The organism is Chitinophaga silvatica (assembly GCF_003419895.1).
Taxonomy (GTDB): Bacteria; Bacteroidota; Bacteroidia; order Chitinophagales; family Chitinophagaceae; genus Chitinophaga; species Chitinophaga silvatica.
Map to the genome: position 1 here is coordinate 403,699 of NZ_QPMM01000010.1, position 45,966 is coordinate 449,664.

Annotated in this window: 29 protein-coding genes (1 of these 29 only partly in view); 20 read left to right on the forward strand and 9 right to left on the reverse strand. The window is 36.8% G+C overall.

Features of this window, described 5'->3' with window-relative positions; all coding sequences use genetic code 11:
- Together DVR12_RS19425 and DVR12_RS19430 are read left to right on the forward strand one after the other, a co-directional pair.
- Positions 1–1,742, forward strand: partial view of an outer membrane beta-barrel protein gene (locus tag DVR12_RS19425; protein WP_116977449.1) — the 3' portion only. Its footprint begins 871 nt before the window's first position; the window shows 1,742 of its 2,613 coding nt (coding positions 872–2,613); the start codon falls outside the window, past its left edge; it ends in the stop codon at positions 1,740–1,742.
- 542 nt (positions 1,743–2,284) lie between these two features.
- Complete coding sequence (locus DVR12_RS19430) at positions 2,285–2,521, forward strand: hypothetical protein (RefSeq protein WP_116977450.1); 237 nt, start codon at positions 2,285–2,287, stop codon at positions 2,519–2,521.
- A gap of 835 nt (positions 2,522–3,356) precedes the next feature.
- On the opposite strand, the gene DVR12_RS19435 is transcribed toward DVR12_RS19430, so the two are convergent.
- Positions 3,357–3,590, reverse strand: coding sequence for a hypothetical protein (locus tag DVR12_RS19435; RefSeq protein ID WP_116977451.1), 234 nt, complete (start codon positions 3,588–3,590; stop codon positions 3,357–3,359).
- Positions 3,591–4,821: 1,231 nt separating this feature from the next.
- Positions 4,822–5,058, reverse strand: coding sequence for a hypothetical protein (locus DVR12_RS19440; RefSeq protein ID WP_116977452.1), 237 nt, complete (start codon positions 5,056–5,058; stop codon positions 4,822–4,824).
- Between the two features lie 1,390 nt (positions 5,059–6,448).
- Between DVR12_RS19440 and DVR12_RS27935 the strand changes: the two genes are divergently transcribed.
- Entirely contained in the window at positions 6,449–6,664 is a 216-nt protein-coding gene (locus DVR12_RS27935) for a transposase (protein ID WP_233522428.1), read from the forward strand.
- Positions 6,661–7,632 carry an IS256 family transposase gene (locus DVR12_RS19450; RefSeq protein WP_233522430.1) on the forward strand — a complete coding sequence of 324 codons (972 nt, stop codon included), beginning with the start codon at positions 6,661–6,663 and terminating at the stop codon, positions 7,630–7,632. The genes DVR12_RS27935 and DVR12_RS19450 overlap by 4 nt, the downstream gene beginning before the upstream one ends.
- Before the next feature lie 905 nt (positions 7,633–8,537).
- Here DVR12_RS19450 and DVR12_RS19455 read toward each other — a convergent pair.
- The 4 genes from DVR12_RS19455 to DVR12_RS19470 all read right to left on the reverse strand — a co-directional run bounded on the left by DVR12_RS19455 (position 8,538) and on the right by DVR12_RS19470 (position 14,465).
- Entirely contained in the window at positions 8,538–11,123 is a 2,586-nt protein-coding gene (locus DVR12_RS19455) for an alpha/beta hydrolase family protein (RefSeq protein WP_116977454.1), read from the reverse strand.
- A gap of 270 nt (positions 11,124–11,393) precedes the next feature.
- Positions 11,394–11,543, reverse strand: a complete 150-nt coding sequence (locus tag DVR12_RS28165; RefSeq protein WP_394337599.1) for an integrase core domain-containing protein — start codon at positions 11,541–11,543, stop codon at positions 11,394–11,396.
- 842 nt (positions 11,544–12,385) lie between these two features.
- Complete coding sequence (locus tag DVR12_RS19465) at positions 12,386–12,922, reverse strand: TlpA family protein disulfide reductase (RefSeq protein ID WP_116977456.1); 537 nt, start codon at positions 12,920–12,922, stop codon at positions 12,386–12,388.
- Between the two features lie 19 nt (positions 12,923–12,941).
- Positions 12,942–14,465: a hypothetical protein gene (locus DVR12_RS19470; RefSeq protein WP_116977457.1), complete on the reverse strand. Its 1,524-nt coding sequence runs from the start codon at positions 14,463–14,465 to the stop codon at positions 12,942–12,944.
- Positions 14,466–14,837: 372 nt separating this feature from the next.
- On the opposite strand from DVR12_RS19470, the gene DVR12_RS19475 reads away from it, so the two are divergent.
- From DVR12_RS19475 to DVR12_RS19505, 7 genes are all read left to right on the forward strand, one after another.
- On the forward strand, positions 14,838–18,161 hold the full coding sequence (locus DVR12_RS19475; protein WP_116977458.1) for a SusC/RagA family TonB-linked outer membrane protein: 3,324 nt from the start codon (positions 14,838–14,840) through the stop codon (positions 18,159–18,161).
- Positions 18,162–18,170: 9 nt separating this feature from the next.
- Positions 18,171–19,604 carry a RagB/SusD family nutrient uptake outer membrane protein gene (locus DVR12_RS19480; RefSeq protein ID WP_116977459.1) on the forward strand — a complete coding sequence of 478 codons (1,434 nt, stop codon included), beginning with the start codon at positions 18,171–18,173 and terminating at the stop codon, positions 19,602–19,604.
- Positions 19,605–19,630: 26 nt separating this feature from the next.
- Positions 19,631–22,300, forward strand: coding sequence for a glycoside hydrolase family 2 protein (locus DVR12_RS19485; protein WP_116977460.1), 2,670 nt, complete (start codon positions 19,631–19,633; stop codon positions 22,298–22,300).
- Between the two features lie 349 nt (positions 22,301–22,649).
- Positions 22,650–23,657, forward strand: a complete 1,008-nt coding sequence (locus DVR12_RS19490; protein ID WP_116977461.1) for a helix-turn-helix transcriptional regulator — start codon at positions 22,650–22,652, stop codon at positions 23,655–23,657.
- Between the two features lie 159 nt (positions 23,658–23,816).
- Entirely contained in the window at positions 23,817–24,638 is an 822-nt protein-coding gene (locus DVR12_RS19495) for an SDR family oxidoreductase (RefSeq protein WP_116977462.1), read from the forward strand.
- A 431-nt stretch (positions 24,639–25,069) separates the two neighbouring features.
- Positions 25,070–28,240 (forward strand): SusC/RagA family TonB-linked outer membrane protein, encoded by a 3,171-nt coding sequence (locus DVR12_RS19500; RefSeq protein ID WP_116977463.1) that lies wholly within the window; start codon positions 25,070–25,072, stop codon positions 28,238–28,240.
- A gap of 10 nt (positions 28,241–28,250) precedes the next feature.
- A complete protein-coding gene (locus DVR12_RS19505; RefSeq protein ID WP_116977464.1) occupies positions 28,251–30,032 on the forward strand; it encodes a RagB/SusD family nutrient uptake outer membrane protein in 1,782 nt (593 codons plus the stop codon).
- A gap of 201 nt (positions 30,033–30,233) precedes the next feature.
- On the opposite strand, the gene DVR12_RS19510 is transcribed toward DVR12_RS19505, so the two are convergent.
- Complete coding sequence (locus tag DVR12_RS19510) at positions 30,234–31,007, reverse strand: 3-keto-disaccharide hydrolase (protein WP_116977465.1); 774 nt, start codon at positions 31,005–31,007, stop codon at positions 30,234–30,236.
- 154 nt (positions 31,008–31,161) lie between these two features.
- Here DVR12_RS19510 and DVR12_RS19515 point away from each other — a divergent pair, with 154 nt between their 5' ends.
- The 7 genes from DVR12_RS19515 to DVR12_RS19545 all read left to right on the forward strand — a co-directional run bounded on the left by DVR12_RS19515 (position 31,162) and on the right by DVR12_RS19545 (position 42,586).
- Positions 31,162–32,706, forward strand: coding sequence for a tetratricopeptide repeat protein (locus DVR12_RS19515; RefSeq protein ID WP_116977466.1), 1,545 nt, complete (start codon positions 31,162–31,164; stop codon positions 32,704–32,706).
- A gap of 236 nt (positions 32,707–32,942) precedes the next feature.
- Complete coding sequence (locus tag DVR12_RS19520) at positions 32,943–35,702, forward strand: TonB-dependent receptor (protein ID WP_116977467.1); 2,760 nt, start codon at positions 32,943–32,945, stop codon at positions 35,700–35,702.
- Between the two features lie 11 nt (positions 35,703–35,713).
- On the forward strand, positions 35,714–36,976 hold the full coding sequence (locus tag DVR12_RS19525; RefSeq protein WP_116977468.1) for a right-handed parallel beta-helix repeat-containing protein: 1,263 nt from the start codon (positions 35,714–35,716) through the stop codon (positions 36,974–36,976).
- 8 nt (positions 36,977–36,984) lie between these two features.
- Positions 36,985–38,037, forward strand: a complete 1,053-nt coding sequence (locus DVR12_RS19530) for a phytase (RefSeq protein ID WP_116977469.1) — start codon at positions 36,985–36,987, stop codon at positions 38,035–38,037.
- Between the two features lie 19 nt (positions 38,038–38,056).
- Positions 38,057–39,622, forward strand: coding sequence for a purple acid phosphatase family protein (locus tag DVR12_RS19535; RefSeq protein ID WP_116977470.1), 1,566 nt, complete (start codon positions 38,057–38,059; stop codon positions 39,620–39,622).
- The gene (locus tag DVR12_RS19540; protein WP_116977471.1) at positions 39,609–41,429 is read left to right on the forward strand and encodes a cytochrome-c peroxidase; all 1,821 of its coding nucleotides are present in this window, start codon (positions 39,609–39,611) and stop codon (positions 41,427–41,429) included. The genes DVR12_RS19535 and DVR12_RS19540 overlap by 14 nt, the downstream gene beginning before the upstream one ends.
- A gap of 107 nt (positions 41,430–41,536) precedes the next feature.
- Positions 41,537–42,586: a hypothetical protein gene (locus tag DVR12_RS19545; protein WP_116977472.1), complete on the forward strand. Its 1,050-nt coding sequence runs from the start codon at positions 41,537–41,539 to the stop codon at positions 42,584–42,586.
- Positions 42,587–42,657: 71 nt separating this feature from the next.
- On the opposite strand, the gene DVR12_RS19550 is transcribed toward DVR12_RS19545, so the two are convergent.
- Both DVR12_RS19550 and DVR12_RS19555 read right to left on the reverse strand, forming a co-directional pair.
- Positions 42,658–43,575: a hypothetical protein gene (locus DVR12_RS19550; RefSeq protein WP_116977473.1), complete on the reverse strand. Its 918-nt coding sequence runs from the start codon at positions 43,573–43,575 to the stop codon at positions 42,658–42,660.
- Positions 43,576–43,694: 119 nt separating this feature from the next.
- A complete protein-coding gene (locus DVR12_RS19555) occupies positions 43,695–44,531 on the reverse strand; it encodes an OmpA/MotB family protein (protein WP_116977491.1) in 837 nt (278 codons plus the stop codon).
- A gap of 47 nt (positions 44,532–44,578) precedes the next feature.
- On the opposite strand from DVR12_RS19555, the gene DVR12_RS19560 reads away from it, so the two are divergent.
- Both DVR12_RS19560 and DVR12_RS19565 read left to right on the forward strand, forming a co-directional pair.
- A complete protein-coding gene (locus tag DVR12_RS19560; protein ID WP_233522429.1) occupies positions 44,579–45,448 on the forward strand; it encodes a HipA family kinase in 870 nt (289 codons plus the stop codon).
- On the forward strand, positions 45,426–45,809 hold the full coding sequence (locus DVR12_RS19565; RefSeq protein ID WP_116977474.1) for a DUF3037 domain-containing protein: 384 nt from the start codon (positions 45,426–45,428) through the stop codon (positions 45,807–45,809). Before DVR12_RS19560 ends, DVR12_RS19565 begins: the two co-directional genes overlap by 23 nt.
- Positions 45,810–45,966: the final 157 nt, after the last annotated feature.

The following is a 45,966-nucleotide window of genomic DNA, read 5'->3' on the forward strand; positions in this document are numbered from 1 at the left end:
TTGGTTCTGGAGGAAGCTTAAGCCAAAAGACAAAGCTTGATTTCAATTATAAATATGGTAATACTTTAACAAAATCTGATCAAAAGGTTAATAGAGAATATTTATTCAATGATAGTAGCTATTTTTATAACCAAGAAATTAAACAAAACGGAAACATACAATATAATTTAGCAAACCTTCAATTTCAATACACTCTTGATTCTACAACTGAAATTTCCATTGTAAATAGTACCAACATTGAAAAAAAACAGCAAGCTAACAACACTACTTATCAATCATTAACTTCTGAGCTGAATGTCGTCAATTCAGGTTCTTTGTTTAGTAATAATACAAGCACCAAATATTCATTATTAAACTTTATTAGCTTAAATAAAAAGTTTAATAAACTAGGAAGAACAGCAACATTTGTGTATTCGTATGAAACAAGTAAAGGTAAATTAAACAATTACAGTATCACAGACAATATAATAATAGACTCTTACGAAAAGAAAACAAACCTAAAAACTAATCAATTCTCGTTAGATCATAGTTCATTAGAGAAAATCCACATAAACTTCAACTTCAACGAACCACTAAACAAATCAATCAACCTAACTATATACGGAGGATTAAATTTCGATAACAGTCCTACATTAAAAAATACATTTAATTATGATTCGATCACAAATTCTTATAAAAACATTGATGACAGCCTTAGTATATCATTGAAAAACAGATCTAAATCCCAATACTTTAGTTTATATTTCAAAGGTGTTCTCAACAAATTAGCTTTTACTTTTGCAGCCAGATATATATCTATTAACATGACATCCTTAACAAAAAAATCAAATCTTAAATCTCAATACTCAATTCTTACCCCATCTGGACTCATAAAATATAATTTCAATAACTTCAAATCAATTGCTATTAATTATGACGGAGGGTCTACTATCCCATCCTTTTCTCAGCTAAATCCAATTCCTGACAATTCAAACCCAACTTTAAAAAGAGAAGGAAATCCTAATTTAAAAGTTGGATTTAGTAACAATTTCAAAGTATCATACTCATTTCAGGATTTCTCACAACAAAAGGCCACAATTATTTCCTGGGATGTTTCATTGAAGAACAATCAAATAGTTGAAGGAAATTGGATTACAAACTCAGGTAATCAAATTATTGTTCCTTACAATGTAGATGGAATTCAAAATTATTCACTAAATATTATTAATAGTATTCCAATTAAGAAAAATATTGCTCAATTAGAGTCTTCATCCAAAATTCAGTATAGCATCAATGCATTCATTATAAATAACTATAAAGAATCTAATAAAAGCATTTCATTCGATCACAATACGAATATAAAAGTCTTTATTGAGAAAAAAGCTGACCTAAATATTGATGGTAGTATTCAATATTCCCATATCACAAGGGAGAATCAATCAGGAATTTCAACAAACCTATTAGCCTACAATATAAATATGGAGAATAATATATTTCTACCATTAAATTTATTTTTAAACAGCGGATTTTACTATTCCAATCTCAACAATGGGAACAGCAATATCCATACATTCACAACAAACCTTTCGATTTCTAAAGAAAAATTATATAACAATCATTTAATCTTAAAACTACAAATTTTTGACCTTTTCAACCAAAATACCGGAAATAAAAGAAATATTGGTATAAATTATGTTGAAAATATAAATTCAGTTACATTTGGCCGAATGATATTAGTTAACTGCATTTTAAAAATGCGCTGAAAAACATTTACAAACATTTTAAGTTCAGTTACAATAAGTCCTCATATTTCTTTTCCAATTGTAATACCCTTAATTTTTCCGACAAAAATTCTGCACTGATACCCCACTTTCAACTTGCTTCAACGCAAACACAATTTGTGCTTCTCTGAATTTGGATTTTCTCATGTCAATTCCCTCTTTTTAAAATTATAAACAATTGCTTTTTTCTCTAGTTTAATTTTTGGTCAAAACGTCAAATACTCTTAAAAATTAATTTTACTGAGTGTTTATAGCACTTTATATGTCTAAATTTACAATTAGATTTATTCTGTATCAACTAAAGTACTTGAGCATTAATTCTCAACATGCGTACATAACTAAATTCCTTTGATATATTTACATAGATAATATTTCTAGATACTTTATTCCAAATTCTAATATTTAATCTAATTATTGCGCAATGAGATGGTGTATACCCATCAATGGAAAAGCCGAAAACCATCATAATAGAGTAGGCAAAATTTTATCCTCTTAAATTTAGCCTTTTAATAAAGGTATTCGTTATGAAACAAGCAAAATTTGCGTTAGCAGCTACAACTGTTCTAGCAATTATTGGTGGAGCAATTGCATTTAAAGGTGAAACTACAAAAACTATTTACACAAAAGCAAACAATGCTACTACTTACTGTAGCGTACTTTTGGGCACTGGATTTATTACAGGTGTCGGTACTATGTATTCCTTTGCCTCAGTAGTAGCGGGTTCATGTAATTATAAATTGTTTATATCAAAGCTAGAATAGTGATTTATTCTCTATTAATATTAAGAAAGAACTAGTTTAGTACACTAGTTCTTTCTCTGTCACCTCCACAACTTTTATTTTGTTTGTAGATCCAACTTCAATTTTTCTAAAACCGATTTTTTAAACTGTAAAAATGATAGACGATAGAAATGATAGTTAATGTAATATTATTGTACTTAAACTTTATGCTTTTGTAGTTAAAGGCATTTATTATTATGAAATATTCAAAAATATTATTATTCACCACTACAGTTGTTTCAATTATTGGTGGGGCAATAGCTTTTAAAATGCCCGGATCACCTAATATTTATACAAGAAATCTTTACACAACTACGAGGTGCGATCAATTCTTAGGAGCAGGATACTCAGTTGGAATTGGTTACTTGTATACATTTTCTACAAATCCAGGGGCATGTATTTATCGAAGAAGCATTTCGAGATTAGAATAGTATATGTAAGAAAAACTATGAGAAAATAGACTCATAATATTAACGTTTCAAATAGAATTCGACTATTTAGTTTCCAAGTCACACATCTTGCGCGCATCATTCACCCCATACCAGCATGCTTTGTCTTCAAATTGTAAACAGTAGTCTCACTAAAACCAAGTTCAGAGCTAATTTCTTTAGTAGAGTTAGCTCTCTCCTGATTCAGGATTGTTAATTCTCTTTTTAGGTTAAAGTTCAATTTGGTGACTTTCTTCTATGATTAGACTATCTCCAGAATTAAATATTGTTTTTCGAAACTCATAGTTAATCTGTATAGAAAAGAGTTAATCCATTTTTTAAGATCAACTCTTTTCTATTACATGGAGACTAATTCACTTATTATCTATTTATTCTTGTTTGGAGATATAATATTTAAAAGAACAAATACCTGGAACTGTAGCAAATGAAGTGAGAACACCCAGTCCAGTAATATATCCAGTTCCAGATAATTTAGTACAGCTTATTATGGTATTACTAACTTTCGTATAAATGGTTGTTGTACCATCACCTCTCAATGCTGTTACTCCACCAACAACAGCAAGAACGGTAGTTGCTACCAATGCAAATTTGGCCTGTTTCATAATTATGAATGCCTTTTTCAAAAAAGGCTAAATTTATTAGGTAAATTGCCTACTCTTTTATAATGGTTTTCGGCATCTCCATATTTTAAGTCGACCTATCAAATCTCGTAATAGACTAAAATATTTATTTGTTAAATATGTAAAGAGAATAAATTATACCCAGCTAAAAATAATACAAGTGTATTGACCTATAGTTCTGGACATTGAGTTTATATTATTAAAGTTGCAATCTGATTGCTAAATTCAAATTCTGTTCAGTAATATTTAGCTCAATGGTGAGTATTGTTCCTCCTTATTAGACCATTTTTTTATGTACTAAATATTTCGATTTGCCTGTATTACATAATCAAAACTTCTTGAAGATGAACTAATTTGCACTTTAACGATGAAATGTAGCTTTCCATCACTACATATTCTCAACAATTTCCCTTTCGGTTCATACTGCTTTTAATTTAAGCACATATTACGAGCATATTGATTAAGAATAATAGCCTATAAACCCATAGATCATAATGATGAATTACCCCTTCCGGTGGCTATCTGGAGGATATCGCCATTTTCAATGCCCATAGAATCATTTTGTCTTTATTTGTGGAACTGTTACACTGTGGAAGAAAAGATTGAATTTAACAGCTAGGTAAGGCCATCTGCCACAGATTAGGATGTATGTAATATAGCTAACCTCTATATGATGATTATACAGGTATAAAAGTCTTTATTAAGTGGATTCTCCAAGACAAGAAGGGTCATGAAGAGCATGAGTCGTATCTTTTATCAAAAATCTTCAAATCTAATTGTATCATGATATCACACTACTACTTCTCATACTTTATATGTTATAGGTCTTAATCTCTTTGTAGATTCTGCGGCTAATATATATTATTCCTCACCATAGTAAAAAGTATTTACCATAGTTAAACGTCTACGATGTGCTACTCTTTTTAGGTTTACTATACGTATCTTTCATTTATGTACTAGTACGACATTTCAATACTCGACATAATACCGCTGTTTTGAATTGCTCCCCAAATTTTGCACTCACTGTATATCTTTTCTAAAAAGATTTAGAAAGGTATCCGCCGTCATTTTTTGTATTTCAACTTCTCCTTTTAAACTTGTATTTTTCCTCTTAGAGTTTAGACATCTCTGGATATGTAACTAAACAGTAAAAGAAGATAAGCTATAGCAAAAGAGCTGATCTTAAATAAGACCAGCCCTTCATTGTAAAATACTACTCTTGTTTTGAAATTAATACCTTATTTACACATGGTCCAGCAACATTACTTGCAAATGAATACAGTGTGCCTGCACCTGAAATATATCCAGTACCTAAATATACTGTACAACTAGTAGCAGTAGGTGTGGCCTTTGTGTAAATGGTTCTTGATGTTTCACCTTTAAATGCAACTGCTCCACCAATAACTGCGAGAACAGCTGTAGCTGCTAATGCGAATTTTGCTTGTTTCATAACAATTATCGCCTTTATATAAAAGGCTAAATTAATAGGATAAAAATATGGCCTACTCTTTTATAATGGTTTTCGGCTTCTCCATTGATAGAGTACTATCTATCATTATTGCGCAATAACTTAATACCAATGATGATACATCACATTATTCATAGAGTTAGGAATAATTTCCTAAATTGTATAAATAATTAAAATCAGTTCTAAATAATAGAAGAAAACCATTACATAATTTGATTACTAATAATACAATCTCTACTTAATGCATTAGGGAATTAAAAATTATATATTCTAAAAATAACCTAATCAGATTGTATAAATAATCAGTGAGATATAGTGTATACAATAACAAATATTTATTATTCTAACCTATTAATATAACCTCGTCGGTCACATATACCAGGAACATCAACACAGAATGTGTATGTTGTAGCTCCTATAGCAGCAGTTGTATAATAGCCAGGCAAAATGCTGTTACAATAGGGAGATGTTACAGTGGTCTTGGTATAGATCATATATGATCCAGGAAATTTATAACCAATAGCTCCTCCAATAATAGTTAGAACACTAATAAGTACTAACGAAAGTTTAGCTTTTAACATAATTTAAAAATCTTTTATACAAAAAAGGATAAAATTAGTTTATAGTAGCCTAATCGTTTCTAATGATTTTCAGTAGCCCATTATTTCAAACTGCGGTACTCTTTACATTTCTTTCTTAATACTATGAGTGAAAAAATTTCTAATATTAAACTAATCTCGCTTTTACAGTTTGAATAATAACTCAAATTTATAACTAGATGGTGCTATAGGCATTCAGTCGATGAAAAAGATTACTATAAACTAAACAAAGTTTTTAAATCAATTTGAAAACATCAAAGTATTGATTTTAGCATATTTTGATGGACACTAAGTTAAGTTTGAAAATCTTCAGTATTTATGCCAAAGAGGAAGACGTACAACATATAATCAAAGAAAGAAGTCTTACGTCTGGTAGCAGAATCCGGAGTAACGTAGGTGGTTCATGACTATGGTATTCATCCAAATATTTTTTAAAAGGAAACATCAATCTGAGGGAATCACTGTTAAAAATTGCGTTGGTTTATTGTGTGTTCAAACAAACTTAAGGATTAGAGTTAAAAAGACGACCCTTTGGAGATTTTGGTTGATCAAATTATATCCTTACTTGATGAATTTAGTTATGAAAATTTAAGTTTGACGAGGTTTTATTATTTCTATGTAATCAGCTGCGACCATTTATAATTGGTGTAAACTCTATTTAAATAAGAAATCGGTTAATAATAATTGTCTCAATTGAAACTATCTCATAAACTGTGTAAATCATAAAATCGGGGATTGTCTCCGATTTTTAACTTTAAAGGATATACAGTTTTATGAAGACAGAAGAATTTTTATCAGATGACTTTCTGAAGCAGTTTAAAACAGCCGATCAGCTAAACGACTTTCTTGCCCAGATTCAGAAGCGAGGCATAGAAAAGATGCTGAAGGGCGAGCTGGATAGCCATTTGGGCTATGACAAGCATGGTGCCAATAGCCGCAATGGCTACCGTAGAAGAAAATTAAGACCAGCTATGGTGAATCAGAGATAAAAGTTTCCAGAGATCGTGATGCCAGTTTCAATCCTATGATCGTTCCTAAACGTGAAGGGATCGCTCAGGGCATAGAAGAGGTAATTGTGTCTTTTTATGCCAAGGGAATGAGTGTGTCCGACATCGAAGATCAAATAAGAGAAGTTTACAAATTTAATGTTTCCACTGCAACGATCAGTCGCATCACCAACCGGGTGGCAGAAGATATTGTGGCCTGGCAAAATCGGCCATTAGAACCTGTTTATCTCATAGTCTGGATGAATGGTATTGTGTTTAAGGTACGGGAGAATAGCAAAGTAGTGAATAAAACCGTTTATATCGCTGTGGGGCTAAAGCAAGATGGCCTCAAGGAGGTTCTGGGGATGTGGCTGAGCAAAAATGAATCTGCTGCTTATTGGATGACTGTACTTACTGATCTAAAGGCGCGTGGTCTGGAAGATATTCTAATAACGGCCACCAATAACCTTAATGGCTTTACACAGACCATCAAATCTGTGTTCCCACAGTCTGCCACTCAGGTTTGTGTCATACATCAGATACGTAACAGTTGCCGCTATGTGGTCTGGAAAGATAAAAAAGAGTTTACCACCGATATGAAGGATGTTTACGCAGCTCCAACCAGACAAGCTGCCATGGGTGCTCTTGATGCCCTGGATGTTAAATGGAGTGCCAAGTATGCATATACCATCAGAAGCTGGCGCGAAAACTGGGAGGAACTCACTGTCTTTTTTGACTTCCCACTGGAGATCAGGCAGTTCAACTACACAACTAATCTCATCGAAAACCTGAACGGGAAAATCAGAAAGTATACTAAAAACAAGCTGTCTTTCCCAAATGATGACGCAGTGTTGAAATCTGTGTATCTGGCTTTACGGGAAGTTTCAAAAAAATGGACCATGCCCATTAGAAACTGGGGCATGATCCTTAATCAGTTCTTAACTATATTTGATAAAAGGGTGAGAATATAATTATCAATTTGACTCCCCGGTTTTAAAGTTTACACACTTAGTGAGACAGTTTCTTTCGGGAGGAGGTTTTGGATGTCTTTTGCTTTTCTTAGATTAAGAAAGCCCCAGTTATTAACTAACGCATGGATTGGGATAATTAATAATCACAGAGCACATCAATTATTGGTATATAAATCTCCCATGGATTTTCTCCTCGGGAACCATAAACAATTTATTTTCCAACCGGTAATAAAGATGATAGATTTGAATAGCCCCCTGATAACCGTTACCATTTAAAAAAAGTTTTCACATGGAATATACTATTTATTATGGTAATCAAACATCTACGATGGGCTTTTTCCATCGATTTTTACATACTTTTCTCGTAAAATAAGAACTGTTACTACACTTGAATACTCAACATAATACCGCAGTTTTATGTGCTCCTACAGTATCGCAATCACTGTGTAAATTTCCTAGAGCGATTTAGAAAGATATCCACCGCTTTTTTCATTTTTTCAATTTTTCTTTTAAACGTATGCTTTCATTTTGATGTTCAGACAACTCTGGAACTGTAAAGTTACCTTCTCGGGGAAGGTTCCACCCTTTTGTTTCTTTAATTGATGCTTCCTCATATATAACATATTAAGATATATACCCAATTTATGTGATATCTGCGTTACCTCCATTCTGTTGCTAAGCGTATAGCTTCTTCTTTAAATTCTTTGTTGTAAGTCATTCATAATGATAAATGTATTATATTAAGATTTTAAAACTTAACTTAATGTCCATCATCTAGACTAGATTAAGGCCACATTAGCTATTATTAGCAACCTAAGAAGGTTAATTATGATACCCCCTTCTTAAGTACTAAGAATACAACAATAAATCATTTTAACCTGTTGGAACATCCACATATTTCCTCATTATGGAATACGATTAAATGAATCTAAACCATATCCATTTCCTATTTTATCAGACCCTAGCAAGTCAGGTACTGTCATCCACTCGGGAGGTAGAGCGCCCTTTAAATAATAATCAAAGAATTGCTTCATTCTAATTGCAAAATCATGATTTGCACTACCAGATAAAGTATGATATTGATTTGCATACTCAAGCATCCAAATTCGCTTATTTAACCTCTTTCCTGCTAGAAAAAGTTCAACAGCGTTATTAAACGGAACTGTTGGATCTTGTGTCGTATGCATCAAAAGCAATGGGGTAGTTAATTTATTTGCACTAAACACCGCTGAGTTTTCAATATATAGATTAGGATTCTCCCATAACGTACTACCAATTTGGTAAGCCCCCCCTTCAAATTGAGGTTGCTTTATATCTCCATCATTGATACTATTATAACCACTTACCATATCACTTAAGCCAGACGCCGAACAGGCAGCTGCAAATATGTTTGTGTGAGTCACAATATAATTTGTTGTAAAACCACTAAAGCTACATCCCTGAACTCCCATTCTATTCTTATCAACATATTCTTTCTTTGATAAAAACTCAGCAGCTGAAGTCACCGCATCCATTGCATTCTTTCCAGTCTCTCCTTTACTAAAATAAATATCAGGCGTAAAGACAAGATATCCACTGCTTGCATAACCAGGTATATCAATTGTACATCCAGGGCACTCTTTAGGAATTATGAAAGAGTTCAAGTTGTCAGACGATTTTCTATAATAGTAAAAAATGACTGGATACTTCCTTGTTGAATCAAAATTCCCTGGTTTATACAATATACCCTGCAGTTTATTACCTTCTTTCGTTGTCCAATTAATCAATTCATTTGTCGGCCAATTAAACTTTCTTTCTGGATAATTTTCGGTCACTTGTGTAAAAGATTTAAAATCTTTAGTAACATAAAAATTTAGGGAACTTTGCGAAGTCGATTTTCCTACCAAGTAAATATCTGCCTTTTTTGCCTTAGTCGGCAAAATCCATGAACTTGACACAACACTTCCATAACCTGCTGGAGTAAAAGGTATATAATACATTGCTTTATCCATTGTTAATAAAACTGGCTCATCCTTAGAATTGTAATTTCTTTTATAGTAAAATCCATTTTCTTTACTAATACAATTAAATGCTGAAAATAAAATAGGCTGATTTGCTTTAAGAATAGTTTTTTCAGGTATAAAAGTTTGGTTAAAAAAAATCGGGGTAAATTTAATCTTATTCTTTCTTCCAATCCCATTAGTAATATTTAAAGGTAAATATTCATTTAAGACACTTACTTTCCATAGATCAAACTCATCCTGAATAAAAGCACTTCTCTTATCATCAGCCCATCCAACTACGCGTGGATAAAGTCCAAAAACATCATAGTCATTATTTTCTGCTCTTCCCCAATTATTATTCGCCGTAGCAGTAATATTTCTTGAAATACCTGTAGCAACTTCATATGAGAAAAAATTTCCATTGTCATTATAAATAAAGAATTCTTTATCTGGGGAAGGATAAGAAACCCTAAACAAAGAATCTAGATACTTATTCGGAGTGACTAATGATTCTTCATGATATGGTGAAAAATTATTTTCCTTAATTGAATAATAATAGAATCGTGATTTTTCAACTTCTTTTGATTTAATTGGTAATATTCCATCTTTATAACTCCATATTGTCAACTTAAACATATCGAGATCTTTCTTCTTTGGTTCAATTTTTAGAGGTTTTATATTCACTAATAAAGAATCGGAATTTAAGGTGAATTGGAAAATATCAGTAACCGATGAATCATGTAGATTAAAGGTACTACTTTTTATTACCCTTGGCATTAAAGTTCTTAATGGAATAACACAAATATTATTTACTTCTTCTGAGTCCTTAAGTATACAAGCGACATTATATTCCCTAATATCAAAAACAAGTGGAGAAATGTCTTTAGATCTAATTAGTTCTTTTGCATTCACCTTACCTCTTTCAATATACTTAACGGAAACAATTTGTTCAACTGAATCTAATCTCACTTTGACTATTACATTCATATTTTTTGGTAAATAATAATACTCCAAAACTTTACCAATATTTATTATCTTATTATTTATATTTTTTTCCAAATCAAGTTGACAAATATCCATAGGATTAGATGACAACTGATACATAATAATATTTTTATTTTCAACATCAGGAATATTATATGAGTTAACAATTAATGATTCATTTCTATCTGTTCCCAACCAAAAAAAATTCAAAGTATCGTTTACTACATTCAACAAACATTTATCATCATTCAAGAAAAAAACATCTCCGTTCTTGAATTCCTTATGCCAATTACTATTAATAGACTTAACAACTATAATCTTGTCTTTCGATTCTACTTTTTGAACTTCGTACTTTAAATACTCTCCATTATTTGTCAAATAAGGATTCTGAAGCGCTGTCCACAACATATAATCTTCACGATTAATATTATTGCTCTGAGCCTTTGCTATTCCACAAAAGCAGATATAATCAAAAAGAAAAAATATTAAAGTAGTTCTAATAGATAAAAATAGATAACTCGTCATGTCTATAGAAATTGAGGTTTAATAATACATTATTAATGTAATACACATTAATAAGACAAGTAGTACTAAAAATTAGTAGGACTAGTTACAATAAATAAATACTAATATTCAAAACGATTCTATAAAAAAGAGAATACACACTCTATTTAGAAACTAAACTATTTTTGGTCACCTATTCATTTTTTTGAGCAAAGCTCACAGGAAAAGGGATCCCAATGATTTATTTGGTCTTTCATCATCATTATCCAAACACTAGGACTTACACATTTCCTAAACCTCTGACAGGCCATGGAAAATGTAGGCAGCTAATATTCCTCCTCTTATTGTGCCATTTTTTCCTTCTATGTATGCATTTTGCATAGACCTACCAGGTTGTATATACTGTAATGTTATTTTGTTATCATCATACCATTGCTGCAATCCATGACTAATAAATTCTGGGCACTGTTAACTCTTATATTGGATGGTTACCGTACCTTGTTAAAACCCTTATTTACTATTAATGCATGGTAATGAGGCATCAACTTCAATTGCAAGTGATTAGGCGGTTAAAATCGTCTATTATATATAATAAATGGAACTTTTACTATCTGATAACGCATCGTTCATAAAATCAATACTTCCAGACCCGATTAGCTTTATCAGACACTATTAAAGGATATTTTACTCTTTCTATTTGTTCAAAATATTCATATCAATTTACACATCTTACGATTAATAGGCTGCTCCTCTGGAGTTAGATACGATCAGCCTCCCATTTCTTCTGGGCTTAAAGCTTTTAATCTATTAGATTTTCAATTCCCGATTCTCTAAACTCGTTCCTACAAATATCTTTTTTAGCTCTGCATTCGCAATTCTAAATCCTGCATCTTGCCAACTTCGCTGGTTCCAATGCCACCATATTGCGCTTTATAGTTATAAAATGTTGCTTCGCCAATACCAAATTCACAGCTAATTTCTTTTACAGATATTCAACTTTATTGCTTCTAAAGTAAACCAACAATTTGGGCTCCAGAAAATTCCTTTCTCCCATTTCTTAAAATTTAAAGATACTCATCACTTGAGTTCCTCTAAACTTAATCGTCGAATTATTGGCAGATTAAAATTGTACTTTAAATCGAATTTAAAACTTTCGATTTATCAAAATATTGCAACAGCATTTCATAAAAGCTAAAATTAAATGATTAATATAAGACTTACTTCTTGTAGCGGCTTTCAGCATTTACATTGATAGGAATTCACATATCTTGTTGACAACAATTCTATTCTACAGCAGATAAAATTTCTTTATAATTTACCCCACCCAAAAATGCCTTAATAAGTTTTCTATCCTTATCAAATATGAGCATACTCGGTACTCCTGTAATGTTATAATAGGACAATAAATAATTTTTATCATCAACTCCAATGAAAATATTCTTCATATTCTTCAATTGAAAGTCGTCATATGTTTTATGCATTTGATAAAAAGGGAAGGGTGTTATTAAACAAAACTTCACTTCCATCAACTCAGACTGGTGGACAAGAATTTCCTTTATCTGATCGTGACAATGTGGACAATATGGATCAAATAGTAATATCACAGTCGCTGCATTACCAAATAAATCAGAAGATCTAACTCTAACACTATCAATATTTAGCACCTCGATCCTTGGCATTGGAGTTTTGATAAATTTTGCTAAGTATGATGTACTGATTCCATTTTCTAGTTTAGATGTATAATAATACCTCCCAAACCATCCAAATACCGCGGAAGAAATCAAAATACCAACCCAAACTAATATAATTTTGTATCGCATAAACAATGTATTAATTGTTTCACTCTAATTCGATTAATGATATATTATCTACTTCAGGTTTGCTATAAAATGCCATTCGTACCAAATAATCTGTCAGTACTAAAGCCAAGGAAAAATCAAGTATAATTGGAAATAACTGAAACCTAAGTGCTATAGACGATGCAAAAATGCTAAAAGCCATATTAACTGCCCAAATTAGAATTATAAGTAGTACAAAACTTTTCGAGTCCTTAAATCTTCTGTAGATTCCTAATAGAAAATAGGAAGCTATATTAAGTAATAACATAACATTCATACTAGCTACTATCAAAGAATAAAACCTTAAAAATGAAAAATCAGGTCTCTTTATCCTATTATGTACAAGAGGGTCTTTATAATCAAACCAATCTTTAGCCACTATACTAATCGAGTCTTTTCCTCCATTATATTCCGCTAAAAATTCAAGTGGAGGATTATAATACTTCAGACTGTTTGGTAGAATGTAATAGATAAAAAATTCTTTTGGGTACGCCTTTATTAATACACTTCCATAATCTTTCATCATTGGTGCTACAAAAGCCCATTTTTGCAAAGGTTTTGATGTTGAATCATCCTTAAATATTTTATTCATATATAAATTAAGTGGAGAACTGGGATCCCACATATAAACAGTTGAAGCTTTTAACGTTTCAACTGGATACTTTTTTACATCCCTAGTTGTATCAAAATATTCTCTGACTATCTTATCAATCTTTTTATACCTTATAGGTAACTTTTTTAAATCGGAGCTATCAACATATCTATACGCATATAAAGCATTATTCGCTAACTGCCATCCACTGAAAGGTGAAAATTGGTTTACTCCTGTGATCTTCTCAAACCCCTTACTAGTATATTTAATATAACAAAAAATAAACAAGCAGCTAATTCCTAAACCAATAAGTCTGCTTATAATATTCTTTCGACTAATTATTATTGAAAATAGGGTTACTAATGGATAATACAAAGCATTATATCTGATCATAAATAAGAAAGCCAAAAGCAAAATATTTATAGTCAATAGTTTAAATGAGGTAACTCTCATTAGCCATAAAACCTGTGTAAACCAAATTAAACTAAAAGACAAAAAAAAGGTATCAGTTGAAATATAATTTGATAAGAATAAATTAATTGGATTACAAACTACAAAAATCAGTAAAATAATTTTAGCAACCCTAGCAAGATTAAATAAACAGAATATGGAGAATACAAAATACAATGTACTAAATTGTAATAATAAGAACTGAATGGTAACTAATAAGTAATCAGATTTTGAAAACACACTAAAAAAACGTAAAAACATTGGGTACCCAATTGGATAAGTCTCAACTTCTACATTGTTTCTCGCCATAGCAATATAAACAAATGAATCACCATGAATAAAATTAGGGAAGCTGAAAAAATATTTAAAAACAACAAATCCAACAATCGAAACCAACGTTGTAACTGCGAAATAGTTTCTACTTTCTCTCGTTTGGAAAAATATCTTCTTAATACTAAATGAATTACTATTTTTTAGTTCCATACCTTAATCATATTTATAAAAACAGGGCTTTATTGAAATAGGCTTAACTAATAAATTTCTATATAGAACATCGTTTGGCTAAACCAGGAGAAACTCATATACATTATTATCATTTAAACAATGTTATAAAGGATTATACTATAACCAATCAAATATAAATTGATTTACTGCAATCAATATTCAGCACAATAAATCAATGCTCCAATATTTTAGGAGTAATTTCATTTATTGACAAATTCTTAATTCTTACCCTTAGTCTAAATCATTCAATATATATGTATTTATATATATAAATAAATATTATTGGTACCTTTTATGATTCTTTAATGTATTTCATTTTAAAAGAGTCTTTCAATTCGAAAATTTATTACTATGCAGAATCGGCTCCAAAAGCTAAAACCAAAAGTTATATCATTTATGGCAACTCTGATATTACTTTTTTCACATTCACCAATTTATGCACATGGACAGATCAAGGTAACTTTTTCAGCAACAAATATGTCCCTGAAAAATTTCCTTAAAACAATAAAAGCCAAAACTGGATATACAATTAAAAATTCAGATTTTCTTGAATCACAATTTGGCAATGATATTTTTAGTGTCAATTTCAATAATACTGATTTGGATGAGATACTACGATATATACTTAAATCATCCGAAAATATTAAAGTTGAAGTCCTTAATAAAAGTATAATCTTTGCGTATAAGGATGATCACATATCAATTGATTCTTCAATATCCGGAATAAGTGGAATTGTTAAAGATAACTTAGGCAATATAATACCAGGAGCGACTATTCAAATAAAAAATTCGAATAAGGGAACTACCAGTGATAACAGTGGTAGATTTAGCCTCCAAAATATTGAGAAAGGAAGTAAAATTCTAATTTCCTCTGTAGGTTATCAAACTAAAGAATACAATACCAATAATAAGACGATTATAGCTGAATTAAATCCATTTATTAATAATTTAAATGAGACTCAAGTTATTGCATATGGCACTAGGTCCAAACGGCTAAATACAGGAAATGTTAATACAATTACTGCTAAAGATATAACTGATATCCCAGTAAGTAATCCAATGCTCGCTTTACAAGGAAGAATACCTGGATTAGATATTCAACCTACAAATGGATTAGCAGGAAGTGGCGTTACTATCAGAGTTCAGAATCCAGCAAGTCTATTAAGCGGATTAGATCCTTTAATTCTTGTAAATGGTGTTCCATATCCTTCACAATTTTTAGGAATGCCTTTATCCGCATCAATATTCGGCACGAATGGAGGAACACAATATGGACAATATGGTAGCCCATTAAGCTATATCAATTCAAACGATATAGAAAGCATAAGTATTCTTAAAGGTGCAGATGCTACTGCAATATATGGCTCAAGAGCTGCGAATGGAGCCATTCTTATTCTTACTAAAAGCGGAAAAACAGGTAAGACTGAGATTACTGTAGATTTTCAATCTGGCATAAAAAAGACAGTCCGTCAATTACCGCTTCTCAATACTCCCCAATACCTTTCAATTAGGAGAGAAGCACTTAAAAATAGTGGAATTATAAATCCCGGTCCATATGATTATGATATAAATGGTTTTTGGGATACAACTACTTCACATAATTGGCAAAAAGAGTTATGGGGCCGGACAGCATTTAATATGAATAGCACAATATCTGCAACAGGAGGAACAGAAAATTGTCAATATCTTCTAAGCGGTACATTTTCTAGAGAAAATTATGTCTACCCTACTAACTTTAATTCTTTTAACGACACAAGAGGAAGTGGATACATAAGCCTTAATAGTAGCACACCTAACAAACGACTAAATATTAATTTCACAACAACCTATATGTATGATAAAAACAAGCCCTCAACAACATTTGCATTTCCTTTAAAACTGGCGCCAGATGCTCCCAATTTATTAGATAAAAATGAAACAATAAATTGGATGATTCGTCCTGATGGAGCTCCCAGCTGGTCTAATCCAATTGCGAATAATTATAATTTATTAACAAACGAAGTAACCAGTATGGTTAGCAATGTAAAAATTTCATATGAAATTATCCCGAATCTAAAATTATCATCAACCTTTTCTTACCAAAAACTAACACTAGACCAAACACAACCAACAACAAAAGCGTCGGTAAGCCCATATTACATAACAACTTACAATTTCAAATCTACCCTTGGAGTCACAAGTTCAAGGACAAGTTCATGGCAAATTGAACCTATGTTAAACTATAATATTATTCACCACAAACATTCTATTGAATTGTTTGCAGGATCTACATTTTCAAAAAATCAGAGTTTCGGAAGATCATTTACAGCCTATAATTTTTTAACAGATCTATTGATTTATGACATTGGTTCAGCAGAAAGTATAATAAGCCCAATGACTAATAATTTTATTTATAAATATAATGCTCTCTATGGCAGAGCTAATTACAACTATAATCAAAAATATATATTTCAAATTACAGGCAGAAGAGATGGAAGTTCAAGATTTGGAGAAAACAATAAACTTCATTCATTTGGATCAATAGCAGGTGCATGGATTTTTACTGAGGAGAGATTAATAAAAGAAAAATTAAAATCGTTAAGTTATGGTAAAATCAGATCTAGTTATGGAACGACTGGAAATGATCAAATTGGAGACTATAGCTTTCTCTCTCTATATCAAATAATCGCTAATAGGGCGTACCAAGGAATACCAGAAATAGGTCCAACATCCATACCAAACCCTAATCTAAAATGGGAAGAGGTTCGAAAATGGGAGATCGGATTAGATTTGGGGTGGTTCGAAAATAGATTATTATTAAACCTTAACTACAGCATTAATACAAGTAAAAATCCTCTTGTCTATTACCCGTTGGCAATTACTTCTGGTTTTCAATATATTTTAGAGAACTATAATGCTAAAATAAAAAACTCTTCTTTAGAATTGAATTTAACCACTAACAATATTACAAATAATTCCATTTCTTGGAACACCATTTTTAATATAACAATACCTAAAAACAAGTTGTTAAAATTTGATAATTTATCTCAATCTCCTTATTCTAGCTATTATGTAATTGGAAAATCAACTAACATCATTAAAACATTTTTATCTGCGGGGGTAAATGATACTACAGGGAATTTTCAATTTTATGATAGCAAAGGAAATACAACAGAAACTCCTGATCCTATTAATGACGCTCAGCATATAATCACTTTTGATCCAAAATTCTACGGAGGAATTACAAATTCTCTAGTCTACAAAGGATTTACATTAAATTTTACTTTCAGCTTTGATAAAAGATACCGTCAAATAGTTTACCCAAGCGGTACTCCAGGAACTGTCAATAATAATCTTCCAATAGCAATGCTTGACAGATGGCAAAAACCTGGTGATAATGCAACTTATCAAAAATACACAGCTAATGGATCAAATTTCTACCAATATTATTTATATACTATTTCTGATAGAGGATTTTCAAATATCTTCTTTATTAGATGCCAGAATATTTCGATTACCTGGGAATTACCATCAAAGTTGAAAACCATTTTAAAAACAAATCGATGCACATTGTATGGGCAGGTAGTAAATCCGTTTGTATTTGCCAGCCAAAAGTCCTTAATGATTGATCCACAATCTGGCAATGGATTCCCACTATTGAAAACTTTTAATTTAGGTATTAAGGCAACATTTTAATATTATTTTATGAGCAAAACAAATAATAAATTATACAAGGTATCAGGTTCATTAGTATTATTTCTTGTACTCTGTTCCTGCAAAAAGTTTGTTGATGTTAATCCTCCAGTTCAACAACTATTAAAAAATGAAATTTACAATAATAGCTCCACTGCAATAGGAGTATTAAATCAGTCCTTTGTTTTTATGCATTATATGGATACTTGGGGTATTGGAGGAATTCCAATTCAAACAGGGTTACTTGGCGACGAATTAATATATTATAAACCTGGTGAAGATGTAACATTGACTGCTTTCTATACTGATAATTTAAACTCGAAAGATGTCTTCTCCACTAACGTTTGGACACAAGCATATCAAAATATTTTTTACATTAACGATGCTATAGAAGGCGTTGGAAATTCATCTTTAAATCAATCAATAAAGCAACAATTACTAGGGGAAGCAAAATTTATGAGAGGCTTATGCTATTTCTACTTAGTTAATATTTATGGGGATGTTCCAATTGTTTTAACTACAGATCATACAAAGAACTCGTTAATAACTAGAGCTTCTCAATCAGATGTTTGGAATATAATTAAATCTGATCTTAATGATGCATATAATCTACTAAGCAATAGTTTCCTTAATGGTACTTTAACTGGGACCAGCACTGACAGAGTAAGACCCACCAAATGGGCAGCGGCGGCATTGCTAGCAAAAGTATACTTATACAATAAGAATTGGGATTTGGCTGAAGAAAAATCTAATGAGGTAATTAACAACACTTCACTTTTCAAATTAGATTCTTTAAACGGTGTATTCAAAAAGAATAGTATCGAATCCATACTTCAATTTCAGTCAGTTAATTATATATTAAATACTTTTTATGGTCAATATTTTATACTTCCTGATAATTCTCAACCAAGTACACTTCAACCAACTTATTTAAGTAATCATCTTATTAACAGTTTTGAAATTGGAGATGAAAGAAAAAATAAATGGGTTGGATATAGCTATACTGCAATTGGAACTTACCCTTATGCATACAAATACAAAGAGTACAAAACAATTAATTATACTGATCCAATTACAGAGAATTACGTTACTCTTCGGCTTGGAGAACAATATCTAATAAGAGCTGAAGCTCGTGTTCAACAAAACAACCTTTCAGGAGCTTTAACTGATTTAAACACAATAAGGAACAGAGCAAATCTATCAGGGTCAAGTGCTGTTACAAAAGATCAAATTATTGATGCTATTGATCATGAAAGACAGGTCGAATTGTTTTTAGAACAAGGCGATAGATGGTTCGATCTTAGACGCGCAGGTAAGCTAGATAGTGTGATGCAAATTGTCGCTCCGGAAAAAGGAGGAACTTGGAGTAGTTATAAACAGTATTATCCAATTGAAATCGGAGAATTAAAACTAAATCCCAATTTACAACAGAATCCAGGCTACTAAGCTAATTAACAATTGATATTATCCACATGAAACAAAAAAAAACAATTTTAGGTTTTGCTATGATAATACATTCTCTGTATTCATATGCACAACAACCCGACCAAGAATACAATCATTGCACACTTAAAACAAGATGGCACAGCAATATGGAAGTAACCCCATACCCGAGACCTCAACTTAAACGAGATAATTGGATTAATCTAAATGGTCAATGGGAGTTTGCCATTACTGATTCGGCGGATTCTAAACCTATTGAATATTCAGGTAAAATAAATGTGCCGTTTCCGATTGAATCAAAATTGTCGGGTGTTAGCAAAAAACTTAATCCAAACCAGAGCTTATGGTATAAAAGATATTTTAATATTCCACATCAAAATGGAAAATACTTACTGAACTTTGGAGCTGTAGATTATGAAGCTACAGTATATTTAAATGGAAAGGAAATAGGGAAACATAAAGGCGGGTATCTCCCGTTTACCATAGATATTACCAACTTTATTAAGAATACCAATAATGAATTAGTTGTAAAAGTATATGATCCAACAGATACTGGCCCAAATCCTCATGGCAAGCAAACCTTAACTCCAAGCAATATTTATTATACTCCAAGTAGTGGAATTTGGCAAACTGTTTGGATAGAAAATGTGCCACAAAGCTTCATATCTTCAATAAAAACAAATCCGAATATAGATAATAATACTATTAATTTAAATATTAATTTAAATAGTGATTATAAGAATAAAAAGTTAGAACTAACAATATATATTATAAATGATGGAAAGATTATTAACTCAAAATCTGTTTTGGTAAGTAAAGGAAGCAATCAAAGTATTTTATCTCTGTCTATTCCAGATGCTAAGTTATGGTCTCCTGAGTTTCCATTCATTTATGATTTAAAAGTCATCTTATCTGAAAACAAAAAGAAAATAGATGAAATTGATAGTTATTTTGGAATGAGAAAAATTACCATTCAAAAAGATGAAAAGGGAATGGACCGAATTTTTCTTAACAATAAATACACTTATAATCTAGGAATTCTTGATCAGGGATTCTGGCCCGATGGTTTATATACCGCCCCATCAGATGAAGCATTAGAATATGATATTAAGGCGATTAAATTAATGGGCTTTAATACTATTAGAAAGCACATTAAAATTGAACCCGAAAGATGGTATTATTATGCCGACAAATTAGGTATCTTAGTATGGCAAGATTTTGTTAATCCACCTCAACAACTTCCAATTGGATCAAAAGTAGAATTTGAAAATGAGATTCAGGAAACTATTGAACAATTATACAACCACCCTTCTATAGTTTTATGGACTCTATTCAACGAGGGTTGGGGAGCATATGATCAAGAAAGACTTACAAAATTTGTAAAAAAAATAGACTCTACTAGATTAATCAATGGACATTCAGGTGAAATGTTATATAGTGATAATCTCTTAAGAAGTCAACCCCATAAACCATGGATGAATAGCGATATAGTTGATATTCACACATATCCCTTTCCTAGGAATACCCCTAACCTTCCTGGGAAAGCGAAAGTAATTGGAGAATTTGGAGGAATTGGCGTTTCTACTTATGGCCATCAATGGAACGACATGCAAGGTTGGGGATATGTTCAAGCAAATGCAACTGAACTGAAAGAAAAGTATCGACAAATGACTGATTCATTGAAAATACTTGAAACAAATGGATTGAGTGCTTCAATTTATACACAACCCTTTGATGTTGAAGACGAAGAAAACGGTTTAATCTCTTATGATAGAGAAATTATCAAAATACCTATTGATACTCTTAGAGCACTTAATAAGAAACTTAATCCATTTGCTGAAAATACGATTTATTCAAATTTCCATGTCGCACAGGATATTGATGTAAATGACAATGATAATCGTTTTAATGAATTATTGGCTAAATACAACAATGGAAATAGAGACTCTGCATTATTACGTAGATTAGTTCTAATTGCTACTAGACAAAAGAAACAAGATATAGTTAGTAAAATTGGAAATGATTATATTGAAATATTAAATGATCCATATTCTTTTGATAATCTTCGATTAATTAAATACATTACTAAATCACCCTCTGACAAAGGTTTTAGGATGTTCTTAGAAAAATCTAATCAAATAGATAAAATTTTAGGTAATTATACTTCTTCAGATGTATTAAAACCTATAATAAAAAAATTCGAACTTCCTGCCTTCAAATTTGAACCAGACAAAAATTATGATTGGGATAAAATATTAAAAGATGTTACTAATAAGTATGGAGAAATTGGAGAAGAAGCTGCCCTAGGCAGAATAATGATAGAATATAGCGGATTATTACAAAATAAACCTGATTGGGAAAAATTTGGTAAATATTATGTGTTGTATTTCAAAAAAGCTTTAAAACACCCTGAATATATAATCAATATGCTTTCTTGGCCAATATTCAAACATATAAATGATCCTGAAACGCTTCGTTTTGCTGCAACGGTTGTAAAATACGCAATAGATAATTGGGATAATTCTCCAAATACCATAGACACTTATGCAAATCTTTTGCATAAAACCCAGCAAACTCAAAAAGCTATTGAATGGGAATCTAAAGCACTAGAACAAATAAGAGGCACTAAAGATGAACAAACTTACGCCGAAACGCTCCAAAAAATGAAAGATAACAAGCCTACGTGGCCTCAAAACTGACGCGGTTTAATATGTGATGGTGAGAATTCTGAACTCACCGTGGCAATAGCTACAGTTGCCAATATTCTTATTGGCAAAATTTTTTAAAAAATATCTTGAAAAGAATAGTACTCCTTACAATTTAATAGTGTATTATAATATGTAAGCTTTTGATATAGTACTCAACCAATATTAAGAGTGTATTATTAATAAATAACCATAAAAACATCCAGGTCATGTTAAACTCATATCAAATGACTACCCGAGTATCACCATACAAGTTCCGATGGTGTATAATTTATAAACAAAGTATTTTATTCTTAAACAACCCCAAATTTAATTTTCTAACCCACAAAAACTATTTGGTAAAATGAACATCAGAAGAAGTCGCAAAGATTTCCCGATCGAGGCAGATATTCAAGAATTCCACTCGATCGATGACCTTCCTGGAGAATTTCTCCCTCTGCTCACAAATGACTCCAAATTCATTTTAAATGCAGATGAAGATGTAGAAATGGTGCATCAGGTAATGAGGCTCGGCGATATGTCGCTATGGTTGCACGATATATTCCCCCGAACTAATCTTCACCTCGTGCCGTTTTCCGACAGGAAGGTCATTTCTTTTCAATTCCATGCGAAAAACATGATCCTTAACGATCTCGATGGCGGATTACCTTACAAGGCCTTAGATAGAGAGGTATTAATCTACCAGATCGAAGATGGTACTGCTCCGGATTTCTTTATTGATGATAGCGAAGTAGTAGTAAGAGTCAACGTAAATATGGATAAGAAAGATTTCATAGAACTGGCTAAATTCAATCCTTACTTACAACAAGTTGCAGATATGATCTGTGATACAACAACCACCTGCAAACAATTAAATCCAACTTATATCCGGATTACAAAGTTTGTAGAATGGATGACAGAAACTATGTGCAAATTCCCAGGCAAAGGTTTACCGGCCACCCTGCTTTATCGCAGATGCGCCATCAATATGATGATCAATGCCGCTATTCAATTCAGACAACCACATTTGGCAACATACCAGGTACCCAGTTATCTGCAAACCGTTTTACCAGCTGCTTTGAAGTATCTTGAATCCAATCTCAAGCAACCATTAGATTTGACTAAAATGGCAGCTCAACTGGGTACTTTTCCTATTATTCTGCACAGAACCTTCTATAAGGCGTTTTTAATAACTCCGTCTCAGTATCAAATGCATTATCGTTTACTAAAGGCAATGGAAACAATCTGGATGCCCACAACTAAACTTGAGAATATTGTAGATACTTATGGGTTTACCAGTGTGCAGCAACTACGTAGTACCTTTTTATCGTATTATAGCTGTTCCATCGAAAACCTTAGAAACAACCAATGAAGAGCACTCTCTTCATGAGATATGATTTTTTAGGTTAGTGCGAAGCCGGGCTAATCTTAGCCCAGCCATGTCTTTTTCCTCAAAATAACCCTTACTTCAATAGCAATGGAAAAGATTCAGTAAATTACTGTTCTTTCATCGCTTAAAAAGTAAGGGTTTATGTTATTTAAGAATCGCACCGTTTTTATCACCGGCGCAAGCAGAGGAATCGGAAAAGCAATCGCCCTACGCCTCGCAGCACAAGGCGCCAATATTGTAATAGCCGCTAAAAGCGTTACAGAAGATCCCCGTCTTGGTGGTACTATCTACTCCGCTGCAGAAGAAGTAATCGCCGCAGGCGGACAAGCACTGGCCGTACAAGTAGATATACGAGAAGAATCTCAAATACAACAAGCCGTGGAGCAAGCCGTAGAAAAATTCGGAGGCATAGATATCGTTATCAACAATGCCTCGGCTATTCAGCTTACCAATACAGAAGAAACTGCCGCCAAACGATTCGATCTGATGTTCGATATCAATGTTCGTGGTACCTTCCTGGTAACCCAACATTGTATTCCTTACCTCAAAAAAGGTAATAATCCACATATTCTCACCCTCTCCCCTCCTATTAATCTCGATCCCCGCTGGTTTGGCCCTCATGTAGCCTATACCATCAGTAAGTATAATATGAGCCTCCTGGCAATAGGATGGGCTAATGAGCTGGAGAAATATAAAATCGCCTCTAATGCCCTCTGGCCGGTAACAACTATTGCTACTGCAGCAGTTAAAAACCTGCTTGGTGGCGATACACTTATAAATAAAAGCAGAACAACAGATATTCTTGCCGATGCTACAGAATATATTCTGCAACAACCTTCTGCTACATATACAGGTAATACATTTTTAGATGAAGATGTACTTAGAGCCGCAGGCATAACTGATTTCGATAAGTATTCGGTAGTGCCGGGAGCTAAACTGCAAAGAGATTTGTTTATATCATAGCCCGCAGATAATGCGGATAATTCCATTGTTGCAAGGCCAGTTGACCTACCATACCAACATTATAGCTCACCAATTAAGCACGTAGCCGGAATTGCAGCTCAGGTATCGCAGCAATTCCGGCGGTCAGGTGAAGTGCCTCCTCATCCTTTCAAGCTAAAAAACTTTTCTTTGCTTATATAATCGTATAAAAATCAACAAAATCGATACAATACTCTGCTATCAATATTAATGTCAAATTAACACTTAATTTGGATATTAATTTTATTTAGGTAATTTTAGTAACGCGAAAATACTACTTCGGTTATAGTGCAGGCTTATCCCTGAATCAAGGAAAATATCTTTACAGAAACCCTCATAAATACTGAAAGCTATATGACATAAACAGTGTTGTCCACGTAACACTCATTTTCTCACTTTTATTGTTCCATGTTATGCAAACATCAACGTATCCGCGCGCTGATCAACGCCGCACGCCTTTACTATACGTATTGGCATTCATTGTATTGCTATTGGGCAGCATTGAAAAGGGTATTGCAAGGCCCTTTCAATCGGCCCCCGTTAGTGGCACTGTTAGAAATGAAAAAAATGATCCTCTGATTGGAGTATCTGTCAAGGTATCGGGGAGTAATACCGGTACTGTTACAAATCAAAACGGAGCTTTCCAACTATCTGCTCCCAACGGAGCTATACTGGTATTTACCTATGTAGGCTATGAACAACTAACACACGTAGTTTCAAGCAATTCACCTATTAACATTACGCTGAAAGAAAGTGCAAGTGGACTCAATGAAGTAGTAGTTGTTGGGTACGGTGTGCAGAAGAAAACTTCTTCCACCGCCGCAGTAGCCGCCATACAGGGTAAAGAACTGGCTAAATCGCCGGTTGCCAATATTTCCAATGCCCTGGCAGGAAATATTTCAGGGGTAAGCATGCGCCCCAATGGCGGTCAGCCAGGCAAAGACAATCCGGATATTCATATCCGTGGTATTGCCACAACCGGTAATAATTCACCGTTAATAGTAGTAGACGGAATTATCAGAAATAATATCAACGATATTCCTTCTGATGCCATTGCAACAGTTACAATCCTGAAAGATGCTGCTGCTGTAGCACCATACGGATTAGGCGGAGCAAATGGCGTAATTCTTATCACTACCAAAAAAGGACAATCCGGCGTTCCGCAGCTGAGTTTCAGCACCTACTATGGAATTCAATCGCCTACCTACTACCCTCGTATGCTTAATGCGCAAGACTATATGCGTTTACGTAATGAAGCATATCTGAATGAAAATCCATCCGGTACAAATCTACCATTCGCAAAAGACCTGATAGATAATTACCTGACCAAAAATGCAGAAGATCCTGACAAATACCCTGTCAGCAATACCAAAGACCTGGTGCAAATGCATGCACCCATGCAAAACTATAGCATGCAGCTTAGCGGTGGCAATAAAAATGTCAGGTATTATGCCGGCTTAGGTTACCTCAAACAAAGTGGGATGTTTGATCCGGTAAACTACCAAAGATATAACTACAACGTAAATCTCGATATTAGCGCCACTCCAACTACCAATGTTGCAGTATCATTATTAGGTGCAATTAATAAAACCAATAGTGTAGATGCTGCCACCTCTCCAGGTCAGTTGTTTAGAAGCGCCTACAAACTCATTCCTATTACTAACCTGTATTATAGCAATGGATTATGGGGAGAATTTGCAGGTAATACACCAGTAGGTATCCTCAATGCCGGTTACTCTCATCGTACAGATAATAACCTGCTAACCACCCTCAGTATAGAACAGCAGTTGCCTTTCATCAAAGGTTTAAGCATAAAAGGATCGTTCAGCTACGACCCTAATGAAGCAACCGTTAAAGGATGGCATACTCCATTTTATTTTTATTCTATCAACACAACTACTACTCCATATACCTTCACCAAACAAATTTCTACATCTGAAGGAGGAGCAGCTACCTACACCTGGCTAAGCCAGGAATATGCTAAACGCCAGTACTTAACCTACCAGGGCTATATCAATTACCACAATACCTTCGGTGACCATGATATTTCTGCTTTAGTAGTGGCTGAAGCCAGAACAACCGATTCTACAGGCTTTTCGGCGAGGCGCAACAACTTTGCAGTGAATATAGACGAACTGGGAATGGGTAGTTCCAATAAGAACGATTTCGATAATAATGGATCTACTGTTACCGGTAGTCAAATGGGCTTTGTATATAGATTTGGTTACATCTTCCGTAATAAATACCTGTTTGAAGCAGCAGGTAGGTACGATGGCCACTATTACTTTGCACCGGGTAAAAGATGGGGTTACTTCCCTGCTTTTTCTGCCGGCTGGGTAATTTCAGAAGAGCCATTCATGAAAGATCATAGCACCGCTTTAAATTACCTGAAACTCAGAGGCTCCTGGGGTAAGTCAGGAAACCTTGCCGGTGCCGCATTTCAATACCTGAATGGTTACAACTTGTATGGTAACGCCTATGCATATGGTAATGGATCTATGGTGCAAGGGTCTAATATTACAAGAGAAGCTAATCCCAATATCACCTGGGAGATTTCTACTAAAACAGATGTGGGTATCGATTTAGCGCTCTGGAAAGGGTTGCTCAACATCTCTGCCGATTATTTCCATGAGCGCAGAACAGGGATGTTATTACCTCCGGCTGTAACCGTACCAATTGAGTATGGAGTGGGCCTGTCGGACGAAAACCAGGGGATTATGGAGAATAATGGAATCGAGTTTTCTACCGGTACACAACATCAATTCAGCAATGGATTAAAGATTGGTTTAAATGGCAATTTCAGCTATGCCAAAAACAAAATGGTGCAGGTGTTTGAAACTGCTGCTACCAGAAATAATCCTAATCGTAGTAGAACCGGCAGACCAATGGGCACTCCGTTTGGCTATCATGCTTTAGGTTTATTTACCACTGCCGATGATAAAAATGGGGATGGCATCATCGATGCGCAGGATGGGTATAACGTAACTCAGTTTGGTACGCTGCACCCGGGCGATATCAAATATGCAGATATCAGCGGTCCGGAAGGCAAACCTGATGGAAAAATAGATGCTTACGACGAGGTAGCAATTGGTAATCCTGTGTATCCATTCATCACCTATGGTTTTACTCCTACTGCTGCCTGGAAAGGATTTGATCTGAGCCTCTTCTTTCAGGGATCGGCTATGGCGGGTTTAACAATCCGTGGTTTTCAAACCATTCCATTCAATAATAATAACAGCAACTCTGCTTACGAATACTTCGATAACAGATGGACACCAGACCATCAAGATTCCAAGTATCCGAGAGCTAACCAGTCGCCCTATGCGAATAACACGCAGAACAGCGATTTCTGGGTAATGAAAACAGGATATTTAAGATTAAAGACTATCGTATTTGGTTACACGCTGCCGGCAAGAGTACTGAAAGCAATCCGCGCACAGCAGCTCAGGGTTTATTTCTCAGGTCAGAATCTGCTCACCTTCAGTAAGTTGAAATTCATGGATCCTGAAGTGGGGTATACCGATCTTGAAACCGCCTACCCTAACCAACGCAATCTCACATTTGGTCTTAATCTTACATTTTAATCTTAGTACTATGACGCGCATTACATATATACTTTCAGGATTACTAGTATGCTTATGCCTGGCCTGCAATAAAGAATTCCTGGAAAACACAAATAAAAGTAAGCTCACCGACGATACGCAGTGGGCTACCGAAGGCAATGCCGATTTGTTTTTGAATGATATCTACAATGGATTGCCCAACTATTGGAACCAGCCCGAAAACTTAGATAACTTCACCGATGATAATGATGCCGGTTTCTATTACACTTCCTATAACTGGAAACAGGGCATTGTTTCTCCTGCCTCCAGCGACTACACAGTTTGGGGAGGCATCACAGGCTCAGGTGACCTTACCAACTGGCCAACCACATTCACAAACATACGGAAGTGCAATACTTTCCTGGCAGCCATAGCCAAGTACTCCGGCAATTTCTCAGAAACCTGGAGAAATAAACGTATAGATGAAGCCCGTTTCCTTCGTGCATTTTTCTATAGTGAATTATGGCAGCATGTAGGTGGCTTACCCATCATTACAGAGCCAATGGATAGAAGAACTAACGATAGTGCTGATATCTATAAAGCAAGAAACACTTTTGCTGAAACTTATGATTTCATCACCTCCGAACTCGATGCAGTTGTAAAAGGAGCACATCTTAGCGTTAAATACAATCACGGCGATGCAGATGCAGGCAGGGCTACCCTCGGTGCTGCACTCACTGTAAAAGGATGGGTAGAACTCTATGCTGCAAGTCCGGCTTTCAATGCCGCTGAACCTGCAGCGGGGCCTGATCCTAATAAAGTGGCCGGCTTCAATAATTATGATGCATCACGCTGGGCTAAAGCAGCAGCATCTTTCAAACTATTTTTAGATAACTATGGTAACGGTAAAGCATATGAACTGTTCCCCAGTCTTGCCAGCCTATGGTATGAAGCCAATGAATACAATTCCGAAGTAGTTTGGGACAGGCAGGTAGTCGCCAATATCATGGGATCATCATTTGAGCAATATGGTGGCCCTGTATGGATTTTAGGTGCCTACTATACCTGGGGCAACTACGATCCTACTCAGGAATTAGTAGACCAGTTTGAAATGGCAAATGGTAAACGCATCACAGATCCAACCTCCGGCTACAATCCGCAAGACCCTTACAAAAACAGAGAAAAAAGATTCTACGATTGGATTGTTTACGATGGCGCTCCATATAAAATGGATTGGATGGATAGAACAGACACCATCTACACCCGTATCGATAAAGTAAAGCCATCCAAGAACCAGATAGATTTTGGAACCGATGATGTAAGCAACACCGGATACTACTTCAAGAAAAAATTGAATCCTCTCGTTCGCCCGGGCGGTGGTGCAGTAAGTGGAGCCAATTATGTTTACTTCAGGTATGTAGAAGTATTATTGGGTTACGCCGAAGCACAAAACGAAGTAGCCGGGCCAGATGGAAGTGTTTATGCTGCAATGCATACTGTAAGGGCTCGGGCAGGATTACCAGATTTACCAGCAGGATTATCGAAAGACGATATGCGTGAAGCAATCTTGCACGAAAGAAGAGTAGAACTCTGTTTTGAGCAAAAGCGGTTCTATGATATCATCAGGCACAAATTTGCCAATACCGTTATGAATGTTGATAAACATGGAATGATGATCACTAACACGGTACCTTCTGATAATAGCGGAGTTTGGAAGTACGAAGCGATTCCATTAAATCACCCGGCAACATTTCATCAGTATATGTATTTGAATCCTATACCACAGGATGTAATAGATAGAAATCCGAAGATTGTGAAGAATCCGGGGTATTAGCTCGTAAACTCGCTTATTGCTCGCAAAGAAGCATAAGATTAATATTAAGAGGCAAGGATTGAAACGAATTTTTTTTAAGGACTTTTTATTAGTTTCTATTATAATTAAAACTAATCGGTAGCCTTTAATAATATTCGTTTCAATCCTTGCCTCTTAATATTAATCTTATGCTTCTTTGCGAGAAACAAGCGAGCTCGCGAGCTACAACTCTCTAATCCAAATATTTCTGAAACTCAGTGGCTCGCTTTTATCGCCATGTGATTGCAGTTTGATTGGGCTGGCGCCATGTGCCTGGCGATAAGCTGCTTGTCCGATATATTGGGTTGGGCCTTTCAGCTCAGTGTTATTTTGAACGAGTACGCCGTTGAAGAGCACAGTAACTCTTGCTGGTTTTTCAACAGCACCATCGGCTGCGAAAACCGGGGCTGTCCAGATTACGTCGTAGGTTTGCCATTCGCCTGGTTTGTTGGTTGGATTTGCCAGGGGAACTGTTTGTTTATAGATGCTGGCAGCCTGACCGTTGGTGTAGGTTTTATTGTCGTATGAATCCAGGATCTGGAGTTCATAGCCTGCATCGCCTTTACCAATGGAAGCCAGGAATAATCCGCTGTTACCGCGACCCTGACCTGTTCCGGTGATATTTGCAGGCACTCTCCACTCGATGTGTAACTGGTAGTTGTTGAAGCTACGTTTGGTTTCGATGTTGCCATACTTTTTATCTACCGTTAGCAGCCCGTCTTTTACGGTCCATTTAGCTTGAGTGTTGCGGTCGTCGGTCATTACCCACTCATTCAGGTTGCTGCCGTCAAATAAAACGATTGCATCTGAAGGTGCTTCGCCGCACTTTTTACCGGCTTTTACAACCGGAGGAACCGGAGTATATACTTCAGTATCTTCTGGCTTAGGTTTATCCTGTGCGGAAACCGACAGAACGCCCCCGGCTAAGAGCATAGTAACTAGGAATTTTCTTTTCATAATCTGTTTTTAACTGGAAATAATCCCCTATGGCGGGTGATGACACAATAATATATAAAATACTATAGTCACGCAAGCACTTTTGTATTAATGGTGGTAACATACAGTTAACACTAAAATTTATTCTTTGTACTCAGAATTAAGGTCTGAGAAAATGAAAAGGATATTACTGATACTGCTATGCCTCTCCGGTGTTCTCTTTGCAGGAGCCACCACACCTGAACTTATAACTATAGTAAATCCCTCTCCGGATACGGCTTTCCTGGCATTACGCCAGCAGCACGACCAGGCCATTGCCCGCCAGGATATGCTCACTGCCGGCAAATGCCTGCAGGAAATGGGGAAGATTTGCTACACTTTAGGTCACTACTCCAAGTCATTGGAGTACTACCAACAGGCAATGAGCGTGTTTGAAGAGGTGAGAGACAGAAATGCACAAGGGAGGTTATTAAACGATATAGGCCAGTTATACTACCGCAATATCAATAAAGCTGCCGCTAAAAAGGAATTCGATAAAGCACTGTATTACTTCGAGCAAGGCAAAAATTCGACGGGTGTGGCAGAAACCTATGGCTATATAGGTCACTATTATGAAAAACAACAGCAATATGATAGTGCGTTGTTCTTCCAACAAAAGGCATTAGACCTCTATCAACATCTCAACGATACAACCGGTATAGCAAGGATTTACGAAAACCTGGGCACCATACATGAAGATTTATCGCACTATGATACGGCGTTGGTTTATTTTAATAAAGCATATAGTTTGTATGGTCCATATACCTACGACGGACTGGAGGTAACTAATAATATAGGCGACATACTCCGGAAAACAGGAAAATACGCTGCCAGTATTTCCTGGTCCTTAAAAGCCCTGCAACTGGCATTGCAGTCGAACAATAAATACCAGGAAGGGGCTGCCTGTAAAGATCTGGCTAAAGCCTATAACCTGCTGGGCAGAAACGACAGCGCCTATTATTATATGGAATGGAGCCGCAAATGCCAGGCAGAAATCTATTCGGCCCAGAATAACCAGCAAATGAACTTCCTCCAGGCCTTATATGAAACCAATAAGAAAAATGATGAGATACTCCGGTTGGCAAATAGTCACCGTATGAATCGTATTATATATATAGCTATTGCCACTGTTGTTGCCCTGCTGATTGCCCTGGCACTTACCATCATCTCCCGGCAGAAGCTAAAAATTGGCCAGGCGCAAGCCCTTTCTGCCCAAAATGCAGCAATAAATAAAGTACAGAAGGATCAGTTAGAGCTCAAAAGCCGGCAATTAGCCAATCATACCCTCGATATTATTCAACGCAACCAGTTCCTGGAAGAGTTAAGGTATAGCCTTGCCCAGCTGGTGCAGGATGAAAAAAGAGATCAGAAAAAACAATTACAGCAACTGGTGGCCCGCATCAATCAGAATGTGAGTCATGAAAAACAATGGAAAGAATTTACAGATGTTTTTGAACAGGTACACCAGGTGTTCTTCGATAAATTAAATGCCCGCTTCGGAGATCTCACGAATAACGATATCAGGTTATTAGCCTTACATAAAATGAATATCGATTCAAAAGATATGGCAACGATCCTTGGAATTTCTCCCGATAGTTTAAGAGTCGCCAGGTATAGATTAAGGAAGAAATTAAACATTCCTGAAGGCGATACCCTCATCACTTTTGTTCAGGGCCTGTAGTGTTAACATTCAGGTAATATTACGCTAACATAATGGTAATGGAGGAGGATGTAACAACTAATAGATTGATAAACAATTACTTACAACGTGAATGTATATACTGATTACGCTTTGTTTACGGGCCTGTTAACGCTGTATACAATTTGCTTATGGTGGATTTTCTGTTTTCTTCCTTCCTCAAATGAGTTTTGCGCTACGGTTTGCAACCAACTCAAACTGTATCAAATTCATCTGACATGAGAACAATTCTAATCACCATTCTTTGTCTGTTTACCAGCCTTATAGCTGTTAAGGCTGATGGACTTAAAGGACACGTTTACGACCAACAGACAGGAGAACCCCTGGTTGGTGTAACCATCGTCCTGGATCAAACAAAATCGGTTGCCCTCTCGGGCCTCGATGGTTCCTTCGAATTTAAGAACCTGCAATCAGGTAAGATTGTACTGCTCATTTCACACCTGAGCTACAAACCATTACGCAGGGAAGTAGTAGTTGGGGAGAAAGATAATCCTCCTGTCAACATCTACCTCAGCGAGCGTAGTAGCAAAAGCCTGGGTGAAGTGGTAGTAGCTGGTGGCAATAAAGCCGCTTCAGAAAAAACTGCCAGAAAATTAGAACAACATGCACCTCAGGTACTAAACGTAATGTCGGGTGCCGCTATCGAAGTATCTCCGGATCTTACAGTGGCCAACGTTATTCAGCGTATCTCCGGTGTATCTATCGAACGTAGTAATAATGGCGACGGCCAGTATGCCATCCTGAGAGGTATGGACAAACGTTACAACTACACCCTTATCAATGGTGTAAAAATCCCTAGTCCGGATAACAAATACCGTTACATCCCGTTGGATATCTTCCCTTCCGACCTGTTAGACAGGCTGGAAGTCTACAAATCACTTACTCCAAATATGGAAGGTGATGCTGTAGGTGGAGTGGTAAACATGGTGATGAAAGATGCGCCGAATAAACTGGAAGTAAATGTAAACCTGGCAATGGGTTATAGCCAGATGCTGATGGATAAGGATTATCTGGGTTTCAATACCAGCGGCATTCAAAGTAAATCGCCTTACGAAATTCATGGTAAAGGATATGAAGCAGTAGCTTCCGACTTTGGAAAAGGCACCCAGGACTTCAAAACCAAGAACTTCACTCCCAACATGGTTGCCGGCTTATCGCTGGGCCAACGATTCTTTAATAATAAACTGGGAGTGTTGGTAGCCGGAAGTTATCAAAACAATTACAGAGGTACTACCAGCACATTCTACGACAACTCAGTAGTAGATACTGCCAAAACTGCTGTAATCACCGGAATCCAGAATCGTCAGTATAGCGAGCAACAACAACGCATGGGCTTACATAATAAAATCGATTATGTAATCAACGATAACAACAAGCTTACGCTTTATCAGGCCTACATGCAGCTGACCAGCTTCCAGACCAGAGATCAGATCAATACCAACGTTTCCAACGGGGATTACAAACCTGAATTGGGTAACGCGCAGATCTCCTACCAGAGAAGAGCACGTAAAACCAATCAGCAGATCTACAATGCTACCCTGCATGGCGATCATAAACTGATCCCTGGTGTATTAAAAGCACATTGGTCGGCCGCTTTGTCTTCTGCCCGGAATGAAGTACCAGACAATACCACCGTTGGTATGAATGGTATCAGGGAAAACTTTGTTGAAACTCCTACCAACGCTACCGAAAGCAACAGACGTTGGGAACGTAATACAGATAACGACGCTACCGGAAACTTAGATCTGACCTATACTGCCAACATCGCCGATACAAAAGTAGATTTCACGGCCGGTGGAATGTACAGAGATAAACAACGTAGTAACTTCTTCAACAACTATGTACTGCGCGTTGCTAAATCTCCATCTATCTATGGTAAAGATTTCAATGATTATACAGAGTTGAACTGGGATGTACAAAACGGAAAAGGTGCCGTAGCAAATGCGCTTACCTATAACGCTTCTGAAAAAATTTCTGCCGGTTATGGTATGTTTAAATTCAAGGCTAATATCTGGGAAGTAGTAGGTGGAGTACGTGTAGAACATACCAACCAGGGTTATGAAATGCTGTTCGCATTGGGAGAACCAAGACCGGTTAACTACCAGGTATATACAGATGTATTGCCTAGTCTGAGTATCAAATACGAATTCGCCAAACATCAGCAATTAAGAGGTTCTTATTTCCGTTCATTAAACCGCCCTGGTTTCTTTGAAATTGTTCCTGGTAAAATTGTACAGGAAGAATACCAGGAAAGAGGAAATCCAGACCTGAAACGCGCTATTGCCGATAACCTGGATTTACGTTATGAACTTTTCCCTAACCACAGCGATCAGTTGTTGGTAGGTATTTTCTACAAACGCATACAGGATCCTATCGAGCAAACAATTAAAGCAGATCCTACCCGTCCGCAGGATAAATATTATTCAGCCGGCAACTTTGGTACTGCAACCAACTACGGATTGGAGCTCGATTATATTAAGTTCTTCCACAAAATTGGTTTCAAAGCTAATTATACCTATACCCATTCCAGCATCACTACCGATAAAACCAGCAGAATCAGAGACAAAGACGGAAATATCCTGCCAATTATCGTTCAACAAACCAGGCCTTTATATGGCCAGTCTGAGCATATTGGTAATCTTTCTGTATTGTACAAGGATGTACGTACCGGTTGGGATGTTCAATTGGCAGCTGCTTATACCGGTCCTCGTATCTCTACTGTTTCACAATTTGTGGATAATGATTACTGGCAAAAAGGGTTTGTGCAGATGGATCTTTCTTTGGAGAAAAGATTTGGTAATCACTTCAGCGTTTATGCCAAAGCCAACAACCTGTTAAATACACCAGCTACCATTTTCATTAAAGGAGCGAATCCTGAAAATGCAGACGTAATAGGTCAGACCAGCAAAACTGAAACACTGATTAAAAAGGAATACTACAAACAAACCTATCTGTTAGGCGTTCGTTACAAACTTTAAACCTACTTAGCATGAAAACTAAATATTTATATCTCGTTATAGCCCTGGTGGCAACAGTTACATTTGGATGTAAAAAAGCAAATATAGATGTGGATACCACTCCCGATCCTACCAACACAGGATCATTACATGGCGAAGTATCCGGTATCTGGCCTAAAGGAAGTGTTCAGCGAGTGAGTGGAGACATTATTGTTCCTGAAGGCAAAACCCTGGTAATTGAAGAAGGAGTACTGGTGATCATGGATACCACAGCAAAGCCTGAAGTAATTGTTAAGGGCGACCTTTACTCTATGGGTACTGCAGAAAACCCTGTACGTTTTACCATTGAAGAAAACTATCGTAACGAAAGCAAAAAATTCGGTAAGCAATGGGGAGGTATCCTTGCAGCTCCTACCTGTAACGAATTGTTGCTCGATAATACCATCGTTGAATATGGTGGCGCCACTACTACTGAGTCGTCTACCTCTGTGAAAATGGGGCTTTACAAAGCAGTGAGCGGAGAAAATACACCGGCTATCTGGTTTAGTAATGTAAACGGTAAGTTAGTAGTTACCAACTCTATTTTCCGCAATTTCCAGGATGATTGTACTTATATTGAAGGAGGAAAAATCATTTTCTCTTACAATAAATTTTATACCACAGGTTTAACCGGTGGAGAAGGCATCAACATTAAATCGGGTTGCCTGGCCGATGTGTCCTATAACCTGTTTTTTGCCACCAATACCAATGCACTGAAATTATCAAATGCAGGTGATCGCGTGCCACAGGCACACGTGGTAGCATATAACAATACCATCGTTAATACAGGTTGGAGACGCCCAACTGTAAAAGGTGGTTCTGTATGGCTGGAAGCAACTGTATATGTAGAACTCTATAACAACCTTTTCGCTAATGCACGTTTTGGTATTAAGCGCGATACTAAGAAGCCGGAAGATAAACGTTCTGTTTTCAGTCATAACCTGTACTATGGATATGATCAGGCAACAGTAGATCAGTTTCAGCCGGTATCTGATATCGTTGGTGGTACCAATGATGTAATCGGGAAAAAAGCAGGAGATAATAATCCACTGTTTATGAGCTATCCGGTAAATAATGCTACCAGCAGCCCCGATTTCAATTCATCATGGGATTTCCGCCTGCAAGCTGGTTCACCTGCTCTGGGTGCCGGTACTACAGCATTTACCAGAAACTTCCCTAATGGTCTTGAAATCAAAGGTATTAATTATCCATCTCCGGCTCCAGCACCTTATATCGGTGCATTTGGCTCAAAATAACTCAGAGAATGAAATCTATCAATCTAATTATAAACACAGCAGTAGTATTACCGCTGCTGTGTTTTTCTTCCTGCGCATCAGGTAATAAAGCTTTAGCAGAAAAAGATTCAATTATACGTCCGGTTATCGTTACAGAACCTGTTAAATACGATGCAGATGATCCGGCAATCTGGATCAATCATGCTAATCCTGCAAACAGTCTGGTTATTGGTACCGATAAAGATGCAAAAGGCGCTTTATATGTATTTGATTTGAATGGAAAGATCAAACAAATTGTAGATGGCCTTCAGCGCCCCAATAATGTGGATGTTGCCTACGGGTTGATGCTCAACGGCAAGCCTACCGATTATGCGGTTACAACAGAACGTTATACGCATAAGCTACGTTTCTTTTCCTTACCGGATATGCAGCCTATAGACAATGGCGGCATCCCGGTTTTTGAAGGCGAAACAGAACCACAATACAGAGATGTAATGGGGATTGCAGTATATACCTCTAAAGAAGGTAAACAATATGCAATAGTAGGCAGAAAAACAGGGCCTACAACCGGTTCATATATCTGGCAATATTTATTGGAAGATGATGGCACCGGAAAAGTTAAAGCTACCTTGGTAAGAAAATTCGGTAAGTATAGCGGTAAAAAGGAAATTGAAGCAATTGCTGTGGATAACGAAGCCGGATACGTATATTACTCAGATGAACAATTCGGTGTAAGAAAGTACTCTGCCGACCCGGAAAAGGGTAATGAGGAACTTGCAGTATTTGGAAAAACAGGATTTTCTGAAGATCATGAGGGTATTTCCATCTATAAAGGCTCTAATATAGATGGATATATCCTGGTTTCTGACCAGGGCGCCAACAAATTCCATCTGTTCCGCAGAACAGGAGATCATGAACTGGTAAAAATTGTAAAGGTGGCCGCCACACACAGCGATGGTTCCGACCTGGTAAACATACCATTAAACGAAACCTTCAAACATGGCTTGTTTGTAGTGATGAGCGACGATAAAACCTTTCATTATTACAGGTGGGAAGATATAGCGCCAACAGAAAAGAAGTGATAATAACCTTTAAGCATATATGAGAGTTACGTTTATTGCAGCAGCATTGCTCCTGAGCATTGGCTCCCTGCAGGCCCAAACTGGTATAACGAAGCCCGATAATATTAAGCCAGCTCTAATCCGCGGGCCATATTTACAGGCAGCTACCAGCAACAGTATTGTAATACGCTGGCGTACCGATTCCTATACCAGGAGCCGCGTACAATATGGTACCGAACCAGGCAAGCTGGATCAGCAGGCTCAAAATGCAGACCTGGTAACAGAACATAAGATCAAAATAACAGATCTTAAACCCAATACCCGTTATTACTACAGTATTGGCGGTTACCAGTATGTATTACAAGGCGATGAAAACAACCGCTTTACTACCCTGCCGGTTTCAGGTACTACCGGTTTATTCCGCATTGCTGCACTGGGCGACTGTGGCAATAACTCCGTAAACCAACGCCAGGTAAAAGATCAGCTGATCAAATACCTTGGAAACAAGGAGCTGAATGCCTGGATCCTGCTTGGTGATAATGCCTACCCTAACGGTAAAGATGCTGAGTATCAAAGCAATTTCTTTAATGTGTATAAAGACGACCTGCTGAGATATTCTCCATTATTCCCGGCACCGGGCAACCACGATTACAGAGACAACGACATCTCTGCCAAATACAATGCAGAAACTCACCAAACCGCTTACTTCCAGAACTTCACCATGCCTACAGAAGGCGAAGCTGGTGGTTTAGCTTCTCATAATCCTGCTTTCTATTCTTTCGATGTAGGAAATGTTCACTTCCTGTCGTTAGATAGTTATGGGTTGGAAGATAATAGCACTCATATGTGGGATACCGCCGGTGCCCAGGCACAGTGGGTTCTGAACGATCTGGCAGCCAATAAAAACAAAGACTGGGTTGTAGCCTATTTCCATCACCCTCCCTATACCATGGGTTCTCACGATTCTGATGATGAAGATGATCTGATTGCAATCAGAGAAAACTTTATTCACCTCCTGGAACGCAATGGTGTTGATTTGGTAGTGAATGGACATAGCCACGTTTACGAAAGATCCCGCCTTATGCAAAACCACTTTGGTAAGGCAGCCACCTTCGATCCTAAAAAGAATAACCTGAGCCAGTCGACCGGTCGTTATGATGGTAAACCGCTTTCGGCTCCATATATCAAAGACAGTGCAAACACGCTTGGAACCGTTTACATCGTTAGTGGTTCTGCAGGTCAGTTAGGCGGTAAACATCCCGGATGGCCGCATAAAGCCATGTATTACTCAGATAACGAACATGGCGGCAGCTGTATCCTCGAAGCGCAGGAAAACAGATTGGATGTAAAATGGATCTGTGCCGACGGTGAAGTGCGTGATCAGTTTACTATGATGAAGAATGTAAACAAACATCACAACATCTACATTAAAAAGAATGAAACAGCCACGCTTACCGCTTCATTTGTAGGACAATACAAATGGGCCAAAAACGAGGCTACTACCAGAAGTATAAACGTAACACCAACAGCGGCTGTTACCAAATACACAGTTACAGACCCTTATAATAATCTTAAAGATACTTTCACAGTATATGTATCTAAGTAAGATTAAATACCTGGTCTGGCCTCTGTTTGCAGGTCTTGTTATTTTCTCCGTATGGGGATTTAAGCAGGCAAATAACAACAGAGGATTTACTCAGATGGTGACTGTATTTAAGGCAGGAGCTGCGGATTTCTCCGTAGCTTCTGCTGATTTATACCAGTCTATCTCAGACCTCGATAGTACTAAACCTGCCAGCCTGGAAGAAGCAAAAAAGCAGCTGATCAAAGCCAGGTTTAACTATAAGCGCATCGAGTGGTTTATGGACTATTTCTTCTTCACCAGCTCTCAGGCCTACAACAGACCAGCTAAAGCAGAAGTAGAAGAACCATTCATGGAATACCAGGATGCAAGAGGTATGCAGCAAATTGCAGTACTGTTGTTTGAAGAGCATCCATACAGAAACAAATCCGAACTCCTGGCACAGGCAGATCTGATCAGATCATCGGCCCAGGATCTCCCCTCCCTACTCTACGAATTTACGGCTACCGACGAGGAATTAATGGAAAGCATCCGCCTCGAACTGGTAAGGCTTTATACCGGCGGTATTACCGGCTATGATGCCCAGGAACTGAAAACCGGCATCAAAGAAACTGCAACCGCACTGGAAGTAATACAACAGGTATTAGCTCCCTGGACAGAGCAATTTCCCGAACTAAATTCATTGCTTAAATCTGCTGTTGCTTATTTACATGCCAACCCTGATTTTGAGCAATTCGACAGGCTCACTTTTCTCTCCGATTATGGCTTGCCGTTACAAGCAGCTTTTGGCAAGATGGTAAAGGAATTGAATTTAAACATCCATACCCGTAGTAAAATCAACTACGACGCCCCTCACCTCTTTAGTAAATCATTTTTTCAGCAAGAACCTTTCTTAGGTAAGAATATAACCAACGAGGCCGTACTGAAATTAGGACAAAAGTTGTTCTACGATGCTAACCTCTCTGGCAACCTACAACGTAGTTGCGCTACCTGTCACCAACCCGAAAAATATTTTACAGACGCACTACCTGTCAGTAAATCATTAGACCCGCGTAAGCCTATCAGGCGTAATGCACCTACTCTATATTATGCAGGCTTTCAGCATGCCCAATTTTGGGATGGCAGGGCCGGTAAACTGGTACAGCAAATTGAAACTGTAATCAGGAATCCTCAGGAAATGAATGCCGATCCGGCTATCGTTTTATCACGTTTAGAAAAGCAACCAGATTATGTGAATGCTTTTAAGAAAGCGTATGCAGATAGCAGTAGTCCACTTTCCCTCAATACCATGTACGATGCAATTGCCACTTACGTAGCTAGTCTTGCTCCTATGGAATCGGCAATGGATAGGTATTTTGAAGGCAACAAAACTGCTATGGATGCAGCACAGAAGCGAGGCTTCAACCTGTTTACGGGTAAGGGCCTATGTGCTACCTGTCATTTCGCTCCCCTCTTCAACGGTCTTATTCCTCCCTTCTATGAGCTTACAGAATATGAAGGTTTGGGTATGACGGCAACAGCTAATCTAAAGAAACCCATAGCAGATAAAGATGCCGGCAGGTATGGGTATTTCCCAATGCATTTTTACACCGGGGCATTTAAAACGCCTACAGTAAGGAATGCAGCAGTAACGGCTCCGTATATGCATAACGGTGCTTTCAATGATTTACATCAGCTGATGGAGTTTTATAACGCCGGTGGAGGGAATGGACTGGGATTGAATTTTCCTTATCAAACCTTATCAGCCACCCCATTAGGATTATCTGAAAATGAAATGCTGGATATTATAGCCTTTTTAGGCGCCTTAACCGACTCTCCTCCTACTAAGTAGAACTACTGAATTTTTATCTCCCCGGGAAACACTGACGAATATAACCCTTCCCCCTGCTAGTTTTGCATATAAATCTATTGTTCCCCCAACAAGCAAAATCATCAGGTATGAGAAAGAAATTTTTGACATGGAGCTTATTATGTACCTGCTTAATAATTGAAGCACAAACACCCATTAAAAGCAGGCTTACCGGAGTAGTGGAAGGAATTCCCAATGCTCCGGCAACCCTCGATGAGGCATATAAAATAGCGAAAATTAAAGGTCAGGGTACCCAACACGCTATCACTTTACCTCAGGGATTATATGAAGATGCTAAAAAGAAGATCGATAAAATCATTGGGCAGCTGGAAGCAAACAATACTAAAACACTTACTAAAGAAGAAGCGGCCGATGAAGCTGTAAAACGTGCTGCCTCCTCTAACTCGTTTGTGGCCGGAAGTTCCGAAATGCAGGAGGCAATGAAGGAGTTACAAATCAAACTACAGGACGAAAAATTTGCAGAAGAATTTGATGCCAAAAGCGACAAGGAAAAGGAGCTGTATCTTAAAAGCCTTGTAAAAAGCCACAACGTTAAAGGTAATCCGGGCACTATTGGTGCAGCTACGGGTAATGAAATCAGGGAGTTCAATGCATTGGCAAATGAAATAAATACCTGGAAACAATCTTTGATGACTAAGTTCTATAATAAGATTTTGCAGGAGGATGCGAAAGAACATAAAAGCATAGACGACAAGCAAAAGAAAGCATTGGATGCACTTCCGGTTATTACATCAGGAGAATATAGCGGCCCTGATCCGAAAAAAGAAAAACAGATCAACAACGAATTTTTTGAAGATCATGTTAAACTGGCAAAAGCGAAATTAGACACCACTGCTAAACTCTGGCAGAATTATAAGTCGGAATACTTAATTGGTTTTGCCAACTACGATACTAAACTGGCAGCGATAGATTACGGTTATAAGTACAATTTACCTGAATGGAGATCTGGTGTGGCAGGGCTACAGAAAGCATTATTAGAAATCGGGAACGACTTAATTTACTGCAATCAAAAACTAACGATCAATGCGGCATCATGGTACGTTAAATCGTTAGATCGATCTACAACCGGAACATTAAATAAGACTCAGACCTTGGCATTGTTATACGTTTCTTTCTAATAAACAGTCAGATTTTCATCGTAAAACATGAATCATGATAAGGCAGGTATCTACCTGCCTTTATTTTTTACCTACTTAGCTTTTAAAACCACAGCTTTCTGTTGCACATAATAACGGCCGTTATGCACATATTTTTGCTGGAAAGAAAAACTACCTTTCTTTTTGCCTTTGATCAATGCCTGCAGTTCCTCCGGTAAATATTCTTTATCCTCCTCCGTATAATTGCCTGAAACATTGAAAACAAGATCTCTAAACTGCTTTTTATCGCCAGTTGCTTCTACGGTATACGACCATTCCCCTTCCGGATCATTTACCTTCCTGATATACGGAGCAGCCATCACTTTCTTGTAAGTACCGTAGATCCCGGCAATCAGATAACCGATAGCATAATAAGCGCCGCCTGCACCACCGTTGATATGCTCTAACAGGAAAGCCCATTGATCATCTCCAATCTGTACAGGTTTGGGAGTTGGAGCCTGAGAGAAGGAACCATAACCACCAATGGCCGGTGTAAACATTCTTAGCTTCCAACCATTATCAGTTAATATAAACTTCGCCATACCTAATACTCCACCCTGAAATCTCACCATTTGGAGCCCATCTGCATCGAAAGGGGAATGATTAAAACTGATTACTTTATATGCCGTTCCATTAGCATCCGTGAAATCCATTTCATTAATCAGGCGGGTAGCCACTCCTTCTTTAAAAGGGAAAATTGCATTTTCAGGATCTCCGTTTTCGTCAACATACGGAACAGCCTTGCAGCTGGGGCAAGTCCAGTTTATTACTATCTTTTTATCTTTTCGGAATATTTTACCGGGGAACAATTGCACCAATGCTTTTTCTGCGTTGAAAGTGCCTGCATATAAAAGGGTTCTGTTACCTAGGATAGTATCCTTTACAGGCTTGGTTGTCATTTCAACATCTTCCTGAGCAAATACATTGAAAGTGAGTAATAGGAATAAAAGGCTTAAAAAACAATTCTTCATTTAGCAAAATTTGCCACCAAATTAAGAAGAATATTGATTTATGAGGAGATAGCCCTGAGGAACCACGTCATCTGCATGTCCTAAACTCAACATCCTCGCTATCTCCTCATCAATCGTAATTAATGTGGTCTTTCCAGCAATTCGAAGAACTGATCCAATTCCGGTTGAATTACGATTCTGGTTCTTCTGTTTCTGGCCCTGCCTTCGTCTGTATCATTAGAGGCAATCGGCACATATTGTCCTCTACCTGCAGCGGTCATCCTGGCTGGAGGAATACCATAATCATTCTGCAGAATTCTTACAACGGAAGTAGCACGTTTAACACTCAGATCCCAGTTATCGACCAGCAAACCTCTTGAAAACGGAACCGGATCTGTATGTCCTTCTACCATAAATTGTATAGAAGGCTGATTTTTCAGCACCTTCGCCACTTTACCTAATATTTCCCTCGCTCTTTCTGTTACTTCATAGCGACCGGTATTGAAAAGCAGTTTATCAGAAATATCTATATATACCACTCCTTTATCAATCTTAATATTAATATCCTTATCATCCAGATTGCCAATTGCACCTTTCAGATTCATTACCAGCGCCATATTCAAAGAATCCTTACGGGCAATACTACCATTCAGTTCACGTATATACGCCAACGATTTCTGAATACTCTCGGCCTGTGTATTAGAGATCACAGAAAGATTTTTCAGCTGGTTGAGCATCTGGTCGTTAGTACCCTGCTGCTGTTTTAATTGGTTGTTTAACGATTCTATCTGAGCTGCAGCCAGTTTCTCGTTGTTTTCCGAATTCAACTTCAGCCTGTCATATGCGGCCGATTTAGCACTTAAAGCACTGTCACACCGCGCGTTTTCGGCCTGTGACCTTCTCAACTCTTTGGGGGCTGAACAGGAAGCGATAATAAATACGCAGGCTATTCCCGTCCACAATGCAATCTTTTTCATATTTATTCTGCTTTTGGCAAAGGTATCTTCAACAACCGGACCCAAAAATGACCAGGATCAGCCCTTACCTGATTCTGATCATTATTTCTTTACTTTGTTATAGAAAGGATATTATAAATATGGCTAACACTAAGTTGGAGCTAAGAACAGTGCAGGTGATCCGCTATGTTACCCCTCTGAGGGAAGGTGGCTCACTGCCCGCTATAGCAGAAGCAGACGACGGTTTCTTATATGCCTTAAAGTTCAGAGGTGCCGGTCAGGGTATTAAAGCCCTGATTGCAGAGCTGATAGGTGGAGAAATTGCCAGAACATTAGGCTTAAAAATACCAGAACTGGTATTTGCAGAAATAGATACAGCATTCGGGCGCACAGAGCCCGATGAAGAAATCCAGGACCTGCTTAAAAAAAGTGTAGGGCTCAACCTGGCATTACATTACTTGTCAGGCGCTACTACCTACGATCCTGCAGTGACCACTATTGCCCCTACACTGGCCTCAGAAATTGTATGGTTCGATTGTTTGTTGACGAATGTTGACAGAACAGCCAGAAATACCAACATGCTGATGTGGAGAAATGAATTGTGGTTGATAGATCACGGAGCGTCGTTATACTTCCATCATTCGTGGCAGAATTGGCAGGAACAGTCGGTTCGTCCGTTTATGCAGGTAAAGGATCACGTATTATTACCTCAGGCAGCAGAATTGGAAAAAGTAGATGCCGCTTTCAGATTACTCCTAACTCCCGAACGCATCAGAGCAGTAGTGGATCAGATTCCGGAAGAATGGCTGATTAGTGAAACAGGCTTGGAAACAGCAACAGAACGTAGAGATATTTATTTTGAATTCCTGCAAAACAGGATTCAGCACTCAGAAATTTTCGTAAAAGAAGCAATACATGCCAGACAAGCACTTATATGAGTACGCCGTAATACGCGTTGTTCCCAGGGTTGAGCGGGAAGAGTTTATAAATGTTGGTGTTGTGCTCTTTTGCAAACAACAGAAATATTTAAAAGCGCTTTTTTCCCTGAATGCAGATAAACTTAAATCGATTTCTCCCGAATCGGATGTCGCAACTATTCAACCCTACCTGGATGCTTTTGTTGCCATCAGCAATGGGAAATCGCCCTGCGGCCCCATCGGGCAACTAGACCCTGCCAGCCGTTTCCGCTGGCTAACAGCTACCCGCAGCAGCATCATTCAGACCTCCAAAGTACATCCCGGATTTAGCAACGATTTAGACAAGACACTGGAACGGCTACACGAACAATTGGTGATGTAGTTATCACATATTATTTAGTTAAGGGAAATGATACTTATGAATATTGATTTCTTACTGAAGGATTAATTTCATTTACCGTAGGCTGGGCAGGGTATTACAATAAGAGAAATGAGGTCTGGTTTTACTGACTTTTTCTGATTGGTAAATTTCTTTTACC

What these genes read in the sequence shown, in the direction of transcription:
- DVR12_RS27935 (WP_233522428.1), top strand. Translation starts at nt 6,449, where the DNA reads ATGAAGACAGAAGAATTTTTATCAGATGACTTTCTGAAGCAGTTTAAA.
- DVR12_RS19515 (WP_116977466.1), top strand. Translation starts at nt 31,162, where the DNA reads ATGAAAAGGATATTACTGATACTGCTATGCCTCTCCGGTGTTCTCTTT.
- DVR12_RS19540 (WP_116977471.1), top strand. Translation starts at nt 39,609, where the DNA reads ATGTATCTAAGTAAGATTAAATACCTGGTCTGGCCTCTGTTTGCAGGT.
- DVR12_RS19490 (WP_116977461.1), top strand. Translation starts at nt 22,650, where the DNA reads ATGAACATCAGAAGAAGTCGCAAAGATTTCCCGATCGAGGCAGATATT.
- DVR12_RS19535 (WP_116977470.1), top strand. Translation starts at nt 38,057, where the DNA reads ATGAGAGTTACGTTTATTGCAGCAGCATTGCTCCTGAGCATTGGCTCC.
- DVR12_RS19565 (WP_116977474.1), top strand. Translation starts at nt 45,426, where the DNA reads ATGCCAGACAAGCACTTATATGAGTACGCCGTAATACGCGTTGTTCCC.
- DVR12_RS19550 (WP_116977473.1), bottom strand. Translation starts at nt 43,575, where the DNA reads ATGAAGAATTGTTTTTTAAGCCTTTTATTCCTATTACTCACTTTCAAT.
- DVR12_RS19470 (WP_116977457.1), bottom strand. Translation starts at nt 14,465, where the DNA reads ATGGAACTAAAAAATAGTAATTCATTTAGTATTAAGAAGATATTTTTC.
- DVR12_RS19530 (WP_116977469.1), top strand. Translation starts at nt 36,985, where the DNA reads ATGAAATCTATCAATCTAATTATAAACACAGCAGTAGTATTACCGCTG.
- DVR12_RS19440 (WP_116977452.1), bottom strand. Translation starts at nt 5,058, where the DNA reads ATGAAACAAGCAAAATTCGCATTAGCAGCTACAGCTGTTCTCGCAGTT.
- DVR12_RS19430 (WP_116977450.1), top strand. Translation starts at nt 2,285, where the DNA reads ATGAAACAAGCAAAATTTGCGTTAGCAGCTACAACTGTTCTAGCAATT.
- DVR12_RS19475 (WP_116977458.1), top strand. Translation starts at nt 14,838, where the DNA reads ATGCAGAATCGGCTCCAAAAGCTAAAACCAAAAGTTATATCATTTATG.
- DVR12_RS19510 (WP_116977465.1), bottom strand. Translation starts at nt 31,007, where the DNA reads ATGAAAAGAAAATTCCTAGTTACTATGCTCTTAGCCGGGGGCGTTCTG.
- DVR12_RS19545 (WP_116977472.1), top strand. Translation starts at nt 41,537, where the DNA reads ATGAGAAAGAAATTTTTGACATGGAGCTTATTATGTACCTGCTTAATA.
- DVR12_RS19485 (WP_116977460.1), top strand. Translation starts at nt 19,631, where the DNA reads ATGAAACAAAAAAAAACAATTTTAGGTTTTGCTATGATAATACATTCT.
- DVR12_RS19555 (WP_116977491.1), bottom strand. Translation starts at nt 44,531, where the DNA reads ATGAAAAAGATTGCATTGTGGACGGGAATAGCCTGCGTATTTATTATC.
- DVR12_RS19520 (WP_116977467.1), top strand. Translation starts at nt 32,943, where the DNA reads ATGAGAACAATTCTAATCACCATTCTTTGTCTGTTTACCAGCCTTATA.
- DVR12_RS19465 (WP_116977456.1), bottom strand. Translation starts at nt 12,922, where the DNA reads ATGCGATACAAAATTATATTAGTTTGGGTTGGTATTTTGATTTCTTCC.
- DVR12_RS19495 (WP_116977462.1), top strand. Translation starts at nt 23,817, where the DNA reads ATGTTATTTAAGAATCGCACCGTTTTTATCACCGGCGCAAGCAGAGGA.
- DVR12_RS19455 (WP_116977454.1), bottom strand. Translation starts at nt 11,123, where the DNA reads ATGACGAGTTATCTATTTTTATCTATTAGAACTACTTTAATATTTTTT.
- DVR12_RS19505 (WP_116977464.1), top strand. Translation starts at nt 28,251, where the DNA reads ATGACGCGCATTACATATATACTTTCAGGATTACTAGTATGCTTATGC.
- DVR12_RS19435 (WP_116977451.1), bottom strand. Translation starts at nt 3,590, where the DNA reads ATGAAACAGGCCAAATTTGCATTGGTAGCAACTACCGTTCTTGCTGTT.
- DVR12_RS19560 (WP_233522429.1), top strand. Translation starts at nt 44,579, where the DNA reads ATGACCAGGATCAGCCCTTACCTGATTCTGATCATTATTTCTTTACTT.
- DVR12_RS19480 (WP_116977459.1), top strand. Translation starts at nt 18,171, where the DNA reads ATGAGCAAAACAAATAATAAATTATACAAGGTATCAGGTTCATTAGTA.
- DVR12_RS19525 (WP_116977468.1), top strand. Translation starts at nt 35,714, where the DNA reads ATGAAAACTAAATATTTATATCTCGTTATAGCCCTGGTGGCAACAGTT.
- DVR12_RS19500 (WP_116977463.1), top strand. Translation starts at nt 25,070, where the DNA reads ATGCAAACATCAACGTATCCGCGCGCTGATCAACGCCGCACGCCTTTA.